The organism is Halomonas sp. CnH100-B (assembly GCF_024124605.1).
In the GTDB taxonomy this organism is placed as follows: Bacteria; Pseudomonadota; Gammaproteobacteria; order Pseudomonadales; family Halomonadaceae; genus Vreelandella.
The window spans coordinates 115,344-172,616 of record NZ_JAMXRX010000002.1 but is presented as its reverse complement, the minus strand read 5'-3'; the positions used below and the strand labels follow the sequence as shown (position 1 = coordinate 172,616).

The window sequence follows — 57,273 nt, the reverse complement described above, 5'->3', positions numbered from 1 at the left end:
CAAGGGCGATGAGGTGTGGGTGGAAGGCTAGCCGAACGATTACCTCTACAACGCCCCCCTACAACGCAAACAGCCGCGCCGCCTATCCAGGCGGCGCGGCTGTTTGAGAGTGACGCTACTTATTGATCCAAAAACCGAATCAGCGCCTGATTGAATGCCTCGGGGTGGGTGGCGTTAAGCCCATGCGGGCCACCCTCGATTACTTCTAGCGAAGCGTTGGGCAGCAGCTCAGCGGCGCGCTTGCCGCTCACTTCAAACGGAACAATGCCATCAGCATCCCCATGGAGAACCAGCGTCGGAATGTCGATCTTGGGTAAATCCTTGCGGAAGTCGGTGTAGCTAAACGCTTTGATGCAGTCGTAGGTCGCTTTGGGAGAGGCAAACGCCGCAATATCGCGATGATAGAGCCGATTCGGTTCGCTGATCAGGTCGCTCTTGTCATTGGCGGTAAAGAAGCTTTTGGTAAAGTCATCCAAGAACGCGATGCGGTCACCCTTCACGCCTTCCAGGAACTGGTGAATCGTGGCATCGTCTAGGCCGCCTTCCGGGTTATCGTCGGTTTTATACAGATACGGCGGCACCGCCGCTGCCAACACCGCTTTATTAACACGCTCAGTGCCGTAGCTCGACAAATAGCGTGCGACTTCGCCGCCGCCCATGGAGAAGCCCACCAGAGTCGCGTCGTTGAGATCCAGCGCGTCCAGCAGCTTTTTTAGGTCAGAGGCGAGGGTATCGTAGTCGTAACCGCCATCCGCTTGGGTCGAACGGCCAAAACCACGGCGGTCATAGGTCACCACCTTGTAGCCCGCCTCCACCAGCGCAGGCACCTGCTTTTCCCAAGAGCGGCCACTCAGCGGCCAACCGTGAATCAGAACGACCGGTTTTCCTGCCCCGTGAACCTCGTAATAAATCTCAACCGGTGTGCCCTGCTCCGTCCCTGCATTCAGAAATGGCATCGCATCAACCTCCTGGTTTGGCGTTTACGGAAAACGTCATTCAAGGCTAGTACAACGTGTTGTGAGCTGCCAAACCACGCCACGAGGCCGGGGAGTATTCAAACACCCAACAATCTTTAAGCTCCCCTTTCACCCGGGAGTAGAGAGACAATCGCTGTTGGGCTACAAACCCGCCTCTTGTCAGCACGCGCTGGGAGGCCATGTTGTCCACCGCAACCACCGCCGCCAACTGTGTGACGCCATACACGCAGCGGGCTTCCGTCAATAAGCGTTTTAGCGCGTGTTGTGCAATCCCCCGGCCGCCAGCGCTTCGCGCAATCCGATACCCCACCCGTGCCTGATCATCGACAATATTGCGTAAATTCGCGCGCCCCACGATGATGCCCCGCTCACGGATGATGAGTGGATTCATCTTGCGCTGTGCGTTGAGCGCTAAACAATCGATGATGTGCTTAGCCACCCCTTGCGGCGTGTAAAAGCACTCCGGCCTAGCCTCGATATGCTGCTCGAACCACGCACGCTCTGCGCGTTCGAAACGCAGAAGCTCAACGGCATCTTCGGGCGTTAGCAAATGAAAGGTGACGTCTTTGGCATGGCGCATCTCCACATCCCTCCTTGGGTGCAGTGCGGGGTTCACCCCTTAGCGGGGCATAAATCACTGACATTGCCTACCGTGATGTTGCTATGCTTGCCAGCCTCTTGATTCAGTAGGCATGGGAGCCATACGTTCGTGAAGACAGAATCCAGTACGTTAGCCTTTTCCGCCTTCATGGCGCTGCTCATTGGCTGTGCCGGTATCGTGGCCACCCTGGCCTCGAACTCCCAGGCCATCCTATTGGATGGCTTGTTCAATCTTATTTACTTTAGCGTAGCGCTGGTGACCATCAAGGTCAGCAAGCTTGCCAGCCGCCCGGATAGCGAGTCGTACCCTTTTGGCTACAGCTACTTCGAGTCGCTGGTTAATTTATGCAAAGGTTTGCTGATTTTGGGGGTATCGATCTTCGCACTGGTGGATGCTGTGGCGGCACTGCTTACCGGTGGGCGGGAAATTTCAGCAGGGCTTGCGGTGATTTATGCGCTGTTTGCGACCGCCGCCTGCTCGCTGACCGCCTGGGTCATGCATCGCAGCCAGCTCCATGTCAGTAGCCCCTTGGTCGCCGCCGACAAACTAAACTGGCTGGTCAACAGCGTGATTTCTGGGGCCGTACTAGCGGCTTTTTGCTTCGTGATGCTGTTTGAACGCCTCGGCTGGCAAGCTGTGTTGCCCTATGTGGATTCCGTATTGGTGATTGCGGTGGTGGTCCTTTGCCTGGGGGTGCCCGTGCGCATGGCGTCGCAAGCGTTAAGAGAGCTGCTCAACAAAACCCCGGAAGAAGCCGTCGCTGAACCAGTGCGCCAAGCCGTCGCCCGTGGCCTTGCCGATATCGACACCCTGGAAGTGCGCGTGCGTATGGTGCGCCCCGGCCGCCTGCTTTACGTTATCGTCCACGTGGTACTCCCCAAAGAGCTGCCCGAAGCGACCCTGGCGAACCAAGACGCGCTGCGTCAGCGCATCGATGAAGAAGTGCGCCGCTACTACTCGCCCGTGGTATGCGACGTGGTTTTCACCGCTGACAACCGCTGGGCAGCGCCCTCTTGTGGGCTGCTGGTGGAGAAGTCCGCTAGCTAACCCCTGACACGTAAAGAGCGGCTCGAAGGCCGCTCTTTACTCGCTTACCGGTCTACCGGTTTCTCTTCTTTTACCGGCCACACATCCTCATCCACCAACTCTGGATTTTTAAGTATGGCGGGATCGAACAGCGGCTCCTCGATGCCCTGGCGACGCTGGCGCTCGTAATCCTTCAACACCGAGACCGCAATCGGGGCCATCAAGAGAATGGCAAACAGGTTGGTGGTGGCCATTAGCCCCATGGCTAGGTCGGCAAAGTCCCAGACCACGCTGAGTTCGGCAACGGAACCTAGCAATACCATGGCGAGGATAATGACCTTAAACACACCGACCGCTTTTTTGGCGTGGCGGCGGAACAGGTACTCAATGTTCACTGACGAGAACGAAAAGTTCGCCAGAATGGAGGTAAAGGCAAAGAAAAGGATCGCGATGGCGATAAAGATCTCACCAAAGCCCCCCAGATGGTCCACCATGGCATCCTGGGTCAACTGGATCCCTTCGATGCTCTCCCCCGGCGACTCGGACAGCAGCCGCTCGTATACACCAGAGAGCAGAATCACCACCGCCGTGCAGCTACAAATCACGATGGTATCGACAAAGACCCCAAAGGATTGCACCAGCCCTTGGGCCGCTGGGTGCTTCACGGTGGCCTGTGCTGCCGCATTGGGGGTCGAGCCCATACCGGCTTCGTTAGAGAAAAGACCGCGCTTGATGCCGTTTTCCATGGCAGCCTTAATGGCGTAACCCGCCGCGCCACCGACCGCCGGGCCTAAGCCAAAGGCACTCATGACGATCAGTGACAGCATGTCGGGCACGGCGGAGAGGTTGGCAAACAGAATCCATAGCGCCACCAGCAGATAGGCAATCGCCATCACCGGCACGATCTTCTCGGCCGTACGTGCTACCGATTTCAGGCCGCCATAGATGACGACACCGGCCAGTGCCGCAATCACCACGCCGGTCACCCAGTTGGGAATGCCAAAGGCGCCGCTCATGCCTTGGGCAATGGTATTGGATTGCGCCGCATTGAACGCCAGCCCGTAGGCAATGATCAAGAACACCGCAAACAGCGACCCCAGCCAGCGCCAGCCCAGACAGCGCTCGATATAGAACGCAGGACCACCGCGAAAGACGCCATCTTCGTTGCGATGCTTATAGACCTGGGCCAGCGTCGATTCGATAAACGAGGTCGCAAACCCTACCAGGGCCGTCACCCACATCCAAAAAATCGCCCCTGGCCCGCCGATCCACAGCGCTAAAGCAACCCCCGCCAAATTACCGGTTCCGACCCGTGCAGCCATGGAGGTCGCGAATGCTTGAAAACCACTAATGCCATCCCCTGCCCCGCGGGCGGTAAAGGTCACGTGGGCCATGTGCCGAAACAGACGAAACTGCATCCCGCGCGTCATGATCGTGAATAGCAGGCCTGCACCCAGCAACAGGTACACCAGAATGTAGCTCCAGATAAAGTTGCTGACGGGCATCATAACGGCATAAAGGCCGTCACGAAGTGGCCCTAGCACCGTTTCTAATATTTCCATCGCCTATCACTCCCTGTGGTTGTATGAGCAACTGTTATCGTCACAGGTAGGAGTGTAGCTAGGTTATAGAGCAGCGCGTCATTTCAGCCCTTATTCGCCCACCGTGACTACCCAATCAGGTCGAAACAGCGGCGGCGAAAACTCCTCTGGATAACCGCCCGGATTGGCGATAACGCGCGTGCCGCTGTGCCGTGTATCTACCGGCTCGTGAACGTGGCCGTGAATCCACAAATCCATCTTGCCCATCAGCTGCGGGAGGTGGGAGGCAAAGGCGGGCGAGAGCGCGTCGCCTATGTACTGCTCGGGAATGCAACCGTGCAGTGGGGCATGATGGCTCACCACGACGCGGGGGCCATCGACAGGCTGTTGAAGCTCGCGACTCAACCACTCCAGCGCCTCACGGTGGATGTCTTGGCTGGCTTGGGGCGTGAATACTTGGCCGGGAGCCGTGGTAATGATGCGAAAATCGGGCATATAGCGCAGCGCTTTTGCTTCGGTCTCTAAGGGGTTGCGGGTGGGGTCGTCGGCATAGAGCGCAAAGTCCGTCCAGAGCGTCGTGCCGTAAAAGCGTACTCCGCCAATGGTCATGCTGCGATTATCCAGCAGTTCGATATCATACCGAGCGGCTTCTAGCGCTAACTCTTGGCGCAGCAGCGGCATGCAGGTGCCGTAGAACTCATGGTTGCCCGGCACGTAGAGAATCGGCAGGTCGGGAAACTGCTGCCGCGCCCATGCCAGCCCCTCTGCTCTGCGATGAATATCCCCTGCCAACACCACCACATCCGCCTCGGCAGGCGGCAGTTCGCGGTGTCCGTCAAAATGTTCTAAATGAAGATCGGATAAGACTCTTAAGCGCATAGAACGTCTCTCATGGTGCTTACATGGGCTTGAGATTAAGCCGTTAATAGGCAAGGCGAGCGATAAATTGGCGGGCAAACTCGACCACCACGGCTTCGGCTTCCCGGTGAGGAATATGACCGATGCCGGGTAGCATTTCGCAGTGAGCGGAGCCTTGGGTATAGCGGGCAATACGCTCTGGCTGACGATGAGACCCGTACTCGTCTTTTTCGCCATGCAGCACGAGTGACGGGCACTGTACTTGTTCAAGCGCAGGGATGAGTGACCACTCTGCAAACGCGGGGCTTAGCCATGTGTCCACCCAGGCGTTGAGTACCCAGCGGGCTTTGTCGCCGTGGTACCTAGCCAGCTTGGCGAACTGTTCCGGCGCCTGAAAGGCAACGTTTGCCTCCTCGATCCCCTGCCGTGTGCGGTTTTCGTTAAACGCTTGGGCCGCAATGGTTATCAGCCCTTGGCACTGATCCGGGTAACCCCCAGCACAGTGCACCGCCATGCAGCCCCCAACGCTATGGCCCAGAGCGATAAAGCGTGTGATTGGGTAGGCCTCGCGCAGTGCAGCAAAGCTCCCCGTGGGTTCATCGTCGATAAAACTCAGCGGCAAAGGCGCTGAGTACGCATCGGAGCGGCCAAAGCCAAGCCGGTCGTAAGCAATGACCGGCTGCCGTGTTGCCGCACACAGCGCGGCGGGGAAGCTGCGCCATAGATCTACACAGCCCAGAGAATCATGGAACAGCACGATCGGAACGTCCGAGCGAGCACTGTGTGGTTCCCAAGTTCGCGTGAATATTCGACCACTGGTTGTATTCACCCAGCGGTCATGGTGATGAATGGCGGGCGTTTGCGTCATAGCATTGCTCTTACTATTGTCGGTTTGTCATGAGCCGCTGCCAACATAGCACGCGATAACCCTGCTAGCGTTTTAAGAAGTTACTTTTGACTAAGTGAACGACCTCGTCCATGCGCCCGCTCAACACGGCTTTAGCGGAGTAGAGCGCTGTTGAAGCGACCTGCCCGGCCTCTACCTTAGGAGGCATCACCAGCTCCATGGGGTTCACCACCACATCTAATAAGGCAGGCCCCGGCTGGGCAAGCCACTGGCTAATCGCGACATCCAGTTCGGCCTCCTGCTCGACCCGGCGACCCCATAACCCCATGGCGGTGGCGACTTCGCCAAAGTTGGGGTTTTTAAGCTCCGTGTAAGCATCGAGCAACCCTTCTACTTTTTGCTCTAATTCCACGAAGCTTAGAGAGCTGTTGTTATACACCACGATTTTTAGCGGAATTTGCTGCTGCACTAAAGTTAATAAATCCCCCATCAGCATGGTTAACCCGCCATCTCCGCACATGGCAATCACTTGGCGGTGGGGATACGTCAACTGAATCCCCAACGCCTGGGGATACGCATTGGCCATGGTGCCGTGCTGCAAACTCGCCAGGGTGCGCCGCTGCTGGGAGGAGCGAATATGGCGCAGCATCCATACGTTGACGCTACCGGTATCAGCCGTAAAAAAGGCATTCTCCGCCGCGTGGCGGTCAATGGCCAACGTCAGCTCTTGTGGGTGAATCACTTGGCTATCGCGGCTTTGATGGGCCGATTTTTCCAACGACTTGGCGTAGCGCTTGCGACACTTATCTAGCCAGTGGCTGCGCGTATTCTCCTTAACAACTTGACTGAGCGCCTCGCAGGTATCCCGCGTGCTGCCGACGATGCCCACGTCTACCGGGTAACGCTTGCCGATATGCGTAGGGTCTTGGTCTACCTGAATAATCGTCGCACGCTCTGGGTAGAACTGGCTAAACGCAAAATTACAGCCGAGTAGCAGCAAGGTGTCGCACTCGGCCACCGCGTGATAGCCGCCTTCCAGGCCATACACGCCCGTCATGCCAACGTGATAGGGGTTGTCGTGCTCTATGAAATCCTTCGCCCGAGAGGTCCAGGCAATCGGGGCCTGCAGTTTTTCCGCTAGGGCGATCACCTGCTCCCGCGCATCCTCGCAGCCAGCGCCAGCAAAAATGGTGATGTTGCCACCTTTATTGAGCTGCTCGACGGCGGGCACCAGCGCTTGTGCCGTTGGCCGTAGCGAGTAGCTAAACCGATGCGTGCGATAGCCCAACTGATTATCCGGCGTTTGCGTCATCACATCACCCGGTACGATCAGCACCGCAACGCCGCGCTTGGCAAGCGCCGCCTGGGCGGCTAGCGCGGCCATACGGCGCGCCTGCTCGGCAGAGACAACGGTTTCACAAAACACGCTGTACTGTTTGAAAATGGCGCTTTGATCGACTTCCTGGGGAAATTGGCTACCGGTATCACTAAGCCCAATTTGCGAGGCGATGAGCACCACGGGAGAGCCATTACGGTGAGCATCAAACAGCCCGTTCACAAAATGCAGGCTACCCGGGCCGCAGGAACCTGCGCATAGCGCTAGTTCCTGGGTCATATACGCCTCGCCACCGGCTGCAAAACCACCCACTTCTTCGTGACGGACGCCAATCCACTGGATATCGCTTTGCCGTAACGCGTCCGTAAAGTGGTTCAGCGTATCGCCCACGACACCATAGCAGCGCTTAGCACCTGCGCTTTGCAGTGTTTCGACGATGATCTCGGCAACGTTTGCGCTCATGTGCGACTCCTTTCGCAGGGAAATGACAATTCAGCCTACCTAGCCTAGCCCGAGACGCGCCACTTTGCCGAACGTCAGGAGAACGCCTATTGATGCTGCAACGCAACATCAATAGGCCTACACTGTTAAGGGCGTCCCACAGGAGGACCTTGCCATGATCGTCACCCACCTCACCCCGCCTGTCAGCGATGACGTGCTGGCATTCTGGCACTGCCAGGCACAGTGGCTACGCGCCGCCAATGATGCCATCGCCGATTTTTACGGCTAGCTAGCGCTTTTTGCGCCGGTTTCCATCTCGTTAGACGAAAAGATAACCCTCCAAGCCGACACGCCATGTCGGCTTTTTTGTATTATGAAAATCTTTTCCATTCAACAAGCTAGCCAAACAGGCGCCCCTCTCACGACGATTTGTAAGCTATTTCTTACGCGCAATGGCAGATCACTTACATCTTTTGGACTAGTCACGCCGGAGGAAAGCGCCTAATATTCATATCACAGCTATTTTACTGCATTGCACAACGCAAGCTGTGTATAACAAAAACGATTCCTCTCCCCCCTGTACCAGGAGTGTTCGCCATGAAAGATGCCACGTCTCAAAAATCGGCCATGGAAGTCGATGTGATGGAAGTATGGGCAAAACGTGCTCAGCAGCAGCGCGCTGCGTTCGATGCCCTCGCCGCCTACATGCGCCAGCAATAAGGCGCTTCCCGCGTCTCGGTCAATGCGCTTTGGCCGTTGACCGAGATGCGGGTCATTTACTCCCACCCTCCTTCTTCGTCTGGCTGCTGTCCTAGCTGCGCCAAATACGTCTCTTGCAAGATGTACATGCGCTTTACATCACGGTATTTGCCGTTGATGAAGAACTCCTGCACCAAGTGCCCCTCTTCGATGAACCCGCTCTCTTCATAGAGATGAATCGCTTTGACGTTCTGCACTGCGACGATCAAGTAGACCTTATGCAGATTCAAAATCGTGAAGGAGTAGTGCAGTGCCTGACGAATCAGTGAGCGCGCAAACCCTTTCCCCTGGTGCTCGGGCGTTATGATGATCTGAAACTCGGCACTGCGATGGATGTAATCGATTTCGATCAGCTCCACCAAGCCAATCGCGTTACCGGCGCTGTCCTCGGCCACGAAGCGCCGCTCGGCGTTGTCGTGGATGTGCTTGTTGTACAGCTCTTCGAGTTCATCGAAGGATTCGTAAGGCTCCTCAAACCAGTAAGACATGATGCTCTGGTTGTTATTGAGTTCATGGACGAAGCGCAAATCATTGCGCTCCAGGGCACGAAGGAACAGGGCGGGACTCATGACAAACACTCACTTATTCATCAAACGATGCGATACGGCAGGAAGGTCATCTTAACGACGAGTACGAACGCATGAGAGGCGTTCGTACTCGTAGTGTAGCGTCTTATCAGCGACGCGTTGATGCCCGTGGGCGCTAGCGCTGAAATGAGAACAGCGCGCGCAAAGGGTGATCGCGCCCTTCGATCAACGCCCGCAGCAGTTGGGCACCTATCATACTGTAAGTAATCCCGTTTCCCCCGTACGCCATGGCGAAATGAACCCTTGGCCCCAGCGCCTCATGAGGTCCGAAATAGGGCAAGCCGTCGTCGGTTTCTGCGAACGTGCCGCCCCAGCAAAACGTCGGATTGATCTCAAGGTCCGGCCAGAGCGCTTCTACCTTGGCCGCCAGCGTTCGCGCTTTCTCCATCACCCGGGCGTCGCGGCGCTCGGCGATGTCTTCATCGTCATCCTCTCCGCCGATCAATAGTCGCCCCTCCTGAGTAGAACGCAGATAGAGATACGGCCGCGCAGACTCCCACACCAGCGTGTGTCCCAGCTTGCCCATTACCTCGCGGGGTAAGGGGTCGGTCACGAACGCATAGCTGCTGCGATTGGCCGCCACGGGCTCCGGCAACCACGTTTGGCTTTCGTAACCGGCGGCGATGACGACCTGTTGGCTGCGTAGCGTTGCCCCATTGCGCAATACGACGCTCACTCCTTCGCCGTCCGGCGTTAGCTGCTCCACCTGGGTGCGATCGAACACCTGGCTGCCGCGTCGGACGACGTTTTCCAATAGGTGATATGCCATGCGGTAAGGGTCGGCACGGGCGGCCAGCGAGGAGAGAATCGCCCCTGGCGCAGAAAAGCCGTAGTCCGCCTCGATCGTGCGCTGATCCAGCCAAGCGACATCGAAGCCAAAGCGCTTGCGCATCGTAAGTTCAGCGCTCAAGGCAGCGACATCCGCCTCCTGACTCGCAAAGTAGAGGCTCTCCTGGCGGCTGAACGCGACGTTGCCCAACTCGGCAGCCAAGCGCTCCAGGGACACAATCGCCTCGGCACAGCCTCGATAAGCCATCACGGCATTGGCCTCACCGTACTGCTCGGCCAAATGCACCATATGGGTGTCTATTTCATACTGCAGCAGCGCCGTACTGGCGGCAGAGCTTCCCCAGCCAACGTCCCGCCGTTCGAGCACCGCCACCTGATGGCCGTGGCGGCTAAGCTCATCGGCGATCAAAGCACCGGTGATACCTCCACCAATGATCACTGTGTCTACATTGAGATCTTGAGTAAGCTGAGGAAACGGCGCTAACAAGCCATTTTTTACCGTCCAGAACGGATAACCACTTTTAAGATCCATCTTATTGCCTATGCTGGATTGCCATACGGTCAGACCGGGCAGATAAACGTTGGGTGTCGTGCCCATTAACCATAGTGGGTTATCGGCATCATGCCCTGTCCCACTCCCCAACCAGGAGTCGTTCGATGACGATTGATTTACGTAGCGATACGGTGACACGCCCTACCGCCGCCATGCGAGACGCCATGATGTCGGCGCCGCTGGGCGACGATGTGTGGGGCGACGACCCGACGGTGAATGCCTTTCAAGCCACGCTGGCCGAGCGTGCAGGCAAAGAAGCCGCGCTGCTATTCCCCAGCGGCACCCAGAGCAACCTGGTGGCTTTGATGGCCCACTGCGAGCGGGGTGATGAGTACATCGTTGGCCAGAGCGCCCACACCTATCGCTATGAAGGGGGCGGTGCCGCCGTGTTGGGCAGCATTCAACCGCAGCCGATCGAGAACGCCCCAGACGGCAGCCTGCCGCTCGAAAAAGTCGCTGCCGCCGTCAAAGCCGACGATTTTCACTTTGCCCGCACCCGGCTGCTCGCGCTGGAGAACACCATAGGCGGCAAGGTACTGCCTGCCGAGTACGTGCAGCAGGCCACCGCGCTGGCTCGAGAACATGGTCTGGCCACCCACCTAGACGGTGCCCGGCTCTTCAATGCCGCCGTCGCGACGGATACCTCACTCACGCAGCTCTGCCAGCCCTTCGACAGCGTATCGCTATGCTTTTCGAAAGGGTTAGGTACACCCATGGGCTCGGCACTCGTTGGCTCTCAGGCACTGATCGACCGCGCCCGGCGCTGGCGTAAAGTAGTGGGAGGTGGAATGCGCCAGGCAGGCATTATTGCCGCGGCCTGCCAGCACGCGCTGGATCGACACGTAGCGGATTTGGCACACGATCACCGCCGCGCGGCCCGCTTGGCAGAAGGCTTGGCCGCCTTTCCCGCCATTGAGGTGACCTCACAGGCCACCAATATGGTGTTTGTTCAGATCGACAAAGCGCATATCGCGCCGCTGGCCGCTTGGCTCAAGGAACATGGCGTGCTGATAGAGCTGCTCTACGCCACACGGATGGTGGTGCATCGTGATATCAGCGACAGCGATATTGAGCAGGTGCTGGATATCATCAAGCGCTACTTCGATCAGGCGTAACGCGTCAATCAACCCCTACAAAAGCGCCGAGCCGAGCGCGAGGTGCACCGCGATGGCGGCCATCATTAGGCCAATCAGCCCATCGATGGTGCGCCATGCCGCAGGGCGGGAGAGCCAGGGCGACAGCGCCGCGCCACCCCAGGCCAGCAAGCTGAACCAGAGAATCGACGCCGTTGACGCCCCGGCGACGAACACACCGGCGCTCTCCTGCTGGGCACCAATGGCGGGAATTAACAGCAGCGTATCGAGGTAGACTTGCGGGTTGAGCACCGTCACCGCCAGCGTCGCCAGTAAAACGCCGCGCAGGCTACGTGCTTTGGCGCTGTTGGCTTTCAAGCCTTCGCGGCCGCTGGCAGCGCGCCATAGCGCTTGTGCCGCTAGCCAGCTCAAAAATAGCACGCCTACCCAGCGCATGGCTTCCATGGCATTGGGCATGGTGAGCAAAAACGCGCTGGCACCAAACATACCCGCCGTGAGCAGGATGATATCCGCGCTTATACACAGCCCCGCCGACCACCAGTGGTACTCGCGGCGAACGGCCAGCCCCAGCACGTAGGCGTTCTGCGCCCCAATCGCCATGATGATACCGCCGCAAACTACCAAACCCGTTAAGTAGCTTTCCCACATTGCCATTCGCCTTCTGCTGGAGTGAAGATGGCGACAGGGTAAGGGAAAGCTCACATAACCAAAAATCATCTTGCTAATGGCGCATTAGCACAGCTTATAGCCGTCGTAGCCCCCACATGAAGTAGGCGCCGCCAATCAGCGAGGCCACCAAGCCTGCGGGAATCTCATACGGGAACATGATTTGACGGCCCACCCAGTCGGCCAACACCATCAACAGCATACCGATCAAGGCAGCGCCTACTAAGTGCTGGCGGGCGCGGGAGAAGCCCATTAGCCGGGCCATGTGCGGTGCCAATAAGCCAATGAAGGAGAGCGGCCCCACCACTAGCGTGGCGCAGGCGGTGAGCACAGCGACCAGCAGCAGTAGTGCTAGGCGCGCACGGTTCAGGCCAATGCCCAGCGAACGCGCTGTGGCGGTACCCAGCGGCATGATGTCTAGCCAGCGGGTGAACGGCAGCGATACCAACGCAAGTCCTGCCGCCATACTGCCCACGAGCAGCGCGCTGCCTACATCCACGTAATAAGTAGAGCCTGCCAGCCACGCAATAACCTGCTGGCCGCGCGGGTCACCGCCCGCCAGCAGCACGCTGCGCACCGCATCGAACAGTGCGCTAATCGCTACGCCGCTGAGCAGTAAACGCTCAGGCACAAAGCCACTCTTACGGTTGAGCGCTACCAGCACAAGCAGCGTCGCCAACGCCCCCAGCGTTCCTATCGCCACCAGCATGGCATTGCTGGGAGCGGGGAGCAGATAAATACCTAAAATCAGCGCGATGGCGCAGCCACCACTGATACCCAGCACTTCAGGGCTCGCCATGGGGTTAGCCGAAAGGCGCTGCAGAATAGTACCCGCTATTGCCAGCATCAAACCGCTGGCCGCTGCCGCCATTACGCGCGGAAAGCGCCACTCGATCACTCCCCAATTCGTCGGGGCGATGATGCTCCAGCCGTTTGCCCCTTGCCCCACCAAATGGCCCACCACCATAGCTGCCACCAGCGCTAGCAGTAGCCCTATCGCTAACCGATGGGGCGCGGCGTGGCGCGTGATCACCACGCCGGTTGTCTGGGGAGGTCGGTCGCCCTGCAGTTTAAGGCGCGGAATTAACCACATCAGCAGCGGTGCGCCTAAGGCGCCCGTCAAGGCCCCGGTGGGAATCAGCGTCGCCACCATGCCGGAAAAGCGCTGCAGTAAGAGGTCCGTGGTGGCCAGCAGCACGGCGCCTAACAACGTCGACCAGAGCAAGCGCGCACGCAGCGTGCGTGCCCCCGCCATACGCACGATATTGGGAGCCGCTAAACCAATGAAGCCGATAATACCCACCACACTCACCACGCTACCGGTGATGAAAACCGCCAGCCCTAACCCGGCAAAGCGCAAATGCTTCAGCGAAATCCCCAGGCTTTTGGCGCTGGCGTCGTCTAACTCTAAAACGGCCAAAGGACGCAGCAGCAGCCACGCCGCCAAGCCGCAAATGGCTAGCCTGGGAGCCAACGACGCCACGCCATCCCAACCATTTTGCGCCAGGGAGCCAGCCCCCCAAATCAGCAGCCCCGCCAGGGTTTCATGATTGAACAACAGTAAGGCTGTAGAGAGCGCGCCCAGATAAAGATTGACCACCAACCCCGCCAGTACCACCGCAATGGGCGCCAACCCACGCCGCCACGAAAGTGCAAACACCAGCCCCATAGCGGCAGCGCCACCCAGCAATGCAATCCACTCACTGCCTATCGTAAGCACGCCGGGGGCCAATAGCGTGGCCGCCATCAACGCCAAGTTGGCGCCCGACGCCACGCCCAAGGTGGTGGGCGATGCCAGCGGGTTGCGGAGCACCTGCTGCATCAGCACCCCGGCTAGCGCCAAGCCGCCCCCCGCCAATAGGGCCATCGTAAAGCGCGGCCACCAGGCAAAGTGCAGTAGCAGCTCATCGACGTTATCGAGCGTGGGAAACAGCAGCGCCTGAACACTCTGCGCGATACCGCCCTGCTGCTGAAGGCTCAGCCCCAGCAGCACCATCAACGGCAAGCTCAGCAGTAAGCAGATATGAGCGGGAGAACGGCGGCCCATCAGATGCATGACAATATCCCGTCAACGAGGACAGCGGAGGCACGGGCAGGCATTGTCATTGGCGTGACCTTGGCAATCGAGGAAACAGAAAATAAATCAAAGGGCGAGATTCTAAATGATAAGTATTCACACTACAATCTTGGCTCCGCCCATTACCGCTAAGTCTCGTTATGAAAGCTGCTCTCTCCTCTACACTGTTGCCCACGGCATGGCGCGACACTCCCCATCATTACGGTGTCGTCAGTCGTCTACTGCACTGGCTCACTGCGCTATTAGTGCTTACACAGTTCTTTGTCGTAGTCATGTGGCGTGTGTTTGGCGAAACGAGCGTGACGTTAATGCTGTCACGGTTAGCGCCACACGGAGCGATTGGCCTACTGCTATTGGCAATCACCTTAGCGCGATTAGTCTGGTGGTTTAACCAGCGTGGTCAGCGGCCTCGGCAGCTGCGCACGTTACGTGGCCGGCTGGCTAGCGCCGTGCATGGCTTGTTTTATGTGCTGTTGATGCTGATTTCCAGTCTTGGATTAATCAGAAACTACGCCGGCGGCTGGCCACTCAAGGTCTATGGTATTGAGGTGATTCCTGGTGCAGAAAACAACCTCCCAGCGCTTATGCTCCCTGCCGACCTGCTGCACAGCCCTCTTTCTTGGTTACTACTCCTGCTGGTCGTCGGGCATATCGTGATGGCCATCGCACACAAACGCCTGCCGTTGATGACAAAAGCAGGCGCACGATCACGGAAAGATTTCTAAATGATAACTATTAACGATACAATACGCTTTTCATTAGCGCGATGTCCGCTCGGCCAGGAGTGACGCATGTTTAACGTTCAGGGTGCCACCTTCGCCATCAACGGCAAGCCCCTTCTTCAACCGATTCACCATACTTTTGAAGAAGGCAAGGTGTATGGCCTGATTGGCCATAACGGCTCTGGCAAATCGACGCTGATCAAGCTGCTGGCGCAGCAGCAGCCCGTCAGTGAAGGCGATATTCATTTTGATGAACGCCCTTTGCAGGCGTGGGGGCATCGTGAGTTTGCCCGTCAAGTTGCCTACCTGCCCCAGCATCTACCCAGTGCCGAAAATCTCACCGGACGCGAGCTGGTGGCGTTTGGGCGTTACCCCTGGCACGGTCTACTAGGTCGCCATAATCAAACAGACAAAGAGGCGATTGAGCGGGCGATTGCCCTCACCCACACGGAAGCCTTCGCCGACCGCTTGGTAGATACGCTTTCAGGCGGTGAACGCCAACGGGTGTGGCTCGCCATGCTGATCGCCCAAGGCAGCCGTTTTTTACTGCTGGATGAGCCGCTCGCAGCGCTGGATATCGCCCACCAAATGGAGGTATTGGCGCTGATTCGTAAGCTCTGCGACGAGCTGAATCTGGGCGTGATCATCGTGCTTCACGACATCAACATGGCCTCGCGCTACTGCGATGAGCTCATGGCGCTTCACAGCGGCCGCCTGCTAGCCCACGGCAAGCCCGATGCTCTGATGCAAAACGACACGTTGGAAGCCATTTACGGGCTACCCATGCAGGTCATGCAGCATCCAAACGGCGGGCACCGCATAGCCGTGGCGCAATAATGGCCATGGCTGGAAGACGAGTCGTTCTCAATTAACTCTTCAACTGATAAGCATTATCGCTTATGCTGGCGCTCTACCCACGTGCGCTTATCACGTCTTGGAGTTCGGTTATGCCTCTCGCCTTGCGCCAGCCCGACACCGCCCTGCCACTGTCTCTTGCTGATTGCTATCAGGGGCCGCTTGAGCACTTTACGCCGCCATTGATCGGTGGTGCGGTGCCGCATGGGGCTATCAAGGCATCTCGTTGGCGCAACGCTGCGCTGCTTGAAGAGGATATGGCGTGCTACGCCAGCCGCTACCCCGGCGGCGACAAGCGAGCCATTGCCTCGCTTTGGTCGAAGTGGCACTTCAGCACCGTCACCGTTCCCACGCTGACGGCTCATCTGCTGCTGAACCGCGACCTACCCGTCGGGCTGGACGATCTCTATGTGATCCAAAATGAAGAAGGCTGCACTCAAGGGCTTTGGCTTCCCCATGAAGGCGAGCACTTTGCCACCCAGGACACCACCGAGCGCTTTACCACGCTCATCGAGCAGCACTGGGCACCGCTCATCGAGCGCCTCTCGGCCATTTCTGGAGCCGCGCCACGGGTGTTTTGGAGCAATGCAGGCGGCTACGTGGATTACTACGTTAACGCCCTAGCCGCGCATCCTTTGGTTAACCAAGAAGCCCTGGCCGCCACGCGCGCGCTGCTGGAATCGCGCACCCTCAACGGGCAGCGCAACCCGCTATTCGAGCCAGTGCGTACGTATCAGCCCAGCGGCAGTGAAGAGCTCAAGCGGGTGCGCAAGCTCTGCTGCCTGCGCTACCTGCTCGATGAGTTTGACGTATGCGGTAATTGCCCGCTAGAAGGGTGCGACCGCCAGGCGCGGCGCAAAGGGTAAGCCGCTCATTACGAGCTGATCTGCGCCACCGCGTCCTCACTGGCCTGTGCCCGCTGCTCTCCCGTCAGCTCACTCAGCTGCCCCTTGGACATCTCCAGTAAACGATCCGCATGGACGAAGTAGCTGTCGTCGTGGCTAATGGCAAACACGGTTTTGCCCATTGCTTTCAAGTGGGGTAACAGTTCGCGGTAAAACAGCCGCCTGAACTGCGGGTCCTGGTCCGCTGCCCACTCATCCAGCAGCAAAATATCCCGCTCTTCGGCAATCGCCAGCAGCAGTGCCAAGCGCTTGCGCTGCCCTTGCGAGAGCTGAGTATTCACCACCCGGTCATCGTGCCACTCAAGCTTATGCTGCATCTGCAGCCGCTCAAGCCAGGTCGCGACCAGCGCGGGGTCGGCCGCTTTGCCACCTGGCCCCATGGCTTGGTCGAACTGATGAAAATCGGTAAAGACGCTGGCAAAGCGTGCCCGAAACGCAGCCCACTCTTGCGGGCTAAGCTCCTTTCCATCCACACTAATTTGGCCACTTTGCGGGCGGTACAACCCTGACAGCAGACGCGCTAGCGTCGATTTACCGCTGCCGTTGCCGCCAATCAGAAATACCTGCTCGCCACGCGCCAGCGTGAGATTGAGCGGTCCCACCTGGAAGCCTTCGCCCCCGGAGGACGGCGTGTAGCGATACACCACGTTAGTGAGCGTTAAGCGCTGCCAGTCGTGGAAGCGATCTTCCACATCAAAGCCCGGCTGGTACTCCGCTAGCTCCAGGCTGGCCAGTTTATCGAACGCCACCTGGGCGCTGATTAACGTGGGCCATGCGCCTACGGCTTGAATCAAGGGCGTGCGTAAAAACAGCAGGGTTAGAGCAAAGGTGGCTGCCACCGCCGAGCTTGCCCAGCCCAGCACGTTGGCCATGAAGAACACCACGCCAATGGCGCCCAGCATCATGATATTGGACCAGTTATTGGCGCTGAGATGGTAGGTATCCGCACGAATGATGTGGTGGCGGTACGCTTTGGCGTTCTCCGTGTAGGATTCATCAAAAAAGCGCCGCGCACGGTCACGGTTAAGCGCCAGCTCTTTGCGGCCCTCGATCGCCGATTGATAATCCTTGTACAGTCGATCCTCGCTTTCGCGCACCTGATGGAAGTGGCGATACACTTTCGATACCAGCACCCAGCCAACGCCCATGGTGAAGGCCATCCACAGCACGGTGATCACCACCATCTGCGGCGAGAGCCACGCAAGGTACGCCACCGAGGCCAGCGTCAGCACTACGCCCTGCACCAGCTCCGGCAGGCGCACGAAGCCGATGGTGATATTGCGCACATCGCTGGAGAGACTTGCCAATAGCGTCGCGTTGCCAAGCTGCTCTAACCGTTCGATATCGGTATCCAAAATCCGCTTCACCAGCCGGGAGCGCAGATCGAAGACGAAGTAGTGGCCCAGCAAGGTAAGCGCTAGCTGCGTGCCCAGCGTGACCGCCAGCAGCAGCGCCAATAGCCCTAAAAACTGGGGCAATGCGGAGAGGGCACTGCCCGCTTCGATCAGCCGCTGGTTGATGAACGCAATCACCCCCACCCCTAGCCCAGCACTCACTAGGCTCAGCACCAGTGCGCCTAGAAACGGCCAGCGGTAGTGACGAAAAACCACCCGCAATAATTCCATGCTGCATCCCCTTTACGCGTAAGCAGCGAATTGTGACGCACTTCCTCGGCAAGTCAAACAAAGAGACTGATTTTCATTTACGCAACGTGACGTGCACGTCTTTACTCACCGTTGTGGGGTTGGTTAACTGCCCTAGCCAACAACAGAGAGAACGCCATGGTGGATTACAAATTACTGCATGCCCTTGCCACCGTGGTGGAGTGCGGCGGCTTCGAGCGGGCAGGCGATGTGATGGGATTGTCGCAATCGGCCGTTTCACAACGAGTGAAAGCGCTAGAAGTTCGCCTGGGCCAGCCGGTGCTGGTGCGCCATCCCACTCTTGCCCCCACCCCTGCGGGCCAGCGATTACTCGCCCATTACCAGCAGGTGCAGCTGTTGGAGCGCGATTTACACGACGCCCTACCGACCCTGGAAAGAGCCGCCCCTCGGCTCCGCATCGCCGTGAATGCCGATAGCGTCGTCACCTGGTGGGCCGACGCTGTGGCGGATATCTGCCAATCGGAGGAGGTGCTGCTCGACCTGGTCATCGAGGACCAGGACGTGGGGTTGAAGCGCTTGCGGGATGGCGACGTCGCCGCCTGCTTATGCGCCACGCCCCAACCGATCGCCGGTGCGCGCTGCCTGCACGTGGGAGACATGCTTTATCAGCCGCTGGCATCGCCCAGCTACGTCGCACGCTTTTTTCCAGAAGGCCCTAGCGTAGAGGCTTTTCAAAAAGCCCCGGCCATCGTCTTTGGCCCCCACGACCAGCTACAGCACCAGTTTTTGGCCCAGTGCGGCTACCAGGGGCACTTTCCTTACCATTTGTGCCCCTCGTCAGAGGGCTTTGTGCGCTTGGCCATGGCGGGCATTGGGTACGGCATGATTCCGCAGCGCCAAGCTGCCGAACAGTTGCAATCAGGCCAACTGGTGAGTATCGCGCCGGGGCACGGGTTAACCGTACCGCTCTACTGGCACTTTTGGCGACATAGCGGGCAGTTGATTCAGCGACTCACTGAAAGTCTGAACCGTCTCACGCTTTAGCATCATTCTCATCTGCTGGGAGGGAATCACGGCTACACTCAAAGTGGTTTTGGATGACCCACGCCATCCTACCCGCACCACGAAGGCGTCGTTCTTTCGCCCTTTCGTTAGCGATCAGGGTTTCCTGAGCGGAGTAAAAACATCACAAAAGCGAACGCTATGGATGCTCACGGTTGGTTAAAGCGCTTACTGCTCTGTCTCGTTGTCCTCTCGTTCAGTGGGTGCCTTCAGGCAAGCGCCGCGAATACGCTGTCGATCTCTCCTGAACACGCCCGCTACTCGCTCAACGACGTCACTCGCTACTGGCACACCGAGACACCGCTAACGCTACGTGACGTGCTGGCCCACACGAAGGACTTTCAACCCGTCACGAGCGATGACGACTTACACCTCGGCTATACCCAAGGCGACACGTGGCTGACCGCTCGCTTGCACAACGCCTCGCCCCGCCCGGCCACCTGGCTGGTAACGTTCGAATATCCTTTTTTGGATGTCGTCACGCTTTACACCCTGAGAGCGCAGTTTAGCGAGGTGCAGCAAAGCGGCAGTGCGCTACCGCTCTCGGCGCGCGCGCTCGCCCACCGACAGGCGGTCTTTCCGGTGATGCTCGCCGGTGGCGAAACCGTCACGCTGTACAGCCAAGTCACCGCCGCCGGGAGTAAGGTATTGAATTACAGCGTGATGACGCCGGACAGTTTCTATACCCAAAACGATCGCCACAACTTTTGGCTAGCCACGTACTTCGGCATGCTGCTGGCGCTGGGTGTGTATAACTTTCTGCTCTTTTTGGGTCTCAAGGAGCGCGTCTTTCTCTACTACGCGCTGTTTAGCTTTGGTTTTACTCTGGCGATCTTGACCTTCAATGGCCTGGGAACCCTGATCTTCTGGAGCGCTCTCGGCGAGCACACCGCGCGGCTCGTGGCCATTGGTTTCACGTTTGCCTCGGCCATGGCCACGCTGTTCGCCCAGAGTTTTCTCAACACGTGGCGCTATAGCCCCCGCTGGCACCGTATGCTGTCAGGCTGCCGAATGATCTACTGGGTCGCACTGCTCGCCACCCTGCTGCTACCCATACAATACGCGCTACGCTTGATGGATGTGGTTGGGTTCAGCGCGTCGCTGCTGCTGTTAGTATGTGGAATTTACTGCAGTTGGCGACGCGTGCCGAGCGCTCGCCTGTTCGTGGTCGCGTGGTCGATTTTTTTACTCGGCGCGGCCGTGTTCGCGCTGCGCAACATGAGCATACTGCCTGCGAACTTCGTCACGCTGCATGGCATTCAGATCGGCTCGGCCATCGAGATGCTGCTGCTCTCCTTTGCCTTGGCAGCGCGGTTCAACAAACTGAAATGGCAAAAAGAGCGCGCCCAGGCCAACACCGTCGCCATGCTCAAGAAGCAGGAAGCCGCCTTGGAAGCCAAAGTCGCTGCCCGCACTCATGCGCTAGAGCAGCTTGCCAACCACGACATGCTCACGGGGCTACTGAATCGGCACGGCTTGGTGCGCTACGCCGAAGCGGCCCTGGCCCGCAGCCACGACCAACACGAGCCGCTGGCGCTGATTATGTGCGATCTTGATCGCTTCAAACCGATCAATGATCAATTCGGCCACGAAGCGGGAGATTTCGTGCTTCAGCAAGTAGCCAAACGGCTAGCGCACGTGGCTCGAGAAGGCGACCACTGCGCGCGCTTTGGTGGAGATGAGTTCATCTTACTGCTGGAGCACATCCAAGACCCCAGCCTGCTGGACGATATCTGCAGCCGCATCACCCAGGCCGTGAGCGCACCAATTAAGCTGCCCTGCGGCGCGCTGGTGCAGGTCGGTATCAGCATCGGGATGAGCCTTAGCCGCGACGACAACTGCACGCTCGCGCAACTGCTCAAAGAGGCCGATTGCCATATGTACGCGGAGAAATCACGCCAAACCAACCGGTCTTACGGCTATGGTTCGGCGTGATAGGAGGAGAAGCGGCGCCGCTTAGTCAAACAGGCTCATGCGTTTCATCACGTTGTCGCGTTTGATACGCCAGTGGAATAGCGCCCCCGCAACGTGCAGCGTAATCAGCACCACCAGTGCCCAGCCCAAACGCTCGTGCCACATGAACAGGGTTTGCGAGAGAGCGTCGTTTTTACCCAGCAGCCCTGGCAAGTGCCAGTGGAAAAACTCGACGGGGAAGCCGCCTGTCGCCGTGGCAGCCCAGCCGATCAGCGGCATCGCCACCAATGCGGCATATAACAGGTGGTGAACGCTGGTACTGACCATACGTTCGAAGGCGTTCAAAGGCGGATCGTGATCCGGCACCACGAACGCCACTCGCGTGATGATGCGCAGCGTCATGAGCAGCAGTATCGTGACGCCCAACGTTTTATGGCTGGTATAGAGCAGGTTCGTGAGCGTATTCCCGACCAGCGCCAAGGTGCGTTCATAGCCCAAAAACCCCAGTGTCAGGCCGCTCGCCAGCGAGAGCAGCACCGCCAGTGCCACCAGCCAGTGCAGCACCCGGTGTGGATAGATATAGTGATCTAACTCGTGCATTCAAGACTCCCTGCCCAGCCATGTCGTCACCGTCAGCATAGTGCAACGTCGACCCGTTAGAAAAATAATGATTAGCCAGCGGTTTACCTTATAACGCTTCGCTGGCAGCCGCTAGCTGTTCGCGTATCAATTCACCCAACCGCCGTGCGGGCTCGGATGGACGGTGCGGGGCGCGGTGCAGGGCAAGCTCGATCATCGGCAGTGCAGGCAACCCGCTGCTCTCATCCAGCGGGCGCAGCGTAGGCGTGAGCATACTGCGAGTCACGACGACCACTGCCAAGCCCGCCGTCACGATCGGCGCTAGCCCCGCCATGGATTGGCTCGTATAGGCCACTCGCCAATCTCGCCCGGCGGCTTGCAGCGCCTGCTCGGCCACTTCGCGAAATACATCCGCGCCTGGGGTGTAAAGCGCCAGTGGAATTGGGTCACTCAAGGAGGGCTGCTGGTGTACTCCTACCGCCCACACCAGCGGCTCACGGCGAATGACATCGCCCCCGGGGGAGTGCCGCTGGCGCGTCACCAGCGCCAAATCCAGCGCCGAGGCTTTCACTTGTTCGACCAAGTGGGCGCTGGTGCCGCACTGAACCGTCAGCCCTACGGCGGGGTAAAGCTGGTGAAAGTACGCAAACACCGACGGCAGCAGTGAGGCGTAATCCTCAGGAATGCCCAGCGTAAGATCGCCAGTAATCTGGCGGGCCTGCATATCGCTCCAGGCCTCGTCATTGAGCGCCAGCAGCCGTCGTGCATGGGCCAGTAAACGCTCGCCCTCTGCGGTAAAGCGCAGCCGCCGCCCTTCCCGTTCGTGCAGGCTCACCGCGAGCTGCGCCTCCAACCGCTGCAGCTGCATGCTCACCGTCGACTGCGTATAGGCCAGCCGTTTTGCCGCCGCCGTCACGCTGCCGGTGTCCGCAATGGCTACCAGCGTCCTCAATAGCGTCAAGTCAAACGTGGGTGCCCGCATACATCACCATTGTTGATGATATCGATCATAAAAGATCGTTATCTTGATGGGTAAGTGATGAGTATGCTGCGCGGCATGGGATCCTTTCAAGACGGGGTCCCTTGACGGCTTGAATCATCGACGGCTTTAGGAGACGCATCATGCCCCCCCTTCACTCCCCGGTAGCGGTATCCTCAACATACAGCGTGTGTGCCGCCTTGCTGGCGGTGACGTTATGGAGCATGGCACCGCTGCTGGCCGAACTCGCCAATGCCACGGCCCCCTTACAGCTCACCGCCCTCACGCTGCTAGCAGGCGCGCTGGCCACGCTGCCGCTCAGCCGTCGTGTTTCTATGCCCACCTGTTCGCTGGGCTGGCAGCTGATCGTCTGGCTGGGTATCCCGCTGCTGATCGTAGGCGCCGTCAGCAGCTATTTCATTGGTATGCGTCTCGCCCCCGCCGCCGAAGCGGCGTTGATTACCTATACATGGCCGGTGCTGTTCGTGCTGCTGAGCCAGTGGAGCCGCTGGGGACGGTTGCAGTGGGCAAGTGTGGCCGGCGCGCTGATCGCTTTTTCGGGCGCGGCGATATTACTGCTGCCCCAAGCGCTCAGCGGGGGAGTTGGCGGTTCGGCTTCCGGCTATGGCTTGGCGCTGCTGGCGGCCTGCTGCTGGGCACTCTATTCATGGCTAGGTCAAGCGGCCCCTATCTCACTCACGCCGCTGCTGCCGCGCTTATTGTTGATTGCTTGTGCACTCACCTGTATCGCTAGCGTTTGGCTGGAGGGTGACGTGGCGCTGCCCCGCGGCGAAGCGCTCGTGGCAGGCATCGCGCTAGGCTTGGGGCCTTACGGCATCGCCATGGTGGCGTGGGACAAAGCGCTGCGATTCGGGCACGCCAGCCTCGTGGGCAGCTTGGCGTATGGCGTGCCTATCTTGGCAGCGTTGCTACTCGTCCTGGCAGGCATGAGCGTATTCGACTGGCGGCTACCTACGGCCGCCCTGCTGGTGGTCGTTGGGTGCTTAAAGGCGGGCAGCTGAGGTGGGCATCATCATCTCGCTAAACAGCACGCTGGCCAGCAGCTCTGGCAACCAGGACGGCGCAAAGGTGTCACTCTCGCTGCTCTGCATTTCCGAGAGGGGCCACCACGCGTAGCAGGGCGTAGCGTCACGGCCATCGTCCAGCATCAGCCTGCCCTGGGCGTTATCGTGGGTGTCAAGCTGGGTATCGGGACAGCGCACCAAGAAAAAGCGCTCTTCACCGGTTTGGCCCACTTTCGCGGTGTGGGCACACTGGCGAAGTAGCGGCCCCAAGGGGCATGTAAGCCCGGCCTCCTCGAAGAGCAAACGGATTGCCGCCGCCGGATAATCTTCATCGTGAGCCAGCGCGCCGCCCAGTAGCGTCCAGTGGGGAGGCGATGCCTCGCGTTTGAGCAGCAAGCGGCCCTGCGTATCGACCACCAGTAGCTGCACTTGCCGAGCGGCTTGCGTATCGAGTGTCATAAGCGATCCATGCCTATTGGTCTTCGTGGGAACAATAAAAAAGCAGCTCCCCCACACGTCTCGTGTCGGCGAGCTGCTTTTCAGCGTAGTCGATAACCGGCGATTTGTTTTACGCCATTAGGAGCAATCGCAGAGCTAGTTTATTGGCCCAGGTAACGCGGCTTGGCCACGCCTTTCAGCGCCTCAAGGGGGAGCGTGAGGGTTGGCTGACCCGCCGCATAGGGCGCAATGTCATAAACGTTGTAGGTCACTTCCCAGCGGTCCTCCAGCGGCGCAATGTTGCGGCTTTTACTCAGCGGCCACTGGGTTGCAAACTGCGCATCGAAGCCCATCTCAGTGATCCAGCGCTGATGCGCGTCAGCCAAAAGGGTATCGAAAGCGGCCTCCTGCCCGTCCACCAGCATGTCCTCGGGCTCGACGATGCGCCGCTCGCGCTCATCGATGACCATGTATTCGGTCAACGGAAGCCCATGCGCTTGGCCGGCATGATACACATAGCTATTGAGTTCGATGACCAACAGGTCGTGATGACGTGCGTACACCGTGGCTTCCAATAGCGCTTCGCTGGTCATGTCACCAGGCGCGGCTTGGTTGTCCTCTTCAGCCAGACTCAGGAAGCGCTCGGCGTACGCGTCCCAGCTCTCGGCAGGGGCAGCCGTCTCGTCGCTGATCGCCATGCCTAGGGTGAGCAATCGGGTTTGTAGGGCCTCGCTTAACGCAGGCGCCTGGGGAAATGCCAGCGCTGAGATAGTCACCGTCGAACACTGCTCCCCTTGGCATCCCGGGGCCACGTACTGTTTTTCCACGGCCAGCGAGGCCAATGCAAACGGCTCTGAGGGCGATGTATCAGCGGCCAAACAGCCGCCCAAGAGAAGCGCTCCGGCGAGCGATAGACCCACTCCTAGCGTTTTGAACGTGCGTAGCATCTTAACCTCCTTGTGAATCACTCACCCTATGAGGCGGGCTGTTCATCGTAGAACGGCAACGCCCCTGCAGAGCGGCAGGGGCGTTGTTGAAAACGAACCGATACTTCGCGGTCGCGTTTAGGTGTCCGGCTGCATTTCGGTGGGTTCTGCGCTCACCGCTAGTTCGAACATACCGCTACCGCTGGCGCTAAAACCGCGTGCGCTCACGGTATAGGTGCCGGGCAGTAGCGCCTGCTCTATACGGGCGTTGGTACCACCGCCGCTGTCGTCGTCAGTATAGGACACGCCTTCGCCGTACAGTTCAAGATACGTATCGAAATCGTTAGAGCTCATGCTCAGCGTGACGAGCGAGCTTTCCTCTATCGTGAGCTGATAGGTCAGAGCCTCGCCGCTGTACCAGCCGTTGAGCGTTTCATCGGGAGTGAGCGCGCCTTCGTTGCGTAACTCTACATCGTTCGGCAGATCACGCGGCTCGATGGCGAGGGTGAACAGCCCGCTGTCAGTGCCGTAGGCGGTACGGGCCGTGAGTTGGTAAGTACCCGGCGCGAGAAAATCGGCAATGCGCGCATTCAACTCACCCGCACTGTCATCATCTTCACGGTAATAACCGTTAGGGCCCTCGAGTACCAAGTAAGCGTCCACATCGCTGGAGCTCATATCGATTTGGTACATGCCCGCTTGGTCGATCTCTAAGTCATACGTGACGTCTTGCCCGCTGTACCAGCCGCTCAGCGTCTCGTTGGGGATAACGGTGCCATCGTTACGCAGCTCGCCATTCCCCGGCAGCTCATGGGGCTCGGCCGTCAGGGTGAACAGGCCACTGCCATCACCAAAGGCAGAGCGGGCAGTCAACGTGTACTCACCGGGGGCAAGAAAATCGGCAATGCGCGCATTCAACTCACCCGCGCTGTCGTCATCTTCGCGGTAGTAATCGTTCGGGCCTTCCAATTCCAGGTACGCATCGAACTCATCGGCACGCATTTCAATCTGGTACATGCCTGCTTCTTCGATGGTTAGCGTGATCTCACGTTCGGTGGTATCGAGCCAGCTATCGATGGGCGTACCCACCGTCATGGTATCGGCATCGCTCAGCTCAATAGTGCGGCTGTTGACGTTGAAAGGCCCATAGCTATGCGCGTCGGCACCGCTGATCACCACGATGTAATCGCCGCTCTCTTCGATGCGGTGGCGTACCGTGTCTGCGTTGGCCAACAGTTGAAGTTGGTCGTCATACAGGGCGACGGTGCCCTGCAGCGCCCCGCTCAACGACACCTCTACCAGCGCCTCTTCATCCAACGTGATGGCATAACGGGTAAAACGGCTGCCATCTTTACCGTTGAGCTCGCTCGCGGAGGTGATCTCGCCACGCGCACGCTCGCCCAAGGTGAGGTACTCCAGGCCCTGCAGGGCCTCAGGCGTCGTGTCCTGCTCGGCCGTCGTTTCTGCGTCGGGCGCTTCTGCAGGAGGGGCCAGGTTTGGCAACGTTTGCGCGGCAAAGTAGCCAACGGCAACGCCGCCCACCGCCACAATCAACAGTGTGAGAGAAGTAGACTTAGCCATGGGTGCATCCTTGTTCATTGGCGAGGGTGGGTGACGCCATAGAGAGCATCGTGAACGATGGGAAATTATAAGGTGCTTAACGAGTTAAAGTGAGCGTTTGATGAAAAATAGTGCATCGCCCACGCGTCTTCATTAATTCACTTCATTGACGCTGCTTAAGCCACTGAATCTCAAGGGCATAGCGCCGTTGAACAAAAAGCAGAATTATGGAGCTAATTGCGTCGATCTTCTTAAAGCTTGCCGACCTCCAGAGGGCAAGCTACTATCCATACGCCTATCGGCACCTCGTCAACGAATGCGGAGTCCGCTTTACGAACCACTGAGGTACTCCTATGGGAGACTATCTACGTACGATCCGAACGAGCGTTTTTGCTGTTTTATTGCTATTGCTCTTTGTCAATCAAGCAGTTGCCAGTCAAGCCGTAACGACCACAGAGTTACAAGAAGGGGTGGCTTCTTTTTACAGCGACCGCTTTCAAGGGGCCACCACCGCTAGTGGCGAGCCCTTCGACCAGCAGGCACTGACCGCAGCGCATCCTAGCCTGCCCTTCGGCACCAAAGTGCTGGTCACCCGCCCGGATACCGGGCAAGAAGTGGAAGTACTGATCAATGATCGCGGTCCATTCGTCAAAGGACGCATCATCGACCTTTCCAAGCGGGCAGCGCGGGCACTCGGTATGATTCGCCGAGGGACGGCCCCCGTGATGATCACTCTGGTAGATTAACGGATAACACACCCGCAAGCGTGTGATACCCCTTAAACGATCAGCGTTGCCCCAGGGCAATCCCTGCTGAGCAAAGCGGCCCGTTCGGGCCGTTTTTTTTGGTGTGAACGTATGGCGAACTTGCAAGCGTGCTAATGGTCTCTACCCTGCAAGGAACGTTACGTTTATCAATGCAGGAGGCAGCCATGCAATCTCGTTTTTATACCCTCACCGACTACCCGACCGGCTTACCCAAGCGCGAGCTATTCTCCCTGGAGAGCCAAGCGTTACCCGAGTTAGAAGAGGGCGAAGTGCGTATTCGCAACCACTGGCTCTCGGTCGACCCTTACATGCGTGGTCGTATGAGCGGCGTGCACACCTACGTCGCCCCCTTCGAGCTTGGCAAGCCCATGGAGGGCGGTGCGATTGGTGAAGTCATCGCCTCGAACCACTCCAGTTTGAAAGTAGGCGATAAGGTGAGCCATATGGGCGGCTGGCGCGATGTCGCACAGTTGCCGGGGGACAGCGTGACGGCCCTTCCCGACACGAACGTGCCCGACCAAGCCTACCTAGGAGTGCTCGGCATGCCCGGCATGACCGCTTGGACAGGCCTTAACCTGATCGCCGAGTGCAAACCGGGCGATAATGTCCTCGTCAGTGCTGCCAGCGGCGCAGTGGGCTCCTTAGCCGTACAGCTAGCAAAAGCGAAAGGCTGCCACGTGGTGGGCATCGCGGGCGCTGCCCATAAGCTTGCTTGGTTGGAATCCCTCGGCGTCGAGCCGGTCAGCTACCGTGACCGCAGCGCGCAAGAGTTAAGCGATGCCATCAAGCTCGCCAGCCCCAACGGCATCGACGTCTATTTTGAGAACGTAGGTGGTATCTGCCTCGAAGCGGCGCTCAGCCAGCTCAACGAGGGAGCGCGCATTGCCGTCTGCGGCATGATCGACAGCTACAACGCCGAAGCGCCCACGCCGGGGCCAAATAACCTCTCGCAGCTCGTGGTTCGCAAGGCCAAAATGCAAGGGTTCATCGTGGCCGATCACTGGTCCAGCTACCGCTACTTTTTGAACGAGGTCGCGCCGCAGGTCGCCGATGGCAAGCTGGACTACAAAGAGACCTTTAAAGAGGGACTCGACAATACGCCCGATGCCTTCCTGGCGCTCTTTGAGGGGGGCAACACCGGTAAAATGCTGGTTAAGCTGAACTGATACGCCCTCCCCCCAGGCAGGTTACGCTAGGTTAAATCTACCTATCATCGCTTCCCCTCCTTTCTAGCCGCGCTATGTTGAGTAGCGCGGCTTTTGGCATTGGTATCGATTAGCCAGCAAAGTATTAGACCAAAAGCGAATTGATTATTAAAATCACAGCTAATCAATGTGTGTTTTAACCCATCGGCCCTGCCGATGGGTTAGGGCACGTTGTGGAGCCGCCGCAGACCTTGTCGGTTAAGCGGCATCAACTCGTTGTTAAGAGGGGTTTACCTCATGGATGAACACACGCGTGCTCGCGGCAAATGGCCAGCCTTGGTGCTGGGTTTGCTGCTGGCGTTAGCTGGCATTGCACTTGCCGTAGGTGGCGGCCAACTGCTCATGCTAGGCGGTAGCGCCTACTACTTGATCGCTGGGGCGGGCTTAGTAGTGGCCGGGCTGCTGCTGGCCTTGCGCAAAGGGGCGGCACTTTGGCTGTACGCCCTCATTTTGTTCGCCACCCTGGTGTGGGCACTTTGGGAAGTCGGGCTGGATTGGTGGCAACTGGTACCTCGGGTCGCCATTCCCTGTCTCATCGGCATCATCATGCTGCTGCCGTGGTGGCGCAAACCGCTCAACTCGCGGGGTGGCAGCTTGGCGCTCATGGCCAGTATTGGCGCGGCGATCATCGTTGCTATTGCCAGCCAGTTTAGCTACCCAGGCACGGTGGAAGGCACCATCGAGTCCGCCAATAGCACCGAGGCCGTCAACCCAGCCCAGGTCGCGGGAGACGACTGGCCTGCCTACGGCGGTACCAATGCCGGCACCCACTACTCGTCACTCGACCAAATCACGCCCGAGAACGTTGGTGAATTGGAAGAAGTGTGGCGCATCCAAACCGGCGATGAACCAGGCCCCAACGCCCCTCCGGAAATTACCAACCAGAACACGCCGCTGAAAGTCAACGACAGCCTGTATATCTGCACGTCGCATAGCCGTGCCATGGCACTGTCACCGGAAACCGGCGAAACCCTATGGGAGTTTGACCCCAATATCAGCACCATGGGCGCAGACGACTTCTCCGGCTGGGCACACATGACCTGCCGCGGCCTCGCCTACTATGATGCTGCTAACTACGATGCCGCTAACTACGCTTCATCTAACGACGAAGCCTCGAACGACGACGCTGACAACACCGACAGCAGCGCTAACGATGGCACGACGCCTGCGGAAGACGGCGCGGCCGCCGCTCGCGTGCTGTTTGATGACGGCAGCCAGTTCGACCTGGATCTGGCCTTCCTGCTCTTCATCAGCGGCCTAGGCGATAACCCAGCGTCTGATGACGGCGGTGAAGCGGCCATGCTCAGCGCCACGGACGTAATGTGCCCGCGCAGGCTCTACTTGCCCACTGCCGATGCCCGCCTGATTGCGCTGAATGCCGATACCGGCGAGCGCTGCGAAAGCTTTGGCAACAACGGCGAAGTGGATCTCACCAATAACATTGGCGAGTTCTCCCCTGGCGGCTACTACTCCACCTCTCCAGCCACGGTGACGGAAGACTTGGTCATTTTGGGCGGCCACGTCACCGACAACAGCTCCATCGACGAGCCGTCCGGCGTGATCCGTGCCTTCGACGTGCATACCGGCGAGCTGGTGTGGAACTGGGACAGTGGCAACCCAGACGACACCGCCCCACTCGAAGAGGGAGAAACCTATACCCGTGGCTCTCCTAACGTGTGGGCACCGATCAGCGTCGATGAAGAATTGGGGCTCGTGTATCTGCCCATGGGCAATGCTACCCCGGACCAGTACGGCGCTGACCGCTCTGAAAACGATGAAACCTACAGCGCAGGGCTCGTAGCGCTGAATTTGGACGACGGCCAAGTGGCCTGGGTCTACCAGTTCGTTCACCACGACCTGTGGGATATGGACACCCCGGCTCAGCCGGTTCTGATCGACCTAGCAACTGAAAACGGCACCCAGCCCGCCGTCATTCAGCCCACCAAGCAGGGCAGCCTCTACGTGCTCAACCGGGAAACCGGCGAGCCCATCGTGCCGATCGAAGAAGTGCCCGCACCGCAGGGGGCCATTGAAGGCGACTGGACCGCAGAGACGCAGCCGCGTTCGGCGCTGAACCTGCTGCCACCGCCGCTCACCGAGCGGGATATGTGGGGCGCGTCACCGTTCGACCAGATGATGTGTCGCATCCAGTTCCGCTCGCTGCGCTACGAAGGCCAGTACACGCCGCCCTCTTTGGAAGGCAGCATCGTTTACCCGGGTAATGTGGGGGTAATGAATTGGGGTGGCGTTGCAGTCGATCCTGAGCGCCAGGCACTGTTTACCGGCGCGAAGTACCTCGCGTTCGTGTCTACGCTGGTGCCCCGTGACCAAGTCGAAGAGGGCCAAGGCTCCGCCAGCGAGCAGGGCCTACAGCCCAACGAAGGCGCGCCCTATGCGGTAGAGCTAGGCCCACTGCTTTCCGTACTGGGCTTACCCTGCCAAGCGCCCTCCTGGGGCGATGTGGTAGGTATTGACCTGCAGGATGCAAAAGTGGTGTGGAAACATCGCAACGGTACCACCCGAGACAGCATGCCCTTTGGCCTGCCGATTGGGTTGAACGTGGGCGTGCCCGCGCTGGGCGGCCCGCTGACCACCGCTGGCGGCGTCTCTTTCCTCAGCGGCACGCTGGACCAGTACCTGCGCGGCTACGACATCACCACGGGTGAAGAGCTCTACAAAGCGCGCTTACCCGCCGGTGGTCAGGCCACGCCGATGACCTATACCGGCGCCGACGGCCGACAGTACGTGGTGGTGACAGCCGGTGGTCACGGCACCTTTGGCACTAAGATGGGTGACTACGTGATTGGCTACGCGTTACCGGAGTAACTGCTAGCTCTACGGAGTCAGCTAGATAGAAAACGGGCGGCCATTGGCCGCCCGTTGTCATTAAGGTCATTCACGCACTTAAGGTGAGACGATCTGAGTAGCCCGTAGCGGGGGGCTTTCGCCATGGATGGCGAAAGTAGCGTCCAAGGAGGGATTCACAGCGCCCCCGCCTAGGGTTACTCAGATCGTAGGCACACCAAGCGATAACATCGATTTTTTCTGATTAAAAACTCAACTCTACGCCACCATAAACGCTGCGCCCTGGAGCGGGTTCATAAAAGCGCCCAAAGGTGCCGTTCAAGCGCACATTGGAGTAGTGCTCTTCATCCAGCAGGTTACGCAGGCCCACATAAGCGCTTAGCCGAGTCTGTTGGCTTAGCTGCCAGCCGTCTCCCACCCTCAGGTTCACCAGCCAGTAGCTATCCACCGACGTCTCATTGGCATTATCGGCCACCAAGTCACCGACGTATTCGGTCTCCAGCGTAGCAAAGCGCTCGTCGAGGTTCTCCCACGTTAGCTGGTTCACCCAGGTTTGTTCCGGCAGGCCGGGAATGCGGTTGCCATCGAAGCGTTCAGAAGGAGTGGCAAACTCGTCGAACTCGTAGCGCGCCAGGGTCAGCGCACTGTCCAAGCGCCACTGGTCGGCCAACTGCCACCCCAGCGCCAGCTCGACACCATCACGGTTGGTATCCCCGGCGTTCTGGTAGAACGTGCGGCCGCCTTCGTCGTAGGGCACCAGCTCATCGCGCACACGGACGGAGAAGAGCGCCACATCGTAATCCAGCGCCAGTGGCTCGATGTAACCGCGCAGCCCCACTTCACGATTCCAGGCTTTTTGCGGCTCTACGCTGGGGTTGAAACCACCGCCAGCGGGGTTGGCAAACTCAGAGAACGTCGGTGTCTCAAAGGCGGTACCGGTATTGATATACGCTTGGTGCTGCGGGCGATAGCGGTAGCTCAGCCCGGCAGAGCCGCTCCACTCGTTGAAGGTGCGCTGACCACTCTGGTCACCGTCGGCAGCAAAATCGTCGTCGACATCGAGGTCTACACGATCAAACCGCGCGCCCAGCGACAGCGTCAGCGGCTCCGACAGCGCTAGATCTCCCTGAGCAAACACGCCAGTGGAGGTCGCAGTTTGGGTTTCATCGGCGAGCGGCTCGCCCACCACCCCTTGGGGATTCACATCGTTACGGAAGCGGTCATCTTTCTGGCGTGCGGCATCCACCCCAACGATGTAATTCAGCGGCAGGTTGCCTAGCGTTACCTCGTGGTGATACTCGGCGCTAGCGCCCATGTAATCGCGCTGATAGCCCAAGCGGCTGCTGCCCACGAACGGTAGCTGTTGCTCAAAATCCCTCTGAGCGATAAAGCCTTTCAGGTACAGTTCGCCCTCCCCAGCGGACAAATCCTCGTATTGAAGGCCAATCAACTGCTGGTCGACGGTTTGACCGGCATCCAGCGCCAGCGAGTTCGGTGCGGCTTGGTCGCGCCCTTCGGCCACCTCGCGGGCGTTGAGCGCGCCGGGGTCTTCCGAACGCGGGTTGTCCAGCAAGTTGATGATGGCAGTGAGTGCCCGTTCGCTGCCCAACTCACGGCGCAGCTTGGCATTGAGCAGATACTTCTCGGTGGAACTCTGCTCCCGGTAGCCATCTACGTTCAGCGCAGTGAGGCTGATATGGTGCGACCAATCCCCCTGCACGCCGCCATTTTGCAGCGCCATTTTCTGGTAGCCATCGCTACCGGCGCCCATGCGCAGCCGAGTGCCGGGGTTGTCGCGTCCATCGGCGGTGGTAATGTCGATCACGCCACCCGCCGCGTTGCCGTAGAGCACCGAGGACGGCCCGCGAATGACCTCAATGCGCTCAGCGCTATCCAAATCAATCGCATCTAGCTGGGCCTGCCCATCCGGCAGCGTGTAGGGAATGCCGTCCACCATCACCGTAATGCCTCGCACCCCAAACGGCGCACGGGCACCAAAGCCGCGAATCGAAATACGCTGCCCCTGGGCAAAATTATCGCGGTTCTGCAGGAAAACGCCCGGCACCCGGTTGAGCGACTCATCCAAACGCACCCGCTGCTGGCCTTGGGCAATGGCGTCTTGCTCTATCGTCGAGACCGCAGCAGGCGTGGCGTAAAGCTCTCGCGCCAAGCGCGGTGCGCTGACTTCTACAGTGGGCAGCACGGCTTCTGTATCGGTTTGTGCCCATACGGGGGCGGCAAAAGCGGTGCTGAGCAATAGCAGTGAAGGGGGGAGATAGCGTGTCATGGCATCCTTTCCAATGAAAAAGTCCAGTGAATTATCCGTGAGCGTTCAACGTCATGACGCCCGACGGGGAACGACCCCGTAAAATGATGGTCATAAGATGAACCGGCTCATTAGCCAAGTGTAGGGAATCGTTCTACACTGGCGGCTGGGCAACATTATACTAACGGTGTAAGCAAAGGAGGCTACATGGCGTTTACCGCGACTGACCCGATCAAGATGATTTTTGCGGTTATCTTTCCCCCGCTAGGGGTGTTTTTTGAGGTCGGTTTCAAAGGACACTTTTGGCTCAATATCCTGCTGACGCTCTTTGGCTTCATTCCAGGCATCATTCACGCCTTTTACGTCATATTGAAGCACTAGCCTCTCTCATTGCGTGATCAGTTTAACAAACGCCGCCTTGCATTGCGCAAGGCGGCGTTTTCGTTTAACTCTGGTTGAAACGGCGTAGCTACTTGCCGTGCAGGCGTCGATGCAACGCGTGTACTTGCTCGTCCAACCCAGGTACCGGGCCATCTACCTCAAGCCCTGGCACCACGTCGTTGATCGGTAGCGTAGCCACTGGCGGCGGTGCAACGTCCCACTCTGCCAACCACTGCCCTAGCTGCTTGGTCGAGCTGACGTAAACGATCCGCCCCAGCCCTACCCAGCCATGGGCCGCCGCACACATGGGGCAGTGCTCACCCGAGGTATACACCGTGGCGGCCGCACGCGCTTCTGGTGATAGGTGATTGGCTGCCCAGCGGGCTAACGCAAACTCAGGGTGCTGCGTGGCGTCGCCTCCGGCAATACGGTTGCGGTCTTCCGCCAGTATCTCGCCCTGGGCGCTGACTAATACGCTGCCAAAGGGTTCATCACCGGCATTGAGCGCCTCTTCGGCCAGCGCCACGGCGCGTTCCAGGTAGCGGTACTCATGATCGTGAATCATGGCTTCCTCCTATCGCTCCAACGCAAATCAAGCGTTCTCCACCGCGTGGCCGCCTTCTTCATCAGGCGCTTCAGCCAGCGTATGCCCTTCACTTCGGGCAATCACGGTCGTGCCGACCAAGTCTCCCGTGACATTCAGCGCCGTTGCCCCCATGCCTACCAGGGCATCAATGGCGGTGAGTAGCGCCACGGTTTCGATGGGCAGGCCTACTTGGGCAAACACGGTGGCGATCATGATGATGCCCGCCCCCGGCACCCCGGCCGTGCCTACCGTGACCAGCGTGCCGATCAGCACGATCTGCACCATGCTCATCAAGTCCAGAGGCGCGCCAATCACGTTGGCGGCAAACACCGCTGAAATGGCAATACGGATCGCGGCACCGTCCATATTGAGCGTTGCTCCCAGGGGCAGGCTAAAGCCATAAATGCTTTTCGGGATGCCCAACCGCTGCGCAGCATTGATCGTGATGGGCAGCGTACCGGAGCTGCTTTGCGTGGCGAAGGCAGTGGCCATCGGCGTTCGCGCCTCACCAAAAAAGCTGCGTAATTTCACGCCAAACAGCAGCATCACCGCGCAGTAGATCAACAGCTGTGCGCCGAGCGCGATGTACATCACCATCACCATGTCACCCAGCGAAAGAAGCGTTTCCATCCCCTGCTGACTCACCGTTTCAGCAACGATGGCAAAGACGCCAATGGGCACGAAATGCAGCACCCCCGACATCACTTTCAGGGTGACCTCGTTTAATCCTTCGATAACTTGATAAAGCTGCTCGCCAAGCGCGTGCTGCTGCTCGGATTGGCGCATTTTCAACAGCGCAATCCCGAACACCAGCGCGGTAAAGATGATGCCCAGCATATTGAGTTCGGCAAAGGCGGCCACGATATTGCCCGGCACGATATTGAGCAGCGCATCGACCACGCCTGGGTTGTCTGGCACTGAAAAACTCGCGCTGTCGCTGAGCGTCATGCCGCTGCCCGGGCTGAACAGCGTGGCAACGGACAGCCCCACCGTAATGGCCAGCGCCGAAGAGCCTAAGTAGTAAAGGAACACCTTGCCGCCCACGCGGCCGGCACTGCCTTCCCGTGATTGGTTCACCCCCACCATGAGAGTGAACAGCACGATCGGGACGATCAGAAACGTCAGTAGCCGAAGCAGCAAATCCCCCAAGGGAGCTAGCCACACGGCCACCTCGTCACCGCCCACGATGCCCACCAGCACGCCCAGTACCAGCGCAACGGTGACGCGGAGGATGAGCGATGCTTGAAGATAGCGCTTCCAGAGATATGTCATTGAATGTCCTGTCGATGTAAATCCGTGGAACCAACCATGGCATGAAACATCACTATTGGTTACCGAAACAGAGGGAGCGTCGCGTGAGCCCTCTCACGCCAATGAAATAGCTTAACACGCCCTTTATGACGACTATCATAGGCCCCCTTCGCCAACGTTGCCGCTCTGCTTACCTAACTGGAGTCTCGATGAATAACATCAACCCTAACAAGCTACACCACAGCAAATGGACAGCCGTAACGCCACGCCATAAGGAGAAGCACTTCATCGTGACGCAACTGCTCCGCGATGAAGAGGAGAACGTCGTGGATGTCGTGCTCGAAGCGGTTCACTCCCACCGAGAGAGCACGCTGCCATGGCAAGCGCTCAAAGATGACAGCCTTTGGAAAATGGGCTGGAAGTAATCCGTGGCCTGCGGGCAGTCAGAAAATAAACGCGAAAGGCTTTGACCTAGCCCCAGAAGCATGACACTGTAGCGTCAGTTGGTTAGCAAGCAGCATGGTTTCAGAAGCGTACGATCTTTTTCGGCAGCCTGATATTGTATTCCTTGTTTCACCCGCTACTTCATCTGGGTAATACCAGGAATTTTATTACGGCGCATTAGCGCGAAAGGATCTACACAATGGCAACTGGCACAGTTAAATGGTTTAACGACACTAAAGGCTTCGGTTTCATCGCTCCTTCTGACGGCGGCGACGACCTGTTTGCACACTTCTCTGAAATTCAGTCTGACGGCTTCAAAACCCTTCAGGAAGGCGCTAACGTCTCTTTCGACGTTACCCAGGGTAAAAAAGGCCTTCAGGCTTCTAACATCAAGCAAATCTCCTAAGTCCTATCGTCCTCGATAGCACTGAAAAGTTTGCTAGAACCCTCACCCATCAGGTGAACGGTTCAAACAGAAAGGCCCGCCTCGGCGGGCCTTTCTGCGTTTGGGTATTAAATCCTCTCCCATACGATCAGCTGAGCATCAATAGTCAGCGTGAGCTGCTCCAAGTTAGCTGCTCGCTCGCGCCCCTCCGCACTGGCGCGATATAAATGCGGTGTCATGGTCAGTAGATCACCGATAGCCTCCGCTCCTTCCAGCGCGATAGAGTAGCGGATTTGCTCCAAGGCGAGGTGCTTAAAACCATCCGGCACATCAGGCGCTCTCTCACGCGCAGGCTTTAGGGTGGGATAAATAATTTCCCGTAGCTCGCGCAGGTGCTCCGGCCCCGCTTCTACTTGCAGCAACTGCCCGCCCGGCTTAAGCACACGTGCAAACTCGCTATACACCGGAAAGCCAAACATACACAGCACGCTATCCAGCGTTGCCGACTGCACCGGCAATTGGGCGTTACTGCCCACGACCCAACGGCTTATGGGAGCCCGCTTATCGTCTTGCTTCGCCGCCGACTGCACTGCCCACTTCGAGATATCCAGCCCCATCAGTGACAGCGCCTGCAACTCGGGCATGTATTGGGCCAGTTGGCGCAGGTAGTAACCCTCGCCACAGCCTGCATCCAGGCAGCTGTACGTTTCTGGCTGCTCACAGTGGCGCATCAACGCCTGGCTAAGCGCCTTTGCTATAGGCGCATAGTCACCCGCCGCCAAAAAGCGCTGGCGGGCTGCCACCATGGCTTTGCTGTCACCAGGGTCGGTGGAGCGTTTCTGCTGTACAGGTAGTAGGTTGATATAGCCCTGTTTCGCCACATCGAAACTGTGGTTTGACGCACACCGCCAAGTGCCGCCTTTCAAATGGAGCGGTTCGCCGTCTAACGGGCAGGCCAGGGCCTGAAAAGGGGTACGATTCATCGGAAGTTTCTCGTGACGGCTTTTTCTGGTGTGAATAGACGGGCAATATGCTGACACATCATCGAGGGCATCAGGCATCTAAACATTAACGATACCGGAAAGCCTATATAACTCAACTTGAACGGTGAGCGTTGCAACACTCACCCCGTTTGCCGACAGTGCGTTAACTTTCGGCGACTAAGGCGACACACCATGCAACCTTTGCTGCGCATCGCGGGCGCTTGGCCCTACTTGATGGCCATTTTTCTCAATGCTTTTGTAGATCTCGGGCACAAAATCGTCATTCAGAATACGATTTTCAAAAGCTACGATGGCGCGACCCAGGTCGTGCTTACCGCCCTGGTGAATGGGCTAATTCTGCTGCCGTTCATTCTCCTCTTCAGCCCGGCAGGCCATATTGCCGACAGCACTCCCAAAGTACGTGTGCTAAGGCTCTCCGCCTGGGCTGCGGTGGCGGTGTCGCTGGGCATTACCACCGCCTACTACCAGGGCTGGTTCTGGCTCGCTTTTGCGATGACGCTGCTGCTGGCTATTCAGTCTACATTCTACTCACCCGCCAAGTACGGCCTGTTAAAAGGACTGTTTGGTAAGCCCCGGCTAGCCGAAGCCAACGGGCTAGTGCAGGCGGTTACCATTGGTGCGATCCTGGCCGGCACGGTGGCGTTTACCGCCCTGTTTGAACACTGGGTCACCCCCAGCGCCAGCACGCCAAGCGACCTACTGCGCCATATCGCCCCGCTGGGCTGGCTACTGGTGCTTAACAGCGGCCTTCAGGTCGTCGCCCTTTATCGGCTCCCACTGGATGAAGCACAGCCTGCGGCTACCCCGCTCACCTGGGCACGCTACCGCAGCGGCACTGCGTTAAAAGAGAATCTACGCATTCTTGCCCGCCAGCCGGTGCTGCGCCTCTCCATCATTGGGTTGGCGACATTCTGGTCGGTGGGGCAAGTGCTGCTGGCCGCTTTTCCCGCCTATGCCAAAGAGGCGCTCAGCATTGAGAACACGCTGGTGCTGCAAGCCATTCTCGCCGCCAGCGGTATCGGCATCGCTCTCGGCTCGCTGTTAGCCAGCAAGCTCTCCCGCAACCGTATTGAAACCGGGTTGATTCCGCTGGGTGCTGTCGGTGTCGCCGTCGGGCTTTGGTGCCTTCCTCTCCTCACCACGCCCACCAGCCAAGCGCTCAACTTTGTGTTCATCGGCATGATGGGCGGGCTATTTATCGTGCCGCTCAACGCATTGATCCAGTTTCATGCGTCGGACCACGAGCTAGGCACCGTGCTGGCCGCCAATAACTGGATCCAAAACCTGTCGATGCTGGGCTTTTTGGTGCTCACCGCGCTGTTCGCGCTGGCGGGGGTCGATAGCCATTACCTGCTGCTATTGGTCGCTAGCGTGGCGATGGTGGGCGGCGGCTACACCATTTTCAAACTGCCCCAGAGCTTAGTGCGCTTCATTCTCAGCTTCCTGCTTACCCGCCGTTACCGCGTAGACGTTCACGGGCTAGAAAACCTGCCCGCCCAAGGCGGCGTGCTGCTGCTGGGCAACCACATCAGTTGGGTAGACTGGGCGATGGTGCAAATTGCCAGCCCGCGCCCAGTGCGATTCGTGATGCTGAAAAACATCTACCAGCGCTGGTACCTACGCTGGTTCTTTAAAGCGCTGGGCTGCATTCCCATTGAGCGCGGCGCAGGGGCCGAGAACGCGCTGGCCGCCGTGGCCGAGCAGCTCAACGCAGGGGAAGTGGTGTGCCTGTTTCCCGAAGGAGCGATTAGCCGCAACGGCCAGCTGGGCGAGCTGCGCCGAGGCTACGAACGCGCCTGCAAACACGCCCATCCAGACGTGCGCATCGTGCCGTTTTACCTGCGTGGCCTGTGGGGCAGCCAATTCTCCCGCTCGTCTAGCAAACTCAAGGAGCTACGCAATGCGCCGCTGCACCGCTCGGTGGTAGTCGCCTTTGGCAAACCGCTACCCAAAGACACCCCCGCCGACGTACTCAAACGGCGTATCTTCGAGCAGGCGACCCACTCGTGGCAACACGCCATGGCGGAACTGCCTTCGCTGCCTGAGGCCTGGATCAACAGTGTCAAACGCAGCCCAAGCGCCCCAGCGCTGGCCGACACCTTGAGCCGCTCACTCAACGCAGGCCAAGCGCTCACCGCTAGCCTGCTGCTCGCCAAGCGTTTTCGCCACCGTAGCCTCAACGAATCGACGCTTGGCCTACTGCTACCTACCAGCACTGCTGGGGTATTGGCCAATATGGCCACGTTGCTCGCGGGTAAAACGCTGGTGAACTTGAACTACACCGCCAGCCAAGCTGCTCTTGCCTCTGCGCTGCAGCAAGCCGATATTCGCACCGTCGTCACCTCGTGCCGCTTTGTGGAAAAGCTGAGCCAACGGGGACTGGCGGTGGACTCGCTGCTGGAGGGCAAGCAGGTGATCTATTTGGAAGAGCTACAGGCGGGGACCTCCCGGTTTGAGCGCGTCAGTACGTTTTTTGCCGTTCGCCTGCTGCCCGCTTGGTTGTTACAAGCGCTGTTCTGCTATGGACGGAATGCGGACGCCACGGCGGCCATTCTGTTCTCCAGCGGCAGCGAAGGGCAGCCCAAGGGCGTGATGCTGAGCCACCGCAACCTGATGGCCAATATCAAACAGACCTCCGATGTGCTCAATACCCAGCACGACGATGTGGTCATGGCCTCGCTGCCGCTCTTTCACGCGTTCGGCTTTACCGTCACCCAGCTACTGCCATTGATCGAAGGGCTGCCGCTGGTCAGTCACGCCGACCCCACCGATGCCCCAGGTGTTGCCAACGCGGTCGCCAAGCATAAAGCCACCATTATGTTCGGAACCTCCAGCATGCTACGGCTATTCAACCGCAGCCCAAAGGTACAGCCCGCCATGCTGGAAAGCCTGCGCGTTGTGGTGGCTGGCGCCGAGAAACTGGATGACAGCGTACGTGAAGGGTTTGCGCACAAATTCAATAAGGCAATTTATGAAGGCTACGGCGCGACAGAAACCGCTCCAGTGGCGGCCGTTAACCTACCCGACGCCGTCGGCGTTCACTACCAGCAGGTTCAAAAAGGCAATAAGCCCGGCACCGTGGGTATGCCGCTCCCCGGCACCAGTATTAAGGTCGTCGACCCTGAGCGCTTCGAGGAGCTACCCACCAACGAGCCCGGCATGATTGTGATTAGCGGGCCGCAGGTGATGCAGGGCTATCTCAACGCCCCTCAGCGCACCGAACAGGCCCTCAACACCTTCGACGGTCAGCGCTGGTACATCACTGGCGATAAAGGGTTTATCGATGAAGATGGCTTTTTAACACTGATCGACCGCTACGCCCGTTTTGCCAAAATCGGCGGCGAAATGGTCAGCCTCAGCGCCGTCGAAGCCGCGGTCAGAGCGGTCGTCGACGACCCCGACATACCGCTGATGGCCGTCAGCCTGCCCAATTCAAACAAAGGCGAACGCATCGTCCTACTGAGCGAAGCACCGCTAGACGCCAAAACGCTCAAAACCGCCCTGCGCAGCCACGGCACGCCCGCGTTAATGATTCCCAGCGACTGGCTCACCGTGGAAGAGATACCCCGTTTAGGGTCAGGAAAAGCAGACTTTGCTGGCGCGAAACGGCTTGCCGAAGCGCAGCTGGCGGCTGACGTCCGTCTATCACCTTAGTAAACAGGGCAGCGGCCTAGCCGCTGCCCTTTCTGGTGAACTTACTCAGCGCTGCCGTCCGGTGCGTCACTTGAGTCGTTTGACTCACCGGTTTGTCCCGTCGCACCTTTCTGTTGGCCGCTTGATTGTCTGGCATGCTCCCCACGCGCAATATCATGATGGCTAATCACCACCACGTCGCGGGGCCACCATTCCGGGTGTTCGTCGCGGATATAGGCCATTAACTTTTCACGCACGTTCATCTCAGCGGTCCAGCCTGCCATGGGGTCGGACGTCATTAAGTAGCAGGTGACCGTTTGTGCGTGTGCGGTTTGGCCGGTGACGTAACAGAGCAGCTTATGGTGCTCGATCACGCTATCCTCTTCTTTGGCAAACTCTAAAAACTTCTCGCGTACCTGGGAGATATCGGCACTCAGGTGCAGGGTTAGCTCCAAGAAGCGATACATCTTGGTGCTTTTCACCGAGAGGTTTTCGAACGGCTTGGAGGTGAAGTACGTGACTGGCACGATCAACCGCCGCTCATCCCAGGAGCGTAGGCGGATGAATGTGTAGAAAATCCCCTCCACATAGCACCACTGCCCTTCGAAGATCACTAAATCGCCAATGCGGATGGGCTTGGCCAGTGAGAGTTGGAACGACGACAGAATATTGCCCAGCACCGCCTGACCCGCGATACCGACCAGCACGGCCAACACACTGGCCGAGGCCAGAATGGAAAGCCCTAGAGATTCAAACAGCTGGATTTGCCCAAGCACATAGACCGACACCGACACGACGGTGATCAAGATAATCACTCGACGCAGGGCGTAGAGCGAGGTTAGCAGCCGGCGCTTGTCTTTGGGTTTGGTGTCGTCGATCTCCCCCACCAAGCGGCGGGTCATGCGCAGCATGATGGTATCGACCAGCCTCAGCGCGATGGTGCCTGCGCCCCAGGCCATGATCGCAATTAGCAATACCCTGAACGTCGTGGTGGCCACCGCTGAAAACGACACCACGTAATCGAGCAGCATTTGAGTGACTAGCGACATCGCGATGAGCGCCACCGGCACGCCGATCTGGTCGGCGAATATCGTCGATATACCGGAGGGCAGAATACGGGCGATCAGCCCCATCAAGTAATAGGTCGCGATGCCGACGACGCCAATGGTGATCAGAAAAACGGGGATAGCCAGCCACTCCCAAATTTTCAGCACGCCAAACGACGCTTTGAAACGTTCGGGAATGTAGCTCTCGAGCATGGAAGGGCCGTACTCTTCGTACAGTGTCGGAATCGATGACACGCTCTCTGGCATGATTAGCCAGATGGGGTCCTCTTCCCCCACGCGATAGCGCCCTAGCCGCACATCGTAGGCTTGGCCTTCCACCTGCAGCGCGGCTAACTCGATATTGCGTCGGGGTTGGCCCGCTAATGGATTCTGACCAGAAGGGTCCTCGATGGCGGCATCCTGGCGGCCCGGCAGGTTGGAGGCATTCAGCCACTCGCCACGGCGCAAGATCTCGGCAAGCTGTTTGGCCAACTCGGTCCCCCGCGTGGCCTGCTCGCTGGGGTCGATATCCGCCAGGTTCAACAAATGCGCCGCATCGGCGTAATTTTCCTCTTCGGTGAAATTCAAGAAGCTGCGGATGGTCTCCCGAGGCGACATGCGCTTTGCATCGTCGGGTACGTCATCCAACCCGGTGTTGATCGCATCCATGGTGAACCAACGCGAGTCGTCGCTCTCATCGCCTTGCGTTTGCGCCATCCCCACGCTGGAAAAAAGTAGCGTGACGGCCAGCACACACCAGACGGGCCATGAGCTTTGATTTTTCATACTTGCCTTATTTAGTGAAAGTGAGCCAATACGTCCATCCACCAACGGCTTGCGCCGCGTACCCACTGTCATCAGTGGGCGGTCCATGTCGATGGTTGGACAAAGTACAGACCACGTTCCCCCATCCGGCAAGCACGAAGGCTAACGCGATGGCTGACCGGGAAAGGGAATGAACTCGCGGTCATCGTCCGGAGGAAGCTTAAAACGCCCGTGTTCGAAGTCGCCCTCGATCCACGCTTGCTTGGCGGCGTCCAGTTTTTCACGCGAGGAGGCGACGAAATTCCACGAGATATAGCGCGGGCCATTGAGGGTTTCCCCTCCCAGCAGCATCAAACGTGCCCCCTGTTCCCCTGCCACCACGGTCATCGCATCGCCCGGCCGAAACACCATCATACGCCCTGCCTCGAACGTCTCACCGGCCACGAGAATTGCGCCGGAGGTCACATAAAGCCCGCGGTCTTCGTGATGATCCGGCAGTGGCAATTTCGCGCCTGGAGCAAGCACCGCGTCGGCGTAGAACATATCGGAGAAGGTCTCTACGGGAGAGCGCTCGCCCCAGGCCGTGCCCAGAATCAGGCGTACGTTTTTTCCTTCACCACTGAGCAGCGGCAGCGTCTCTTCACCGTGGTGGGCAAAGCTGGCGGGCTTGTCCTCATACGCCTCGGGCAGTGCCACCCAGGTTTGAATGCCAAACAGCGAGTGGTCGCGTTCGCGGGTGGTGGGGCTGGTTCGCTCAGAGTGGGTGACGCCATTACCCGCGACCATCCAATTCACCGCGCCAGGATAAATCATCTGGTTCGTTCCCAAGCTATCGCGGTGCTGGAACTCCCCTTGGTAAAGGTAGGTGACCGTTGCTAACCCAATGTGTGGGTGCGGCCGCACGTCGATGCCCTCTTCACGGAGGAATTCGGCCGGGCCCATCTGGTCGAAAAAGATGAACGGCCCCACCATCTGCCGTTTCGGAGCAGGCAACGCTCGGCGCACTGCAAAACCGCCAATGTCGCGAGCGCGAGGCACAATCAGCGTTTCGATGTCTTCCAAACGGCCAGCGGAGGGGCAGTTCGGCTCGATATCAGGCATCCAACTCATCACCAGTCTCCCATCGGCGTTCACGTAATACGAGTCAAATACGGTGGTGCACGTAGTAAGGGTATAGCTGAAACGGCCCCGGGCTGCCCGAAGCGCGGTTAATCTTCTCCCAAACGCTGGAAGGTGTCGTCATACAGCGCGGTGAGCAGCAGCTCGCCCTCTTTATTGACGCGAAACTCGCCGTAATGGGCCGCTTCATAGCGCTCGGCGTGGCCCTCTTGAAAGAAGAAGGCGTTGGTGGCAAAACGCACCTGCCCATGGCGCAAGCGAAACTGTAAGCGCCGCTCATCCGCTTCTAGCGGTGTGCCATCGTCTATTCGCTGGAAGTGAGCAACTCGAGCGCTATCGACACGGACGACCACGTCACCGTTCATAGAGGTTGGGAGATTCTCAGCGCGCTGATATAGCTCGCTTTGCAGGCGGTTCGCCAGGGCAAAGTTGAGCGCCATATAGTCGCCCTGCATTAGGGAACGGGGATCGACCGGGGCCAGTTCCAGGTAAACCACCTCCCCTTGCGCGATATGACGCTCCTTCTGCCAAATGGCGCTGTTGACCACGACCAACACCGCCAGCGTGGCCAGCATGACCACCCATCGAAAACGCCTAACGCTAGCGGCCATGGTGTTCACCTCCTTTTGTTGTCGCTAAGCGCCAGCGCTGCAACCCCCAACGCAGCGCTAACAGCGCGAAGCCCAGAACACACAGCAGCGCTGCCTTGTGAAGTAGCGAGATATCTAACCAGTAGTAATAGGCGCTGACCGCCGCTAGTAGAAGAAGTATGCCACTGGCCATTAACACCCGATGGCTAATCGCAACGCCCAGCAGCAGCACCGCGATGCCGCTACTCAGCCCAGGCGCAAAATAAGCGAGCACCGCCACCAGTAAGGCAGCGCCATACGCCGCCCACATCACACTGCTTGAAGACGAGTGGCGGCTCAGCGCCGTATGTGCCACCCATAACAGCGCCACGCCTGCCAACGCCGTACTGATGCTGTGGCTGAGCATCGGGGAAATCGCGTCCAGTTCCACAAAATGGCCTAGCCACAGCGCCTGCCCTGCATGGGCAACGCCTTGCAGCATAAGCACGCCCACTAACAGGCCCATGCCCCAGGCATGCATGTCACTCAGGCGATCCGGCCAGCGAAACTCGTTCAACCACAGCCCCACCAGCGCTAATACCACAAAGCCACTCGCCACCTGCGTAAACCCGCTGGCAGCAAGTGAAAACTCCAAGGCAAGGCACGCCAATACCACGGCCACAAAGCGGTGAAGGCGGCTTGGCATCCACCATGCCACGGCCATTTGCATGATCACCAGTGCCCAGCCCAAGCCCACAGAAAAGCTAAGCGCATCCGCTAGCGGCCACGCGATCAACAGCTGCCCAGCTAAGCTAAACGCCAGCGCCATATGTTCCATGACATCGCTATCGGGTGAACGTCGCAGCAGCGCATACGCGCCTAGTACCATTACTCCGCCGACCAGTAAGGCAGCAAGCGGGCTTTCTAGTACCCACACCACGCCGGTGGCGATAAACCCCAACAAAAACAGCGCGGCCAGCCAGCCGGAAAGCGCTTGAACGCCGCGCACGAACCAGGGCATAGAATGCGTGGCAGTGGCCCGCTCATTCAGAACCACTCCCGCTTGAGCGAGTGTTTGCTTCAACGGTGACTCTTGTTGGCTCATTGGATAGCCTCACGCTGTAGACGTTTTAGCCACGCCACGGCTGCCGCGCCCAGGGCAAACACCGTCACGGCAACGATCAATAGCCCGCCTGCTTCGCCCTGGCCCTCCCACATCACCAAACGAGCTATGCAGAGCGTCAGCACAACAATTATCGACACACAGCCACCGGCCAGTATCAACAGATCCAACCGCCACCACCGGTAAACGCCATACAGCGCAGCCAACCAAACGGGGTAAAGCAACGCGCTTGGCGTGACGCCAAAGGTGAACCCAGCTACCCAGCTCATCATGAGCAGCGTGATGGGTAGGCCACTGCCCAGCGCTAGAACGCGTATTGCCCAACGCCCTGGCCAGCCCCGTCGCTGGGCGCCCCACTCCCACACCGTTTGCGCCGCTACGTTGGCTGCCCAAAGCCCCCATAAGCCCGACTCCCCGGCGAGAAAGCGGCCATTCACGCCCCAGCCCCATACGCTGGCATGCAGCCAAATCGCCAGATTCCCCACGCCCAGCCACACCAGCCAAAGCAGGCTAAAACGCGCCGCCCATACCCACGGCAGCCCCAAGAGGGCCCAAGCGAAAAAGAGCTGCCACGGGTCTGCACCGGTTTGATACACCTGCCCAACAAGCGCCAGCAGAACGCCCAGCAGCACAAAGGCAGCCGTGAGCGCTACCCGGCTAACCCAAACATTCGCAGGTCGCCAAACCGCCACGCCCACCGCTACCAATAACACCGCCTGCACCAAGCCAAAGCGCAGCCAGTGCCCTATCGCCACCCAGTGGTACGCCACGAAAAACAGCACCGCAAAGGCCAGTGCTAAGGCACCGAGCCACAGCAGTAGCCTATCCAGCAGTGCCGCCCAGGCGCGAGGCGTAGGATGCAGGCCCGCCACGCTCACGGCCTTGGCTACTTGATCAGGTGAGATAACGCCTCGCTCAACCAGCGAGACGAGTTCACGGCGGTTCGTGGTCACGGAGGTTCCTTATGCGCAGTTTTTATGAGTCGATTTTATGAACAGTCGCGGTATCTACCGGTATTCGCGGCGCTGCGTTATACATTCGTTAAACTTGCGAGATAAACTCTTTAACACCCCGTGATGTTCCCGTGACGAGGAGCGCCGAGACTAACAGTGAGCCTACCAACCCGGCAGGCCTTCTCTCGGAGAGTTACGCACATGAACAAGTTCACCACTCTGGCAGCATTATGCCTATTCAGCCTGATGGCAACGGTCAGCCATGCAGAAGAGATGAAAAACGATGACGGCATGATGCAAGACAATATGCAATCCGATGACATGGGCCACTCCATGAACGGCGATATGGAAGAGCACGGCATGATGGATGAAGGCATGTCAGAAGACAGCATGGCCATGGATGACGACATGAGCATGGAGAACGATCACATGGACACCACCGACAGCATGAAAGAGTAACGCCCCTTTCGAGAGCCAGGAAGCTATGACGCGAAACGTACTGATCATCGAGGACAACCCAGGTATCGGCGAGCTGGTTCGTATGCACGTGGCCGAGCTGGGTATGACGCCTGTTCTTTATGACAGGGGAGATACAGGGCTCATGCGTTTTCGCGAAGGCGGTATCGACCTGGTGATTCTCGATCTGATGCTGACCGCCAAAAGTACCGAGCTGGACAGAGTGCTGGGGTTGGAAATGGGAGCGGATGACTACCTCACGAAGCCGTTCAGCGTGGCGGAGCTTTCCGCCCGAGTAAAAGCGCTGTTTCGGCGAGTGGATGCTATGGCGTCCGCCTCGCTTGAAAAAACCAAAGAGCGCGAGCTAACCGCCGATGCCCGAGCCTTTCCCTCTGGCCGAATTGGTCAACGATGTGGTGCAAAAGCACAGCCAAGCAGCCCAAGAGCGCGCGCTAACGCTCACTCTCAGCGGCGACCCCGCATTACCCACCACGTATGCCGACCTCGCCATGACTGAACGGGTACTGGATAACCTGATCAGCAACGCCATTGCCTACAGCCCAGCGGGAGGCAACATCAAGATCATCATAGGCCACACCGACGGCCAGCCCGAGGTGCATGTACAAGACGACGGCCCCGGTATTGCCCCCAAGGACCTACCGCATATTTTCGAGCCGTTCTATCGCGGCGATGTGTCTGGCAGTACCGGGCACGCCGGCTTGGGATTGGCGATTGCTCGGCGAATTATGACTCTCCAGGGCAGGGGATATTCAGGTGACGAACCTAGCCGCAGGGGGCGCCTCTTTCTGCCTGCGCCTACCGGCTTACACCTCCCTTCCCGGCAGTGACTCATGCAATCACCCAACTAGCCGCCGTGGCTAACCTTGTCTAGTTCATGCTGCGTTCAGAAAATGCGGATATGCTAGAGCCACTTTTTTATGATGGTTGGGAGTAGCGACATGGCAGTCATCTCTTGGAACGCTGGCCGTTGGATACCGGCACTGGCGTTCATGTGGGTAGCTAACGGCGCGCTGGCAGAACAGCCGCTGCGGGTAGAGCAGCTTCAGCGCTGTGGCAACTTACTGACGCTAGACGTGCAAACGTTTTGCCTAGAGGTCAGCGGACTAGAAAATAGTGAATTCCAAGTAAAGCTTAATGGCACATCACTGCCCACAGAGAGCGTCAGCCATGATGACGGCTTGGTGCGCGTGAGTATTGATAGCGCAGACACCGACAGCGGCCCGCTCTGGGTAGAGCAGCGGCAACAGACCAGCAACCCGGTGTGGCTGACATTGAAAGGTAGCCATGTGGTGGCGGCAAATGATCAGGAAGTGGCCAAAAACATGGACGGCATTACCACCTATGTGAATCTGGTCAGCCTGATTATTGAAGAGAGCCACGAAGGCGCTAATGAGGCACAGCGCTTAGCGGATAAGTACGGTGCCGAAGTGGTAGGGATGATCCCCCCGCTGAACACCTACCAACTGCGCCTGCCCGCCAGCAACCTGGATGAGCGAGACGCCCTGGTACTCCGGCTAGGCAACGAAGTCAGTGTCGATGCGGTGGTCACTGAAGAGTCCGGTGCCGAAGAGAGCATCGAGCGTGAAACCATCACCACGCCCCCGGCCGCCGAGGATGACCCGGAGTGGGCCTCTAACCGCTTTTTGGATGCAGTGAACTTCTACCAGCGACGCATTGGGCGCGCGGGCGACGAGATTGATACCCAGCCCATTCGCATCGGTGTGATCGAGCGCAACGTCGATTTTGACGCTCCCGACTTCGCTGATTACCTGGGCGACTGCCGCGCGGATGTTCAGCGCACCTGTGTCTATGGCCGCGACGCCGCCAAGCCGGATGGTCATGGCACCACGGTCGCTGGTGTCTTCGCCGCCGCCTGGAACGAGGGCGGCAACAGTGGCTTTCTGCGCGGGCTAGATGACGTAGGCCCAGGCTTTGACGTGATCGTTGATCGCAACTCGGATGCGGGCATCACGGCCAATATCGCCGCGTCGGTAAATCTAGTAGAGGACGGTGTTCGCGTGCTCAACTGGAGCTGGGGCATTCATCGCGTCGGTGCAATCGACATTAATGGCGATGAAGTGGATTCCCTGGTGCGCTCCGGCATTGCCATGAGCGGTTACGAAGAGCTGCTCGAAGAGTTCTTCCTCTGGCTACGTGAAGAACACCCGGATGTGGTGGTGGTTAACTCAGCGGGGAACGCCTCGTCGTTTTCCAGCCGCGACGAGTACCGCCTACCCTCCTCGTTCGTCACCGATCAGCTCTTCGTCGTGGGCGGGCACGAGCGCAGCGAGCAAGACGTGCCGGTTAACGACCCCGGTTACGCGGTAAAGCGTAACGCCTCTAATATTGATATGCGTGTGGATATTACCGCCGCCGCCTGCGTGCGCGGCTCCTCGTTGATAGCCGACGAGCAAGGCGAGGCCCACTGCGGCACCTCCTATGCCACGCCGCTGGTCGGCGGCCTGCTGGCCGCGATGATGTCGATTGAACCCACGCTTTCCCCGGCCCAGCTACGTATGCTGCTACGGCGCAGCGCCATGACCATCGGCGAAGAGTACGATTTCGAGCCCACCGATGCCGACGACCTCACCGCCCCTATCCTGCCATCGGAGCGAGCTAATGAGCTGAATCATCCGGATATCGGCCTTTCTGCCCGGCTGGATATGTTCAAAGCGTTAGATTTAACGGTGCAAAGCTTGAATCAGGAGCGCTAGGCCCAGCCAACAAAAAGCCCACCTGATAAGGTGGGCTTTTGACTAACTCGCGTGGCGAATTAACCAAACACGCGGCGCAAGTGGGTGCGGTAAGCGGCTTTATCACGCTCTACGTTCGGCACCTTCATCACATCATTGGCAATAAAGGTTGGCTGAGCCGCAAGGCCAATGAACTCCTGAGACTTGTGGAACGGGAAGTACACGCCATCCACACCACGGCCTTCGAAGAAGTTACCCGGCTCGTCGAACGCTTCAATCGGCGCGTTCCAGGTCAGCGACAGCATGTAGTGGCGGCCTTGCAGCAGGCCGCCGCTACCGTACTGTTGGGTTGGGTCTTGACGAGTGCGGCCATCGCTGGCGTACAGAGAGCCATGGCCTTCAGTGAAGACTTCATCAATGTAGCGCTTGACGGTCCAGGGGGTACCCATCCACCAGCCGGGCATTTGGTACACAATGCTGTCTGCCCACAGGTAATTTTCGACTTCCACAGCCACATCGTAGCCCTGCTCGATGACCGTTTCGCGCACCTCATGGCCCAGCTCTTTCAGCGTATCCACCGCCACGGCATGCAGGGTATTGTTGAGTTCACCACCAGAGTGGGCAAACGCTTTACCGCCATTGATCAACAGTATCTTCATTGTTTCGACCTCACTAGGTATCGTGATCACCCCGCTAACACAAGGTAAGCAGGGCATTGATTGGCGAGTATTGTGCAGCGCAAAGGCGCAGAGAAAAACCAAACGTCCGGCAAGAGACTTTTGCGCTAAAATCAATAATAGATTCATCATCGAGGCGCTTACGAACGATGAAAAGCACCCTGGAAGAGCAGCAGGCGTTTGTCACGGTAGTGGATGGCGGCTCGATTACCGCTGCCGCCGAACGATTGGGTATCACCGTGTCAGGCGTCAGCCGCGCGCTAAACCGCCTGGAGCAGAAGCTCGGCACGACGCTGCTGCGCCGCACGACCCGACGTTTGGAACTGACCGAAGAAGGGGACACCTTTCTCGCCCACTGCCGACGCATCCTCGCCGCCGTGGAAGAGGCCGAAGAGGCCCTTCTCGATCGTCATGACCAGCCTCAAGGCAGGCTGCGAGTCAACGCTGCGCCCAGCTTCATGCAGCATGTGGTCGTGCCCGTGATCGGTGAATTTCGCGCCCGCTACCCTGGCATTACCCTAGAGCTGGATACCCACGACCGCTTCGTGGATTTGCTGGAGCAGCGAGTCGACTTGGCCATTCGCATTGGCACACTGGAGGACTCCTCGCTTCACGCCCGCCCCCTTGGCCACAGCGCGCTGCGGGTACTGGCCAGCCCCGCCTATCTGGCCCGTCACGGCACGCCTCAACAGGTAGAAGAGCTTTGCCGCCATAGCCTGCTCGGTTTTAGCCAGCTCGACCACTTGAACCACTGGCCGCTGACCTGCGCGGATGGTAAGCGCTTACATATCACGCCCACTCTCGCCGCTTCCAGCGGGAGTACGCTGCTAGAACTCGCACTCAAAGGTGAAGGAATCGTCTGTCTGGCCGATTTTATGACCCGCGCGCCCCGGCAACACGGCACGCTAGTAGAAATACTGCCTGACCACACCGAACTCGTCACGCAGCCGATCAACGCGGTGTACTACCGTCAAGCCACCCTATCTCAGCGTACGCGACTGTTCATGGATTTTTTAGCCGAGCGGCTACCCTGGCAGCTCTCGGCGTCATGATGCTCCAGCGAGAGTGGCCTACCTTCCGCCCTTCGCCTATTCTAAGAGCGTTTTCAAAGGGATGACGACGAATGGGACTTCAAGAGATCGCCATTGGCGGTATTTTCATAAGCCCGCTGCTGGTCTATGCATTGATGGGCCTTATCGCGACCTTCATCGTGCGTTCGCTGCTGCACCGGGTGGTGGGGCACGTCGCGCTCTGGTACGAGGCGTGGTTCGATATTTCCCTGTTCATCATCTTGACGGCCACCATCACCTTTTTATTCGCGACACTGCTCGCACATCCCTAATGGGCTGAGCCCATGTTTTTTACCTGATCGAGACATGCCTATGCGCCCATCGCTAAGAGTGCTGCTGACGCTACTGATCGTCGCCATAGCCATCGCCGCAGGGGCGTGGCTGTGGCGCTACTATCTTTACACCCCCTGGACACGGGACGCCCGGATCCATGCGGACGTGATCACGATCGCCCCCGACGTCACCGGCTGGGTGAAGCGCCTGGACGTCGCCGATACCGACTATGTTGCCCAGGGCGACACGCTGTTTACCATCGACGACACCCGCTACCAAGCCGCCGTCGATAGCGCCCAGGCCACGCTAGAACATCGCCAAGCCACTCTCGAACTCAACCGTGCAGAAGCCGGGCGCCGCAACCAGTTGAGCAACCGCCAAGCCATCAGCGCCGAAGCCCAGCAGATCGCCCAGATCAACTCGCGCATTGCCGAAGCCGATGTCAAACAGGCGCAATCGGCGCTGGAGAGCGCCCAGCTCGATCTTGATCGCACCCAGGTCGTCGCCCCGGTCACAGGGCATGTTCTGAATGTTCAGCTCGCCACTGGCAACTTCGTCAATCGCGGCACCCCCGTGATGGCGCTCATTGCCGATGACTCCTACTACGTGATGGGCTACTTCGAAGAGACCAAAATGGCCTCCATCAACGTAGGCGACCCGGTAGAGGTGGTGCTGATGAATGGCAACACCCACCTGGATGGGCGAGTGGCGGGCATCGGGCGTGGCATTGCCGACAGCAACACCACCCTCAATCAACAGCTATTGCCTCAAGTTGAGCCCACCTTTAGCTGGGTGCGCTTAGCCCAGCGTATCCCCGTTCGCATCACCTTGGACGACGTACCCGACGATACACTGCTCAGCGTGGGCATGACCGCAACCGTTCATGTCCACCCTGAATCGTCTTCTCAGGCCACTTCGCCGTAACCATGCCGCCCTTTTTTCGCACCTACTTCACGCCTAACGCCACGGCAGTAAAGTTTGCCATTAAAACCACGCTGGCCATGATGCTGGCGCTTTACGTCGCACTGGCTTTCGATGTGGAGCGCCCCTACTGGGCGCTGATTTCTGCAGCGTTTCTGCAAATTCGCCCCATGAGTGGCATGGTCGTCGAGAAAGGCCTCTGCCAGTTGGGCGGCACCGCGCTGGGCGCCCTGGTGGGTATCTTCATCATGGCGCTGTTTGCCCAGGCCAGGATACCGGCGCTGATCACGCTGACCTGCTGGATCATGCTGTGTACCTACGTCGGCTCGCTGTGGCGCAATAACTACACCTACGGCTGCCTCATGGCCGCCGTGACCGCCATGCTGATCGTGGTGATTTCCAGTGGCAGTCCCCCGGCGGCCATGTTCGATATCGCCGTCGCGCGCATGACCGAACTGGGGCTGGGTGCCCTGTGCGCCATGCTGGTCAGCGCACTGTTATGGCCCACCCATGTGGGCACGCACTTGGCCACCCAAGCCGACACGGTCATCAACGAGGCCTTTATCCACGCGGCCCTGCGCTTAGAGGCCAGTGACGACACGACCGCCATGCAACACGCCCTGCGCGGTAGCCTCACCCCGCTGACCGTGCTGGAAACCGACAGCCAAGCCGCCCGCTTTGAAGGGCCCGTTGGCCCTGGCCGAGTGCGCGCCACCCACGTGCTGACGCGGCGCACCCTGCGCTTCTTTGCCACGCTGCAAGCACTGCACCAACTGATGCACGACCATACGGACAGACTAACGCCCCACAGCATCGAACTTGCCCGCCGCATCGCCCAGGGGTTTCGCGAGGCCGAGCACGTCAAGGGCGTTACTGATGCCAGGGCAGCCCTGCAAGCGCTACGCACCCACGTACATACCTGCGATGAGCCAACGTCGGAAGCGCCCCTAGACCGCCGTGTTCGTCTAGGCCTGCGGGAAGCGCTGGGACACGCCATGGTCATGCTGGATGCCCGCGAAGCGATCGCCCACCCACGCCGCCATCGGCTGCGCTCTGCGCCGCTGGCCTGGCACCGCGATCATCTTTCGGCAGGCATCAACGCCCTGCGCTCGGGGTTGCTGTTTGCCATCTTGGCCACGTTTTGGATCGTCACTGCTTGGCAAAGCGCCATGATCGCGATGATGCTAGGCACGCTGTTCTCCGCTTTTTTTGCCAGCCGCGACAACCCTATCGCCATCACCATGATGTTCTACAAAGGCATGCTGGCTGCGATTCCCAGCGCGTTTTTGTTTGGCCATGTGCTGCTGTCGCAAGTCAACGGTTTTCCGCTGCTGGCGCTGATTTTCGGCACCCCGCTCTTTCTGGGGCTACTCGGTGCCACCCAGCCCGCTACCATGGGGTACTGCCTGGCCTTTACGATTTTCAACATTCTGCTGACCATGCCCGGTAACGGTATGGATTTCTCCTTCGATGCCTTTGCCAACCGGGCAGTGGCGGTCGTGATTGGCTTAACCAGCGTGGTCATGGCGTTTCGCTTGCTGCCGGGGCCCGGCGCCAAGCTGCGTAAACGGCGTCTGATCAGCGCCATCACCCGCGACATTAACGACCTCAGAAAGCGCTCTACCCATCAAGCGGAAACGCGCTTTAGCGGCCATATGGCCGACCGCCTGCTGCACCTCGCCCAGCACGATGACCTGCTGCCAGAAGAGCAGCGCCATCTCTTCGTGTTGGGGCTAACCGGGCTCGACCTAGGAACGGCCATGCTGCGTTTGCGGGACCACTTCGATACCGTCCTCCACCCTTCTATTCGTGACGCCCACGCGCACTTGCTGTACACGCTCGCCGACGGGTTTGACGCGAGCGCTAACGGGCGGCCGCCCCAAGGCATTCTTGAAGCAGGCCAGCAGTTGAATGACGCCATCGCCCGTGACGGAGATGTGCCTGCCGATCGCCGCGTGCTGCTGAAAGGCTTGGTCGAGCGGCTGGACCTGGCATTGGAGCGGTTGGCGCGACTCATGGCGGAACGAACAACGCCGAGCCTGCGTGCGCCCACTAAAATCGACACGGGAGTAAAGGCAGAGTGACAGCGCCTGCGGATGGGTCAGTTGATTACCCTTCGACGGGCCCCTCTTGCCAATGCTCGCTTCGCTTTGGGTAAAACTCGGCTACTGACCTACACTGGTTACGCAACACAGGAGGTCGTTGCTTGGCCGAACGCCTCGCATTTCATCGCATTCGCCAAGCATGGCCATTCGCTAGATCAGCATAAGGAGCATGCCGTGACAGCTACCCATACGCATACCTACCAACGTGGGCTGCCCCTCTTTCACTCGGTGTTTTTAGTGGGGTGCCTACCGCTTTTTTTAGGCGCCACGCTCAGCGACTACGCTTACGCCAATAGCTATCAAATTCAGTGGGCGACTTTTGCCTCCTGGCTCAACGCTGGCGGGCTAGTATTTGCCGGGCTAGCGCTGTTCAGCTCACTGATCAGCTTCTTTCGTGCCAAGCCCCGCAGCCTCATGCTACTGATCTATCCAGCGCTCCTGCTGCTCACGTGGATACTCGGCTTTGTGAACGCCCTTATCCACGCGCGGGACGCCTGGGGCATGATGCCGATTGGTTTTGCGCTCTCCATGGTGGTCACCATTTTTGCAGGCACCGCCGTTTGGGTGGGGTTTTCCCGTTTTGGCCACGGAGGTAAGCCATGAAATGCGCTCTACGTCGCCCGCATTGTTACGCTGCGCCCCTCTGTTTGCTGCTGGCAGCGGGTAGCGCCAGCGCCCAAGAGGTCACCCGCTACGGGCCTAACCCGACGCTGCCCGAGCCTTCTCGCGGCCTGCTGCCCAACATGAGCGTGCCCGAGCCCGCCGAATGGGGCGATGCCCTGCCCAGCGTGCCCGAGGGCTACACGATCACCGCGATTGCCACCGATCTACAAATCCCCCGCCAAACCCTGGTACTGCCCAATGGCGATATCTTGGTGGCGGAAGGCAGCGGTGGTAATGCCCCCTCTCTCAAGCCAAAGGATGTCATTGCCGGGCTGATCAAATCCCAGGGGACCACCTCGGTGCAGAGCGGTAACCGGCTGACACTGTTGCGCGATGCCGATGGCGACGGCCGCTATGAAGAGCAAACCACCTTTGCGGAAAACCTCAACGCTCCCTACGGGCTCGCGTTGATCGATGACGCCCTGTATGTCGCCAATCAAGATGCCCTGGTGCGTTTTGAGTACGAAGAGGGCCAAACCCAAGCCAGCGGGCCACCCGAGGTGGTTACCCAACTCCCCGACGAGATCAATCACCACTGGACCAAAGCGATGACCGCCAGTGCCGATGGGGAGTTTCTGTATGTGGGCATTGGCTCCAACAGCAACATCACCGAGCGAGGGATGGAAGCGGAGGTCAATCGCGCGGAAATCTGGCAGATCGACCCTGATACCGGCATGCACCGCCCCTATGCCACGGGTCTTCGCAACCCCACGGCGATGACGATTCAACCCGGCACCGACCAGCTTTGGACGGTCGTCAACGAGCGTGACGAGTTAGGCCCCGACCTGGTGCCTGACTACCTCACGACGGTTCAGGAAGGCGGTTTCTACGGCTGGCCGTATAGCTATTGGGGTCAGAATGTCGACCCCCGCGTTCGTCCACAGGACCCTGAAAAGGTCGAGTCGGCGATTGCCCCCGATTACAGCCTGGGTTCGCATGTGGCACCGCTAGGCCTCGCCTTTTCTATCCCCGAAATGGGCGATGAGTTCGCTGAAGGTGTGTTTATCGGCGAACACGGCAGTTGGAACCGCGCCGACCCGGTGGGCTACAAAGTGGTCTTCGTACCGTTCAGCGACGGACAGCCCAGCGGCGACCCCATCGATTTTGTTTCGGGCTTTCTCACCGATGATGGTCGCGCCCGTGGCCGCCCGGTAGGTGTCTCCATCGACCCCGACGGCGCGCTGATCATTGCCGACGATCTCACCAACGCCATTTGGCGCGTCACGCCCAACGACGCGTAAAACCACAGCGGGTGGCCTGCCATCCGCTTACCCTCTCCTCCTTCTCCTACTCACCGCATGCCTAGCGTAAGCTTGCTTAAGGGCACTCACTATAGTTTATTAAGCGTGATCGCCCCTCGCCGATGAGAGA

52 protein-coding genes and 1 pseudogene (1 of these 53 cut by a window edge) are annotated in these 57,273 nt (G+C 58.9%); 27 read left to right on the top strand and 26 right to left on the bottom strand.

All coding sequences use genetic code 11. The annotated features are described in order from the left end of the window. Window positions 1–31 carry the final stretch of a nitrite reductase small subunit NirD gene (nirD, locus tag NH398_RS04340; RefSeq protein WP_253016798.1) on the top strand. It extends 344 nt beyond the left edge of the window, so 31 of the gene's 375 nt are visible here — the last part of the coding sequence; its start codon lies off the left edge, out of view; the stop codon is at window positions 29–31. Window positions 32–119: 88 nt separating this feature from the next. On the opposite strand, the gene NH398_RS04335 is transcribed toward nirD, so the two are convergent. Together NH398_RS04335 and NH398_RS04330 are read right to left on the bottom strand one after the other, a co-directional pair. Beyond that, window positions 120–956: an alpha/beta hydrolase gene (locus NH398_RS04335; protein WP_253016796.1), complete on the bottom strand. Its 837-nt coding sequence runs from the start codon at window positions 954–956 to the stop codon at window positions 120–122. A 46-nt stretch (window positions 957–1,002) separates the two neighbouring features. After that, a complete protein-coding gene (locus NH398_RS04330) occupies window positions 1,003–1,557 on the bottom strand; it encodes a GNAT family N-acetyltransferase (RefSeq protein ID WP_253016794.1) in 555 nt (184 codons plus the stop codon). A gap of 129 nt (window positions 1,558–1,686) precedes the next feature. Between NH398_RS04330 and NH398_RS04325 the strand changes: the two genes are divergently transcribed. Further along, a complete protein-coding gene (locus tag NH398_RS04325; RefSeq protein ID WP_253016792.1) occupies window positions 1,687–2,625 on the top strand; it encodes a cation diffusion facilitator family transporter in 939 nt (312 codons plus the stop codon). A 44-nt stretch (window positions 2,626–2,669) separates the two neighbouring features. Here NH398_RS04325 and NH398_RS04320 read toward each other — a convergent pair whose 3' ends face one another. The 4 genes from NH398_RS04320 to NH398_RS04305 form a co-directional block, all read right to left on the bottom strand. After that, window positions 2,670–4,166, bottom strand: a complete 1,497-nt coding sequence (locus tag NH398_RS04320; protein ID WP_253016790.1) for an alanine/glycine:cation symporter family protein — start codon at window positions 4,164–4,166, stop codon at window positions 2,670–2,672. Between the two features lie 90 nt (window positions 4,167–4,256). After that, a complete protein-coding gene (locus NH398_RS04315) occupies window positions 4,257–5,024 on the bottom strand; it encodes a metallophosphoesterase (protein WP_253016788.1) in 768 nt (255 codons plus the stop codon). A gap of 43 nt (window positions 5,025–5,067) precedes the next feature. Continuing rightward, on the bottom strand, window positions 5,068–5,871 hold the full coding sequence (locus tag NH398_RS04310; protein ID WP_253016786.1) for an alpha/beta hydrolase: 804 nt from the start codon (window positions 5,869–5,871) through the stop codon (window positions 5,068–5,070). Between the two features lie 64 nt (window positions 5,872–5,935). Next, a complete protein-coding gene (locus tag NH398_RS04305; protein ID WP_253016784.1) occupies window positions 5,936–7,648 on the bottom strand; it encodes a thiamine pyrophosphate-dependent enzyme in 1,713 nt (570 codons plus the stop codon). 576 nt (window positions 7,649–8,224) lie between these two features. On the opposite strand from NH398_RS04305, the gene NH398_RS16720 reads away from it, so the two are divergent. Further along, window positions 8,225–8,347 (top strand): hypothetical protein, encoded by a 123-nt coding sequence (locus NH398_RS16720; protein ID WP_285262748.1) that lies wholly within the window; start codon window positions 8,225–8,227, stop codon window positions 8,345–8,347. Window positions 8,348–8,403: 56 nt separating this feature from the next. On the opposite strand, the gene speG is transcribed toward NH398_RS16720, so the two are convergent. Further along, window positions 8,404–8,955 carry a spermidine N1-acetyltransferase gene (gene speG / locus NH398_RS04300; protein WP_159341331.1) on the bottom strand — a complete coding sequence of 184 codons (552 nt, stop codon included), beginning with the start codon at window positions 8,953–8,955 and terminating at the stop codon, window positions 8,404–8,406. 133 nt (window positions 8,956–9,088) lie between these two features. Continuing rightward, the gene (locus NH398_RS04295; RefSeq protein ID WP_253016782.1) at window positions 9,089–10,294 is read right to left on the bottom strand and encodes an FAD-dependent oxidoreductase; all 1,206 of its coding nucleotides are present in this window, start codon (window positions 10,292–10,294) and stop codon (window positions 9,089–9,091) included. 125 nt (window positions 10,295–10,419) lie between these two features. Between NH398_RS04295 and ltaE the strand changes: the two genes are divergently transcribed. Then, entirely contained in the window at window positions 10,420–11,430 is a 1,011-nt protein-coding gene (gene ltaE / locus NH398_RS04290; RefSeq protein ID WP_253016780.1) for a low-specificity L-threonine aldolase, read from the top strand. A 15-nt stretch (window positions 11,431–11,445) separates the two neighbouring features. On the opposite strand, the gene NH398_RS04285 is transcribed toward ltaE, so the two are convergent. Both NH398_RS04285 and fhuB read right to left on the bottom strand, forming a co-directional pair. Further along, entirely contained in the window at window positions 11,446–12,057 is a 612-nt protein-coding gene (locus NH398_RS04285; protein ID WP_159341328.1) for a LysE family transporter, read from the bottom strand. A 94-nt stretch (window positions 12,058–12,151) separates the two neighbouring features. Beyond that, window positions 12,152–14,131 carry a Fe(3+)-hydroxamate ABC transporter permease FhuB gene (fhuB, locus tag NH398_RS04280; RefSeq protein WP_253016778.1) on the bottom strand — a complete coding sequence of 660 codons (1,980 nt, stop codon included), beginning with the start codon at window positions 14,129–14,131 and terminating at the stop codon, window positions 12,152–12,154. 161 nt (window positions 14,132–14,292) lie between these two features. On the opposite strand from fhuB, the gene NH398_RS04275 reads away from it, so the two are divergent. The 3 genes from NH398_RS04275 (at window position 14,293) to fhuF (ending at window position 16,595) form a co-directional block, all read left to right on the top strand. Further along, complete coding sequence (locus NH398_RS04275; RefSeq protein WP_253016776.1) at window positions 14,293–14,877, top strand: cytochrome b/b6 domain-containing protein; 585 nt, start codon at window positions 14,293–14,295, stop codon at window positions 14,875–14,877. Between the two features lie 66 nt (window positions 14,878–14,943). Further along, a complete protein-coding gene (locus NH398_RS04270; RefSeq protein ID WP_159341325.1) occupies window positions 14,944–15,711 on the top strand; it encodes an ATP-binding cassette domain-containing protein in 768 nt (255 codons plus the stop codon). A gap of 110 nt (window positions 15,712–15,821) precedes the next feature. Further along, window positions 15,822–16,595 carry a siderophore-iron reductase FhuF gene (fhuF, locus tag NH398_RS04265; RefSeq protein ID WP_253016774.1) on the top strand — a complete coding sequence of 258 codons (774 nt, stop codon included), beginning with the start codon at window positions 15,822–15,824 and terminating at the stop codon, window positions 16,593–16,595. Window positions 16,596–16,603: 8 nt separating this feature from the next. On the opposite strand, the gene NH398_RS04260 is transcribed toward fhuF, so the two are convergent. Continuing rightward, complete coding sequence (locus NH398_RS04260; RefSeq protein ID WP_253016772.1) at window positions 16,604–18,259, bottom strand: multidrug ABC transporter permease/ATP-binding protein; 1,656 nt, start codon at window positions 18,257–18,259, stop codon at window positions 16,604–16,606. 156 nt (window positions 18,260–18,415) lie between these two features. Here NH398_RS04260 and NH398_RS04255 point away from each other — a divergent pair, with 156 nt between their 5' ends. Next, window positions 18,416–19,282 carry a LysR family transcriptional regulator ArgP gene (locus tag NH398_RS04255; protein WP_253016770.1) on the top strand — a complete coding sequence of 289 codons (867 nt, stop codon included), beginning with the start codon at window positions 18,416–18,418 and terminating at the stop codon, window positions 19,280–19,282. A gap of 159 nt (window positions 19,283–19,441) precedes the next feature. Beyond that, window positions 19,442–21,235, top strand: a complete 1,794-nt coding sequence (locus NH398_RS04250) for a diguanylate cyclase (RefSeq protein ID WP_253016769.1) — start codon at window positions 19,442–19,444, stop codon at window positions 21,233–21,235. Window positions 21,236–21,256: 21 nt separating this feature from the next. On the opposite strand, the gene NH398_RS04245 is transcribed toward NH398_RS04250, so the two are convergent. Further along, window positions 21,257–21,814 (bottom strand): cytochrome b, encoded by a 558-nt coding sequence (locus tag NH398_RS04245; RefSeq protein ID WP_253016767.1) that lies wholly within the window; start codon window positions 21,812–21,814, stop codon window positions 21,257–21,259. 88 nt (window positions 21,815–21,902) lie between these two features. Continuing rightward, entirely contained in the window at window positions 21,903–22,775 is an 873-nt protein-coding gene (locus NH398_RS04240) for a LysR substrate-binding domain-containing protein (protein WP_159341319.1), read from the bottom strand. A 140-nt stretch (window positions 22,776–22,915) separates the two neighbouring features. Here NH398_RS04240 and NH398_RS04235 point away from each other — a divergent pair, with 140 nt between their 5' ends. Continuing rightward, window positions 22,916–23,794, top strand: coding sequence for a DMT family transporter (locus NH398_RS04235; RefSeq protein ID WP_253016765.1), 879 nt, complete (start codon window positions 22,916–22,918; stop codon window positions 23,792–23,794). Here NH398_RS04235 and NH398_RS04230 read toward each other — a convergent pair. From NH398_RS04230 to NH398_RS04220, 3 genes are all read right to left on the bottom strand, one after another. Next, window positions 23,777–24,256 (bottom strand): NUDIX domain-containing protein, encoded by a 480-nt coding sequence (locus tag NH398_RS04230; protein ID WP_253016763.1) that lies wholly within the window; start codon window positions 24,254–24,256, stop codon window positions 23,777–23,779. The genes NH398_RS04235 and NH398_RS04230 overlap by 18 nt on opposite strands. Before the next feature lie 140 nt (window positions 24,257–24,396). Next, the gene (locus tag NH398_RS04225; protein WP_253016761.1) at window positions 24,397–25,182 is read right to left on the bottom strand and encodes an RsiV family protein; all 786 of its coding nucleotides are present in this window, start codon (window positions 25,180–25,182) and stop codon (window positions 24,397–24,399) included. 117 nt (window positions 25,183–25,299) lie between these two features. After that, window positions 25,300–26,742, bottom strand: coding sequence for a hypothetical protein (locus tag NH398_RS04220; protein WP_253016759.1), 1,443 nt, complete (start codon window positions 26,740–26,742; stop codon window positions 25,300–25,302). Window positions 26,743–27,074: 332 nt separating this feature from the next. Between NH398_RS04220 and NH398_RS04215 the strand changes: the two genes are divergently transcribed. From NH398_RS04215 to NH398_RS04205, 3 genes are all read left to right on the top strand, one after another. Next, window positions 27,075–27,467 carry a septal ring lytic transglycosylase RlpA family protein gene (locus NH398_RS04215; RefSeq protein ID WP_253016757.1) on the top strand — a complete coding sequence of 131 codons (393 nt, stop codon included), beginning with the start codon at window positions 27,075–27,077 and terminating at the stop codon, window positions 27,465–27,467. 185 nt (window positions 27,468–27,652) lie between these two features. After that, on the top strand, window positions 27,653–28,654 hold the full coding sequence (locus NH398_RS04210) for an NADP-dependent oxidoreductase (protein ID WP_253016755.1): 1,002 nt from the start codon (window positions 27,653–27,655) through the stop codon (window positions 28,652–28,654). Window positions 28,655–28,930: 276 nt separating this feature from the next. Beyond that, window positions 28,931–31,519 carry a membrane-bound PQQ-dependent dehydrogenase, glucose/quinate/shikimate family gene (locus NH398_RS04205; RefSeq protein WP_253016753.1) on the top strand — a complete coding sequence of 863 codons (2,589 nt, stop codon included), beginning with the start codon at window positions 28,931–28,933 and terminating at the stop codon, window positions 31,517–31,519. Window positions 31,520–31,742: 223 nt separating this feature from the next. Here the strand turns inward: NH398_RS04205 and NH398_RS04200 are convergent, their stop codons facing one another. Then, window positions 31,743–33,785, bottom strand: a complete 2,043-nt coding sequence (locus NH398_RS04200) for a TonB-dependent receptor (protein ID WP_253016751.1) — start codon at window positions 33,783–33,785, stop codon at window positions 31,743–31,745. Between the two features lie 186 nt (window positions 33,786–33,971). On the opposite strand from NH398_RS04200, the gene NH398_RS04195 reads away from it, so the two are divergent. Continuing rightward, window positions 33,972–34,145: a YqaE/Pmp3 family membrane protein gene (locus NH398_RS04195; RefSeq protein WP_044629799.1), complete on the top strand. Its 174-nt coding sequence runs from the start codon at window positions 33,972–33,974 to the stop codon at window positions 34,143–34,145. An 88-nt stretch (window positions 34,146–34,233) separates the two neighbouring features. Here NH398_RS04195 and NH398_RS04190 read toward each other — a convergent pair whose 3' ends face one another. Both NH398_RS04190 and NH398_RS04185 read right to left on the bottom strand, forming a co-directional pair. After that, window positions 34,234–34,710 carry a nucleoside deaminase gene (locus tag NH398_RS04190; protein WP_253016749.1) on the bottom strand — a complete coding sequence of 159 codons (477 nt, stop codon included), beginning with the start codon at window positions 34,708–34,710 and terminating at the stop codon, window positions 34,234–34,236. Between the two features lie 27 nt (window positions 34,711–34,737). Further along, window positions 34,738–36,003: a dicarboxylate/amino acid:cation symporter gene (locus NH398_RS04185; protein ID WP_253016747.1), complete on the bottom strand. Its 1,266-nt coding sequence runs from the start codon at window positions 36,001–36,003 to the stop codon at window positions 34,738–34,740. 188 nt (window positions 36,004–36,191) lie between these two features. Between NH398_RS04185 and NH398_RS04180 the strand changes: the two genes are divergently transcribed. Together NH398_RS04180 and NH398_RS04175 are read left to right on the top strand one after the other, a co-directional pair. Next, window positions 36,192–36,407 carry a TIGR02450 family Trp-rich protein gene (locus tag NH398_RS04180; RefSeq protein WP_159341309.1) on the top strand — a complete coding sequence of 72 codons (216 nt, stop codon included), beginning with the start codon at window positions 36,192–36,194 and terminating at the stop codon, window positions 36,405–36,407. 218 nt (window positions 36,408–36,625) lie between these two features. Beyond that, a complete protein-coding gene (locus NH398_RS04175) occupies window positions 36,626–36,832 on the top strand; it encodes a cold-shock protein (protein ID WP_009095703.1) in 207 nt (68 codons plus the stop codon). A 107-nt stretch (window positions 36,833–36,939) separates the two neighbouring features. On the opposite strand, the gene NH398_RS04170 is transcribed toward NH398_RS04175, so the two are convergent. Further along, window positions 36,940–37,794 (bottom strand): putative RNA methyltransferase, encoded by an 855-nt coding sequence (locus NH398_RS04170; protein ID WP_253016745.1) that lies wholly within the window; start codon window positions 37,792–37,794, stop codon window positions 36,940–36,942. 192 nt (window positions 37,795–37,986) lie between these two features. On the opposite strand from NH398_RS04170, the gene NH398_RS04165 reads away from it, so the two are divergent. Next, complete coding sequence (locus NH398_RS04165) at window positions 37,987–41,469, top strand: acyl-[ACP]--phospholipid O-acyltransferase (RefSeq protein ID WP_253016744.1); 3,483 nt, start codon at window positions 37,987–37,989, stop codon at window positions 41,467–41,469. Window positions 41,470–41,510: 41 nt separating this feature from the next. On the opposite strand, the gene NH398_RS04160 is transcribed toward NH398_RS04165, so the two are convergent. The 5 genes from NH398_RS04160 to NH398_RS04140 form a co-directional block, all read right to left on the bottom strand. Next, window positions 41,511–43,280: a mechanosensitive ion channel domain-containing protein gene (locus tag NH398_RS04160; protein WP_253016742.1), complete on the bottom strand. Its 1,770-nt coding sequence runs from the start codon at window positions 43,278–43,280 to the stop codon at window positions 41,511–41,513. A 141-nt stretch (window positions 43,281–43,421) separates the two neighbouring features. Continuing rightward, window positions 43,422–44,369 (bottom strand): pirin family protein, encoded by a 948-nt coding sequence (locus tag NH398_RS04155; protein ID WP_159341302.1) that lies wholly within the window; start codon window positions 44,367–44,369, stop codon window positions 43,422–43,424. Window positions 44,370–44,467: 98 nt separating this feature from the next. Further along, window positions 44,468–44,989, bottom strand: coding sequence for a GDYXXLXY domain-containing protein (locus tag NH398_RS04150; RefSeq protein ID WP_253016739.1), 522 nt, complete (start codon window positions 44,987–44,989; stop codon window positions 44,468–44,470). Next, window positions 44,979–46,052 (bottom strand): DUF4401 domain-containing protein, encoded by a 1,074-nt coding sequence (locus NH398_RS04145; RefSeq protein WP_253016737.1) that lies wholly within the window; start codon window positions 46,050–46,052, stop codon window positions 44,979–44,981. The genes NH398_RS04150 and NH398_RS04145 overlap by 11 nt, the downstream gene beginning before the upstream one ends. Continuing rightward, window positions 46,049–47,023, bottom strand: coding sequence for a DUF2157 domain-containing protein (locus NH398_RS04140; protein ID WP_253016735.1), 975 nt, complete (start codon window positions 47,021–47,023; stop codon window positions 46,049–46,051). The genes NH398_RS04145 and NH398_RS04140 overlap by 4 nt, the downstream gene beginning before the upstream one ends. A gap of 201 nt (window positions 47,024–47,224) precedes the next feature. Between NH398_RS04140 and NH398_RS04135 the strand changes: the two genes are divergently transcribed. From NH398_RS04135 to NH398_RS04120, 4 genes and pseudogenes are all read left to right on the top strand, one after another. Then, window positions 47,225–47,482, top strand: a complete 258-nt coding sequence (locus NH398_RS04135) for a hypothetical protein (RefSeq protein WP_253016733.1) — start codon at window positions 47,225–47,227, stop codon at window positions 47,480–47,482. 25 nt (window positions 47,483–47,507) lie between these two features. Then, window positions 47,508–47,795: pseudogene (locus NH398_RS16795) on the top strand (DNA-binding response regulator); the annotation flags it as partial. Between the two features lie 193 nt (window positions 47,796–47,988). After that, entirely contained in the window at window positions 47,989–48,327 is a 339-nt protein-coding gene (locus tag NH398_RS04125) for a sensor histidine kinase (protein ID WP_253016731.1), read from the top strand. A 111-nt stretch (window positions 48,328–48,438) separates the two neighbouring features. After that, window positions 48,439–50,214 carry a S8/S53 family peptidase gene (locus NH398_RS04120; RefSeq protein ID WP_253016729.1) on the top strand — a complete coding sequence of 592 codons (1,776 nt, stop codon included), beginning with the start codon at window positions 48,439–48,441 and terminating at the stop codon, window positions 50,212–50,214. A gap of 59 nt (window positions 50,215–50,273) precedes the next feature. Here NH398_RS04120 and NH398_RS04115 read toward each other — a convergent pair whose 3' ends face one another. Beyond that, complete coding sequence (locus tag NH398_RS04115; protein ID WP_253016727.1) at window positions 50,274–50,852, bottom strand: NAD(P)H-dependent oxidoreductase; 579 nt, start codon at window positions 50,850–50,852, stop codon at window positions 50,274–50,276. Window positions 50,853–51,019: 167 nt separating this feature from the next. Here NH398_RS04115 and NH398_RS04110 point away from each other — a divergent pair, with 167 nt between their 5' ends. From NH398_RS04110 to NH398_RS04085, 6 genes are all read left to right on the top strand, one after another. After that, on the top strand, window positions 51,020–51,922 hold the full coding sequence (locus NH398_RS04110; RefSeq protein ID WP_253016725.1) for a LysR family transcriptional regulator: 903 nt from the start codon (window positions 51,020–51,022) through the stop codon (window positions 51,920–51,922). Window positions 51,923–51,993: 71 nt separating this feature from the next. Beyond that, complete coding sequence (locus NH398_RS04105; RefSeq protein ID WP_253016723.1) at window positions 51,994–52,212, top strand: DUF1656 domain-containing protein; 219 nt, start codon at window positions 51,994–51,996, stop codon at window positions 52,210–52,212. A 40-nt stretch (window positions 52,213–52,252) separates the two neighbouring features. Next, the gene (locus NH398_RS04100) at window positions 52,253–53,137 is read left to right on the top strand and encodes an HlyD family secretion protein (protein WP_253016722.1); all 885 of its coding nucleotides are present in this window, start codon (window positions 52,253–52,255) and stop codon (window positions 53,135–53,137) included. Between the two features lie 2 nt (window positions 53,138–53,139). After that, a complete protein-coding gene (locus NH398_RS04095; protein ID WP_253016720.1) occupies window positions 53,140–55,218 on the top strand; it encodes an FUSC family protein in 2,079 nt (692 codons plus the stop codon). 195 nt (window positions 55,219–55,413) lie between these two features. Beyond that, window positions 55,414–55,842, top strand: a complete 429-nt coding sequence (locus tag NH398_RS04090) for a DUF2231 domain-containing protein (RefSeq protein WP_253016718.1) — start codon at window positions 55,414–55,416, stop codon at window positions 55,840–55,842. Further along, entirely contained in the window at window positions 55,839–57,143 is a 1,305-nt protein-coding gene (locus tag NH398_RS04085; RefSeq protein WP_253016716.1) for a sorbosone dehydrogenase family protein, read from the top strand. Before NH398_RS04090 ends, NH398_RS04085 begins: the two co-directional genes overlap by 4 nt. Window positions 57,144–57,273 lie beyond the last annotated feature (130 nt).

Bases quoted from the DNA above. Each gene is read 5' to 3' on its own strand.
- NH398_RS04335 (WP_253016796.1), bottom strand. From the start codon at position 956: ATGCCATTTCTGAATGCAGGGACGGAGCAGGGCACACCGGTTGAGATT.
- NH398_RS04330 (WP_253016794.1), bottom strand. From the start codon at position 1,557: ATGCGCCATGCCAAAGACGTCACCTTTCATTTGCTAACGCCCGAAGAT.
- NH398_RS04320 (WP_253016790.1), bottom strand. From the start codon at position 4,166: ATGGAAATATTAGAAACGGTGCTAGGGCCACTTCGTGACGGCCTTTAT.
- NH398_RS04315 (WP_253016788.1), bottom strand. From the start codon at position 5,024: ATGCGCTTAAGAGTCTTATCCGATCTTCATTTAGAACATTTTGACGGA.
- NH398_RS04310 (WP_253016786.1), bottom strand. From the start codon at position 5,871: ATGACGCAAACGCCCGCCATTCATCACCATGACCGCTGGGTGAATACA.
- NH398_RS04305 (WP_253016784.1), bottom strand. From the start codon at position 7,648: ATGAGCGCAAACGTTGCCGAGATCATCGTCGAAACACTGCAAAGCGCA.
- NH398_RS16720 (WP_285262748.1), top strand. From the start codon at position 8,225: ATGAAAGATGCCACGTCTCAAAAATCGGCCATGGAAGTCGATGTGATG.
- speG (WP_159341331.1), bottom strand. From the start codon at position 8,955: ATGAGTCCCGCCCTGTTCCTTCGTGCCCTGGAGCGCAATGATTTGCGC.
- NH398_RS04295 (WP_253016782.1), bottom strand. From the start codon at position 10,294: ATGGATCTTAAAAGTGGTTATCCGTTCTGGACGGTAAAAAATGGCTTG.
- ltaE (WP_253016780.1), top strand. From the start codon at position 10,420: ATGACGATTGATTTACGTAGCGATACGGTGACACGCCCTACCGCCGCC.
- NH398_RS04285 (WP_159341328.1), bottom strand. From the start codon at position 12,057: ATGTGGGAAAGCTACTTAACGGGTTTGGTAGTTTGCGGCGGTATCATC.
- fhuB (WP_253016778.1), bottom strand. From the start codon at position 14,131: ATGCATCTGATGGGCCGCCGTTCTCCCGCTCATATCTGCTTACTGCTG.
- NH398_RS04275 (WP_253016776.1), top strand. From the start codon at position 14,293: ATGAAAGCTGCTCTCTCCTCTACACTGTTGCCCACGGCATGGCGCGAC.
- NH398_RS04270 (WP_159341325.1), top strand. From the start codon at position 14,944: ATGTTTAACGTTCAGGGTGCCACCTTCGCCATCAACGGCAAGCCCCTT.
- fhuF (WP_253016774.1), top strand. From the start codon at position 15,822: ATGCCTCTCGCCTTGCGCCAGCCCGACACCGCCCTGCCACTGTCTCTT.
- NH398_RS04260 (WP_253016772.1), bottom strand. From the start codon at position 18,259: ATGGAATTATTGCGGGTGGTTTTTCGTCACTACCGCTGGCCGTTTCTA.
- NH398_RS04255 (WP_253016770.1), top strand. From the start codon at position 18,416: ATGGTGGATTACAAATTACTGCATGCCCTTGCCACCGTGGTGGAGTGC.
- NH398_RS04250 (WP_253016769.1), top strand. From the start codon at position 19,442: ATGGATGCTCACGGTTGGTTAAAGCGCTTACTGCTCTGTCTCGTTGTC.
- NH398_RS04245 (WP_253016767.1), bottom strand. From the start codon at position 21,814: ATGCACGAGTTAGATCACTATATCTATCCACACCGGGTGCTGCACTGG.
- NH398_RS04240 (WP_159341319.1), bottom strand. From the start codon at position 22,775: ATGCGGGCACCCACGTTTGACTTGACGCTATTGAGGACGCTGGTAGCC.
- NH398_RS04235 (WP_253016765.1), top strand. From the start codon at position 22,916: ATGCCCCCCCTTCACTCCCCGGTAGCGGTATCCTCAACATACAGCGTG.
- NH398_RS04230 (WP_253016763.1), bottom strand. From the start codon at position 24,256: ATGACACTCGATACGCAAGCCGCTCGGCAAGTGCAGCTACTGGTGGTC.
- NH398_RS04225 (WP_253016761.1), bottom strand. From the start codon at position 25,182: ATGCTACGCACGTTCAAAACGCTAGGAGTGGGTCTATCGCTCGCCGGA.
- NH398_RS04220 (WP_253016759.1), bottom strand. From the start codon at position 26,742: ATGGCTAAGTCTACTTCTCTCACACTGTTGATTGTGGCGGTGGGCGGC.
- NH398_RS04215 (WP_253016757.1), top strand. From the start codon at position 27,075: ATGGGAGACTATCTACGTACGATCCGAACGAGCGTTTTTGCTGTTTTA.
- NH398_RS04210 (WP_253016755.1), top strand. From the start codon at position 27,653: ATGCAATCTCGTTTTTATACCCTCACCGACTACCCGACCGGCTTACCC.
- NH398_RS04205 (WP_253016753.1), top strand. From the start codon at position 28,931: ATGGATGAACACACGCGTGCTCGCGGCAAATGGCCAGCCTTGGTGCTG.
- NH398_RS04200 (WP_253016751.1), bottom strand. From the start codon at position 33,785: ATGACACGCTATCTCCCCCCTTCACTGCTATTGCTCAGCACCGCTTTT.
- NH398_RS04195 (WP_044629799.1), top strand. From the start codon at position 33,972: ATGGCGTTTACCGCGACTGACCCGATCAAGATGATTTTTGCGGTTATC.
- NH398_RS04190 (WP_253016749.1), bottom strand. From the start codon at position 34,710: ATGATTCACGATCATGAGTACCGCTACCTGGAACGCGCCGTGGCGCTG.
- NH398_RS04185 (WP_253016747.1), bottom strand. From the start codon at position 36,003: ATGACATATCTCTGGAAGCGCTATCTTCAAGCATCGCTCATCCTCCGC.
- NH398_RS04180 (WP_159341309.1), top strand. From the start codon at position 36,192: ATGAATAACATCAACCCTAACAAGCTACACCACAGCAAATGGACAGCC.
- NH398_RS04175 (WP_009095703.1), top strand. From the start codon at position 36,626: ATGGCAACTGGCACAGTTAAATGGTTTAACGACACTAAAGGCTTCGGT.
- NH398_RS04170 (WP_253016745.1), bottom strand. From the start codon at position 37,794: ATGAATCGTACCCCTTTTCAGGCCCTGGCCTGCCCGTTAGACGGCGAA.
- NH398_RS04165 (WP_253016744.1), top strand. From the start codon at position 37,987: ATGCAACCTTTGCTGCGCATCGCGGGCGCTTGGCCCTACTTGATGGCC.
- NH398_RS04160 (WP_253016742.1), bottom strand. From the start codon at position 43,280: ATGAAAAATCAAAGCTCATGGCCCGTCTGGTGTGTGCTGGCCGTCACG.
- NH398_RS04155 (WP_159341302.1), bottom strand. From the start codon at position 44,369: ATGAGTTGGATGCCTGATATCGAGCCGAACTGCCCCTCCGCTGGCCGT.
- NH398_RS04150 (WP_253016739.1), bottom strand. From the start codon at position 44,989: ATGGCCGCTAGCGTTAGGCGTTTTCGATGGGTGGTCATGCTGGCCACG.
- NH398_RS04145 (WP_253016737.1), bottom strand. From the start codon at position 46,052: ATGAGCCAACAAGAGTCACCGTTGAAGCAAACACTCGCTCAAGCGGGA.
- NH398_RS04135 (WP_253016733.1), top strand. From the start codon at position 47,225: ATGAACAAGTTCACCACTCTGGCAGCATTATGCCTATTCAGCCTGATG.
- NH398_RS04125 (WP_253016731.1), top strand. From the start codon at position 47,989: ATGACTGAACGGGTACTGGATAACCTGATCAGCAACGCCATTGCCTAC.
- NH398_RS04120 (WP_253016729.1), top strand. From the start codon at position 48,439: ATGGCAGTCATCTCTTGGAACGCTGGCCGTTGGATACCGGCACTGGCG.
- NH398_RS04115 (WP_253016727.1), bottom strand. From the start codon at position 50,852: ATGAAGATACTGTTGATCAATGGCGGTAAAGCGTTTGCCCACTCTGGT.
- NH398_RS04110 (WP_253016725.1), top strand. From the start codon at position 51,020: ATGAAAAGCACCCTGGAAGAGCAGCAGGCGTTTGTCACGGTAGTGGAT.
- NH398_RS04105 (WP_253016723.1), top strand. From the start codon at position 51,994: ATGGGACTTCAAGAGATCGCCATTGGCGGTATTTTCATAAGCCCGCTG.
- NH398_RS04100 (WP_253016722.1), top strand. From the start codon at position 52,253: ATGCGCCCATCGCTAAGAGTGCTGCTGACGCTACTGATCGTCGCCATA.
- NH398_RS04095 (WP_253016720.1), top strand. From the start codon at position 53,140: ATGCCGCCCTTTTTTCGCACCTACTTCACGCCTAACGCCACGGCAGTA.
- NH398_RS04085 (WP_253016716.1), top strand. From the start codon at position 55,839: ATGAAATGCGCTCTACGTCGCCCGCATTGTTACGCTGCGCCCCTCTGT.